General features: G+C 39.8%; 60 protein-coding genes and 1 tRNA gene (2 of these 61 only partly in view). 44 read left to right on the forward strand and 17 right to left on the reverse strand.

All coding sequences use genetic code 11. The features are described from left to right. The 3 genes from ABD873_RS03840 to ABD873_RS03850 form a co-directional block, all read left to right on the forward strand. On the forward strand, positions 1-195 hold the end of the coding sequence (locus ABD873_RS03840; protein WP_345064854.1) for a DUF502 domain-containing protein. Its footprint begins 402 nt before the window's first position; only the last 195 of its 597 coding nucleotides appear in the window; the start codon falls outside the window, past its left edge; its stop codon occupies positions 193-195. Between the two features lies 1 nt (position 196). Next, positions 197-790: a LytS family sensor histidine kinase gene (locus ABD873_RS03845; RefSeq protein ID WP_345064857.1), complete on the forward strand. Its 594-nt coding sequence runs from the start codon at positions 197-199 to the stop codon at positions 788-790. Between the two features lie 98 nt (positions 791-888). Beyond that, on the forward strand, positions 889-1,155 hold the full coding sequence (locus ABD873_RS03850; protein ID WP_345064860.1) for a hypothetical protein: 267 nt from the start codon (positions 889-891) through the stop codon (positions 1,153-1,155). A gap of 46 nt (positions 1,156-1,201) precedes the next feature. Here ABD873_RS03850 and ABD873_RS03855 read toward each other — a convergent pair whose 3' ends face one another. After that, positions 1,202-1,735: a hypothetical protein gene (locus tag ABD873_RS03855; protein ID WP_345064863.1), complete on the reverse strand. Its 534-nt coding sequence runs from the start codon at positions 1,733-1,735 to the stop codon at positions 1,202-1,204. A gap of 3 nt (positions 1,736-1,738) precedes the next feature. After that, positions 1,739-3,277 (reverse strand): 2,3-bisphosphoglycerate-independent phosphoglycerate mutase, encoded by a 1,539-nt coding sequence (gpmI, locus tag ABD873_RS03860; RefSeq protein ID WP_345064866.1) that lies wholly within the window; start codon positions 3,275-3,277, stop codon positions 1,739-1,741. Positions 3,278-3,413: 136 nt separating this feature from the next. Here gpmI and ABD873_RS03865 point away from each other — a divergent pair, with 136 nt between their 5' ends. The 4 genes from ABD873_RS03865 (at position 3,414) to ABD873_RS03880 (ending at position 6,243) form a co-directional block, all read left to right on the forward strand. After that, entirely contained in the window at positions 3,414-3,779 is a 366-nt protein-coding gene (locus ABD873_RS03865; RefSeq protein WP_345064869.1) for a DUF4783 domain-containing protein, read from the forward strand. 52 nt (positions 3,780-3,831) lie between these two features. Beyond that, positions 3,832-4,689: a carboxylating nicotinate-nucleotide diphosphorylase gene (gene nadC / locus ABD873_RS03870; RefSeq protein ID WP_345064872.1), complete on the forward strand. Its 858-nt coding sequence runs from the start codon at positions 3,832-3,834 to the stop codon at positions 4,687-4,689. 28 nt (positions 4,690-4,717) lie between these two features. Next, the gene (gene plsY / locus ABD873_RS03875; protein ID WP_039053448.1) at positions 4,718-5,365 is read left to right on the forward strand and encodes a glycerol-3-phosphate 1-O-acyltransferase PlsY; all 648 of its coding nucleotides are present in this window, start codon (positions 4,718-4,720) and stop codon (positions 5,363-5,365) included. Between the two features lie 74 nt (positions 5,366-5,439). Continuing rightward, complete coding sequence (locus tag ABD873_RS03880) at positions 5,440-6,243, forward strand: M48 family metallopeptidase (protein ID WP_345064876.1); 804 nt, start codon at positions 5,440-5,442, stop codon at positions 6,241-6,243. Between the two features lie 49 nt (positions 6,244-6,292). Here ABD873_RS03880 and ABD873_RS03885 read toward each other — a convergent pair whose 3' ends face one another. Continuing rightward, positions 6,293-6,979 (reverse strand): LuxR C-terminal-related transcriptional regulator, encoded by a 687-nt coding sequence (locus ABD873_RS03885; protein WP_345064879.1) that lies wholly within the window; start codon positions 6,977-6,979, stop codon positions 6,293-6,295. Between the two features lie 140 nt (positions 6,980-7,119). Here ABD873_RS03885 and ABD873_RS03890 point away from each other — a divergent pair, with 140 nt between their 5' ends. Together ABD873_RS03890 and ABD873_RS03895 are read left to right on the forward strand one after the other, a co-directional pair. Beyond that, entirely contained in the window at positions 7,120-7,644 is a 525-nt protein-coding gene (locus tag ABD873_RS03890; protein ID WP_039053445.1) for a hypothetical protein, read from the forward strand. A gap of 84 nt (positions 7,645-7,728) precedes the next feature. Beyond that, complete coding sequence (locus tag ABD873_RS03895) at positions 7,729-8,322, forward strand: LURP-one-related/scramblase family protein (RefSeq protein WP_345064882.1); 594 nt, start codon at positions 7,729-7,731, stop codon at positions 8,320-8,322. 26 nt (positions 8,323-8,348) lie between these two features. Here the strand turns inward: ABD873_RS03895 and ABD873_RS03900 are convergent, their stop codons facing one another. Continuing rightward, positions 8,349-9,188 carry a prephenate dehydrogenase gene (locus ABD873_RS03900; protein ID WP_345064885.1) on the reverse strand — a complete coding sequence of 280 codons (840 nt, stop codon included), beginning with the start codon at positions 9,186-9,188 and terminating at the stop codon, positions 8,349-8,351. 22 nt (positions 9,189-9,210) lie between these two features. Continuing rightward, on the reverse strand, positions 9,211-10,371 hold the full coding sequence (locus ABD873_RS03905; protein WP_345064888.1) for a pyridoxal phosphate-dependent aminotransferase: 1,161 nt from the start codon (positions 10,369-10,371) through the stop codon (positions 9,211-9,213). Between the two features lie 186 nt (positions 10,372-10,557). Here ABD873_RS03905 and ABD873_RS03910 point away from each other — a divergent pair, with 186 nt between their 5' ends. The 6 genes from ABD873_RS03910 (at position 10,558) to ABD873_RS03935 (ending at position 16,694) form a co-directional block, all read left to right on the forward strand. Then, entirely contained in the window at positions 10,558-12,396 is a 1,839-nt protein-coding gene (locus ABD873_RS03910) for an ABC transporter ATP-binding protein (protein ID WP_345064891.1), read from the forward strand. A 61-nt stretch (positions 12,397-12,457) separates the two neighbouring features. Next, positions 12,458-13,651 (forward strand): aminofutalosine synthase MqnE, encoded by a 1,194-nt coding sequence (gene mqnE / locus ABD873_RS03915; protein ID WP_039054517.1) that lies wholly within the window; start codon positions 12,458-12,460, stop codon positions 13,649-13,651. Positions 13,652-13,667: 16 nt separating this feature from the next. Beyond that, positions 13,668-14,291, forward strand: coding sequence for a histidine phosphatase family protein (locus ABD873_RS03920; protein ID WP_345064896.1), 624 nt, complete (start codon positions 13,668-13,670; stop codon positions 14,289-14,291). After that, positions 14,288-15,034 (forward strand): menaquinone biosynthetic enzyme MqnA/MqnD family protein, encoded by a 747-nt coding sequence (locus ABD873_RS03925; RefSeq protein ID WP_345064899.1) that lies wholly within the window; start codon positions 14,288-14,290, stop codon positions 15,032-15,034. Before ABD873_RS03920 ends, ABD873_RS03925 begins: the two co-directional genes overlap by 4 nt. A 188-nt stretch (positions 15,035-15,222) precedes the next feature. Further along, the gene (ypfJ, locus tag ABD873_RS03930; RefSeq protein WP_039054515.1) at positions 15,223-16,089 is read left to right on the forward strand and encodes a KPN_02809 family neutral zinc metallopeptidase; all 867 of its coding nucleotides are present in this window, start codon (positions 15,223-15,225) and stop codon (positions 16,087-16,089) included. 137 nt (positions 16,090-16,226) lie between these two features. Then, positions 16,227-16,694 carry a hypothetical protein gene (locus ABD873_RS03935; protein ID WP_345064902.1) on the forward strand — a complete coding sequence of 156 codons (468 nt, stop codon included), beginning with the start codon at positions 16,227-16,229 and terminating at the stop codon, positions 16,692-16,694. Positions 16,695-16,733: 39 nt separating this feature from the next. On the opposite strand, the gene ABD873_RS03940 is transcribed toward ABD873_RS03935, so the two are convergent. Together ABD873_RS03940 and fabG are read right to left on the reverse strand one after the other, a co-directional pair. Then, positions 16,734-17,714, reverse strand: coding sequence for a LuxE/PaaK family acyltransferase (locus ABD873_RS03940; RefSeq protein ID WP_345064905.1), 981 nt, complete (start codon positions 17,712-17,714; stop codon positions 16,734-16,736). Between the two features lie 80 nt (positions 17,715-17,794). Continuing rightward, entirely contained in the window at positions 17,795-18,538 is a 744-nt protein-coding gene (gene fabG, locus ABD873_RS03945) for a 3-oxoacyl-[acyl-carrier-protein] reductase (protein ID WP_345064908.1), read from the reverse strand. A gap of 243 nt (positions 18,539-18,781) precedes the next feature. Between fabG and ABD873_RS03950 the strand changes: the two genes are divergently transcribed. Beyond that, positions 18,782-20,275: a malate:quinone oxidoreductase gene (locus ABD873_RS03950; RefSeq protein ID WP_345064911.1), complete on the forward strand. Its 1,494-nt coding sequence runs from the start codon at positions 18,782-18,784 to the stop codon at positions 20,273-20,275. Between the two features lie 9 nt (positions 20,276-20,284). Here the strand turns inward: ABD873_RS03950 and ABD873_RS13830 are convergent, their stop codons facing one another. Further along, on the reverse strand, positions 20,285-20,410 hold the full coding sequence (locus tag ABD873_RS13830; RefSeq protein WP_425568683.1) for a hypothetical protein: 126 nt from the start codon (positions 20,408-20,410) through the stop codon (positions 20,285-20,287). A 41-nt stretch (positions 20,411-20,451) separates the two neighbouring features. On the opposite strand from ABD873_RS13830, the gene pnuC reads away from it, so the two are divergent. Together pnuC and ABD873_RS03960 are read left to right on the forward strand one after the other, a co-directional pair. After that, entirely contained in the window at positions 20,452-21,057 is a 606-nt protein-coding gene (gene pnuC, locus ABD873_RS03955) for a nicotinamide riboside transporter PnuC (protein WP_345064914.1), read from the forward strand. 1 nt (position 21,058) lies between these two features. After that, a complete protein-coding gene (locus ABD873_RS03960) occupies positions 21,059-22,141 on the forward strand; it encodes an acyl-CoA dehydrogenase family protein (protein ID WP_039053153.1) in 1,083 nt (360 codons plus the stop codon). A 45-nt stretch (positions 22,142-22,186) separates the two neighbouring features. On the opposite strand, the gene hisD is transcribed toward ABD873_RS03960, so the two are convergent. Both hisD and hisG read right to left on the reverse strand, forming a co-directional pair. Next, a complete protein-coding gene (hisD, locus tag ABD873_RS03965) occupies positions 22,187-23,476 on the reverse strand; it encodes a histidinol dehydrogenase (RefSeq protein ID WP_345064917.1) in 1,290 nt (429 codons plus the stop codon). Next, on the reverse strand, positions 23,476-24,327 hold the full coding sequence (gene hisG, locus ABD873_RS03970; protein WP_345064920.1) for an ATP phosphoribosyltransferase: 852 nt from the start codon (positions 24,325-24,327) through the stop codon (positions 23,476-23,478). Before hisG ends, hisD begins: the two co-directional genes overlap by 1 nt. A gap of 320 nt (positions 24,328-24,647) precedes the next feature. Between hisG and ABD873_RS03975 the strand changes: the two genes are divergently transcribed. Then, a complete protein-coding gene (locus ABD873_RS03975; RefSeq protein WP_345064923.1) occupies positions 24,648-26,225 on the forward strand; it encodes a M60 family metallopeptidase in 1,578 nt (525 codons plus the stop codon). A gap of 30 nt (positions 26,226-26,255) precedes the next feature. Here ABD873_RS03975 and ABD873_RS03980 read toward each other — a convergent pair whose 3' ends face one another. Both ABD873_RS03980 and ABD873_RS03985 read right to left on the reverse strand, forming a co-directional pair. Next, a complete protein-coding gene (locus ABD873_RS03980) occupies positions 26,256-26,501 on the reverse strand; it encodes a hypothetical protein (RefSeq protein WP_345064926.1) in 246 nt (81 codons plus the stop codon). Between the two features lies 1 nt (position 26,502). Beyond that, positions 26,503-27,357, reverse strand: a complete 855-nt coding sequence (locus ABD873_RS03985; protein ID WP_345064929.1) for a universal stress protein — start codon at positions 27,355-27,357, stop codon at positions 26,503-26,505. A 191-nt stretch (positions 27,358-27,548) separates the two neighbouring features. Between ABD873_RS03985 and ABD873_RS03990 the strand changes: the two genes are divergently transcribed. Both ABD873_RS03990 and ABD873_RS03995 read left to right on the forward strand, forming a co-directional pair. Further along, entirely contained in the window at positions 27,549-28,163 is a 615-nt protein-coding gene (locus tag ABD873_RS03990; protein WP_345064932.1) for an RNA polymerase sigma factor, read from the forward strand. 17 nt (positions 28,164-28,180) lie between these two features. Beyond that, positions 28,181-29,512, forward strand: a complete 1,332-nt coding sequence (locus ABD873_RS03995) for a hypothetical protein (RefSeq protein ID WP_345064935.1) — start codon at positions 28,181-28,183, stop codon at positions 29,510-29,512. Here ABD873_RS03995 and ABD873_RS04000 read toward each other — a convergent pair whose 3' ends face one another. Beyond that, entirely contained in the window at positions 29,513-30,151 is a 639-nt protein-coding gene (locus ABD873_RS04000; RefSeq protein ID WP_345064938.1) for an HAD family hydrolase, read from the reverse strand. Positions 30,152-30,155: 4 nt separating this feature from the next. Next, complete coding sequence (locus ABD873_RS04005; RefSeq protein WP_039054161.1) at positions 30,156-31,346, reverse strand: proline dehydrogenase family protein; 1,191 nt, start codon at positions 31,344-31,346, stop codon at positions 30,156-30,158. A 105-nt stretch (positions 31,347-31,451) separates the two neighbouring features. Between ABD873_RS04005 and ABD873_RS04010 the strand changes: the two genes are divergently transcribed. From ABD873_RS04010 to ABD873_RS04050, 9 genes are all read left to right on the forward strand, one after another. Beyond that, the gene (locus ABD873_RS04010; RefSeq protein ID WP_345064942.1) at positions 31,452-31,658 is read left to right on the forward strand and encodes an RNA-binding S4 domain-containing protein; all 207 of its coding nucleotides are present in this window, start codon (positions 31,452-31,454) and stop codon (positions 31,656-31,658) included. 36 nt (positions 31,659-31,694) lie between these two features. Continuing rightward, on the forward strand, positions 31,695-32,762 hold the full coding sequence (gene aroB / locus ABD873_RS04015) for a 3-dehydroquinate synthase (RefSeq protein WP_345064945.1): 1,068 nt from the start codon (positions 31,695-31,697) through the stop codon (positions 32,760-32,762). 69 nt (positions 32,763-32,831) lie between these two features. Then, the gene (locus ABD873_RS04020; protein WP_345064948.1) at positions 32,832-33,239 is read left to right on the forward strand and encodes an NUDIX hydrolase; all 408 of its coding nucleotides are present in this window, start codon (positions 32,832-32,834) and stop codon (positions 33,237-33,239) included. A gap of 490 nt (positions 33,240-33,729) precedes the next feature. Further along, the gene (locus ABD873_RS04025; RefSeq protein ID WP_345064951.1) at positions 33,730-34,179 is read left to right on the forward strand and encodes a carboxypeptidase-like regulatory domain-containing protein; all 450 of its coding nucleotides are present in this window, start codon (positions 33,730-33,732) and stop codon (positions 34,177-34,179) included. Then, positions 34,179-34,625 carry a TonB-dependent receptor plug domain-containing protein gene (locus tag ABD873_RS04030; RefSeq protein WP_345065279.1) on the forward strand — a complete coding sequence of 149 codons (447 nt, stop codon included), beginning with the start codon at positions 34,179-34,181 and terminating at the stop codon, positions 34,623-34,625. Before ABD873_RS04025 ends, ABD873_RS04030 begins: the two co-directional genes overlap by 1 nt. Positions 34,626-34,737: 112 nt before the next feature. Continuing rightward, positions 34,738-35,445 (forward strand): hypothetical protein, encoded by a 708-nt coding sequence (locus ABD873_RS04035; RefSeq protein ID WP_345064954.1) that lies wholly within the window; start codon positions 34,738-34,740, stop codon positions 35,443-35,445. Positions 35,446-35,589: 144 nt separating this feature from the next. Continuing rightward, a complete protein-coding gene (locus tag ABD873_RS04040) occupies positions 35,590-35,946 on the forward strand; it encodes a hypothetical protein (protein WP_486387642.1) in 357 nt (118 codons plus the stop codon). Next, positions 35,921-36,757, forward strand: a complete 837-nt coding sequence (locus ABD873_RS04045) for a hypothetical protein (protein WP_345064957.1) — start codon at positions 35,921-35,923, stop codon at positions 36,755-36,757. Before ABD873_RS04040 ends, ABD873_RS04045 begins: the two co-directional genes overlap by 26 nt. Next, positions 36,735-37,100: a hypothetical protein gene (locus ABD873_RS04050; protein WP_345064960.1), complete on the forward strand. Its 366-nt coding sequence runs from the start codon at positions 36,735-36,737 to the stop codon at positions 37,098-37,100. Before ABD873_RS04045 ends, ABD873_RS04050 begins: the two co-directional genes overlap by 23 nt. 191 nt (positions 37,101-37,291) lie before the next feature. Here ABD873_RS04050 and ABD873_RS04055 read toward each other — a convergent pair. Further along, positions 37,292-37,379, reverse strand: a tRNA-Ser gene (locus ABD873_RS04055). A gap of 115 nt (positions 37,380-37,494) precedes the next feature. Then, on the reverse strand, positions 37,495-39,639 hold the full coding sequence (locus ABD873_RS04060; RefSeq protein WP_345064963.1) for an HD family phosphohydrolase: 2,145 nt from the start codon (positions 39,637-39,639) through the stop codon (positions 37,495-37,497). 161 nt (positions 39,640-39,800) lie between these two features. Here ABD873_RS04060 and rpe point away from each other — a divergent pair, with 161 nt between their 5' ends. The 8 genes from rpe (at position 39,801) to ABD873_RS04100 (ending at position 49,453) form a co-directional block, all read left to right on the forward strand. Further along, positions 39,801-40,481, forward strand: a complete 681-nt coding sequence (rpe, locus tag ABD873_RS04065) for a ribulose-phosphate 3-epimerase (protein ID WP_345064966.1) — start codon at positions 39,801-39,803, stop codon at positions 40,479-40,481. Between the two features lie 300 nt (positions 40,482-40,781). Continuing rightward, the gene (locus tag ABD873_RS04070; protein ID WP_345064969.1) at positions 40,782-43,547 is read left to right on the forward strand and encodes a bifunctional aconitate hydratase 2/2-methylisocitrate dehydratase; all 2,766 of its coding nucleotides are present in this window, start codon (positions 40,782-40,784) and stop codon (positions 43,545-43,547) included. Between the two features lie 48 nt (positions 43,548-43,595). Then, positions 43,596-45,863 (forward strand): aconitate hydratase, encoded by a 2,268-nt coding sequence (locus ABD873_RS04075; protein ID WP_039053891.1) that lies wholly within the window; start codon positions 43,596-43,598, stop codon positions 45,861-45,863. A gap of 662 nt (positions 45,864-46,525) precedes the next feature. After that, positions 46,526-47,098 (forward strand): Crp/Fnr family transcriptional regulator, encoded by a 573-nt coding sequence (locus ABD873_RS04080; protein ID WP_345065285.1) that lies wholly within the window; start codon positions 46,526-46,528, stop codon positions 47,096-47,098. Positions 47,099-47,178: 80 nt separating this feature from the next. Further along, entirely contained in the window at positions 47,179-47,367 is a 189-nt protein-coding gene (locus tag ABD873_RS04085) for a VOC family protein (protein ID WP_345064972.1), read from the forward strand. Between the two features lie 60 nt (positions 47,368-47,427). Beyond that, positions 47,428-47,589 carry a VOC family protein gene (locus ABD873_RS04090; RefSeq protein WP_345064975.1) on the forward strand — a complete coding sequence of 54 codons (162 nt, stop codon included), beginning with the start codon at positions 47,428-47,430 and terminating at the stop codon, positions 47,587-47,589. Between the two features lie 181 nt (positions 47,590-47,770). Continuing rightward, positions 47,771-48,976, forward strand: a complete 1,206-nt coding sequence (locus ABD873_RS04095; protein WP_345064978.1) for a transglutaminase domain-containing protein — start codon at positions 47,771-47,773, stop codon at positions 48,974-48,976. Positions 48,977-48,994: 18 nt separating this feature from the next. Continuing rightward, positions 48,995-49,453 (forward strand): DUF1569 domain-containing protein, encoded by a 459-nt coding sequence (locus tag ABD873_RS04100; protein WP_345064981.1) that lies wholly within the window; start codon positions 48,995-48,997, stop codon positions 49,451-49,453. Between the two features lie 215 nt (positions 49,454-49,668). Here ABD873_RS04100 and ABD873_RS04105 read toward each other — a convergent pair whose 3' ends face one another. After that, on the reverse strand, positions 49,669-50,043 hold the full coding sequence (locus tag ABD873_RS04105) for a Fur family transcriptional regulator (protein ID WP_345064984.1): 375 nt from the start codon (positions 50,041-50,043) through the stop codon (positions 49,669-49,671). A 92-nt stretch (positions 50,044-50,135) separates the two neighbouring features. On the opposite strand from ABD873_RS04105, the gene ABD873_RS04110 reads away from it, so the two are divergent. From ABD873_RS04110 to ABD873_RS04135, 6 genes are all read left to right on the forward strand, one after another. Then, complete coding sequence (locus ABD873_RS04110; protein WP_345064987.1) at positions 50,136-50,327, forward strand: hypothetical protein; 192 nt, start codon at positions 50,136-50,138, stop codon at positions 50,325-50,327. After that, a complete protein-coding gene (locus tag ABD873_RS04115) occupies positions 50,324-51,532 on the forward strand; it encodes a GTP-binding protein (protein ID WP_345064990.1) in 1,209 nt (402 codons plus the stop codon). The genes ABD873_RS04110 and ABD873_RS04115 overlap by 4 nt, the downstream gene beginning before the upstream one ends. Before the next feature lie 110 nt (positions 51,533-51,642). Continuing rightward, entirely contained in the window at positions 51,643-52,551 is a 909-nt protein-coding gene (locus ABD873_RS04120; protein WP_345064993.1) for an NAD(P)/FAD-dependent oxidoreductase, read from the forward strand. An 87-nt stretch (positions 52,552-52,638) separates the two neighbouring features. Next, positions 52,639-55,581 carry a TonB-dependent receptor gene (locus tag ABD873_RS04125; protein ID WP_345064996.1) on the forward strand — a complete coding sequence of 981 codons (2,943 nt, stop codon included), beginning with the start codon at positions 52,639-52,641 and terminating at the stop codon, positions 55,579-55,581. 11 nt (positions 55,582-55,592) lie between these two features. After that, positions 55,593-56,822: a DUF4876 domain-containing protein gene (locus ABD873_RS04130; protein ID WP_345064999.1), complete on the forward strand. Its 1,230-nt coding sequence runs from the start codon at positions 55,593-55,595 to the stop codon at positions 56,820-56,822. Between the two features lie 101 nt (positions 56,823-56,923). After that, on the forward strand, positions 56,924-57,671 hold the 5' portion of the coding sequence (locus tag ABD873_RS04135) for a DUF6850 family outer membrane beta-barrel protein (protein ID WP_345065002.1). The gene runs 731 nt beyond the window's last position; the window shows 748 of its 1,479 coding nt (coding positions 1-748); its start codon is at positions 56,924-56,926; the stop codon falls past the right edge of the window.

Raw genomic sequence — 57,671 nt, forward strand, 5'->3', positions numbered from 1 at the left:
AAAATCGGCTTTCTAACCCAAAAAGACCTACATAAGATTGGATTGGAAGGTGAAGTGATTGTTTATTTTCCGTATTCCTACTCTTTTGCTGGTCAGGTGGTTGTGGTAGACTCAAAATACGTTTCAAAGTTAAATATGTCTGCTACCGATGCGATGAAGTTGGTGGTGTCAGGGGGTGTTTCAGGATTGGAATAATATGAAAAATTATTTGTCAAACTTTTTCGGCAAAAAAGAAAATGCGATCTCGGAGAAGATGTTATTCGAGGCGCAGTTAAGCTTGGAGAATGCCATGACCGACAAGGTTTTGCTGTTGAATCTGAGTAAACAGCATGCTTTGGAAAAAGCAAATGCTTATTTGCAGGAGGTCCTTGAAGTTGAAGAGGAAGCTGAGATACCTCTCAAAGAAGAGCTTGACCGTCTGCAACGCTTTGTTGAGCTGTTTGCAGGCTCCTCTCCCCAACCTATATTCACTAAGATGCAATATACTGTGGATGATGAAAAACCTTTCTTCATACACCCTTTCATCTTATATCCTTTAGTGCAGAATGCTCTTCATAATGGGTATAACACCATGCAAAAATTACCTATGAAAGTGCGTGTCACCCAAGAAGGAAATACGTTGAAGATGGAAGTCAGCAATAGGGTCAATCATTATTTGGAAAGTCAGGAAAATATTCCTTTGATAGATTATTTCAAATCCCGTTTAAAGGTGCTTTATCCGGAAAAGCATAACCTATTTATCAATAGCAACAGCAACCTGTTTAAATGTACTCTTATTGTTACGAAATAAAAAACTTTTTGTGACACTGCAATCTTTATCCTTATTTTTAAATTATCTATATTTACTATTACATGTGGGTTTAATGTAGTTTAAAAAAATTTAGAGCAATGATAGGTACATTAATAGATAAAGAAGATATAGTAAACCACAAGATCATAGCAGCGGAAGTAGATCGTACAGAAGAGTTGAAAGGTAAACTTATGGATGCCCAACGATTGGGCAACGAATTCAAATCCAAGACAACAATTGTTTTTAATTCGGAAGATGGACCTCTGAGGGTAGAGACAACAGTGTGGTCGGCAACGGATAAATATATTCAGATTAAAAGTGGTATTCTAATACCGTTGGCCTCTATTATTCATGTAGAGTTCTAAAGAACAGTAAAATATAGGAAGCGCCTAATTTTTAATTAGGCGTTTTTTATTGGATATTTCCTTCGATATAATATTTTCTTTCTCCTAAACCCAGAATATGTTGGGATTTTTGGAGAAGGTATTTTTTGCCGGATTCATAGTAAAGGCGTTCGTCATTGGAGAATAAGATATAGTTTACTCTTTTTTTGATGTCTAAGGCTTGAATTTCGTCTTCTCCGTAAATGACCTTCACAATTAATGTATCCTTATTTTTGTTGGAAAGACTGTATGTCACAACCTTGTTTACACTGTCTTTCGTCATACTGTCGAAATTGTTTTTGTTAAGGTCTATCGTGGTAAACTGTGCCAACTCTTTTTCCCAGTTTATATTCTCGACGATGCGGTTTTCTTTTTGATCGTTGTTGTTTACAGTTTTGGAAACCTGAGGGTTCAGCTTTTCCAGCTTTTGGATTTCCTGCTTAAAATATTGAGGAATATTTATTTCTTTAGCATGAGAATGATCATCAAAAGAAGAATGGCAGCTGTAAGAGCTTACCGCTGCCACACTCATCACTGTATATTTAATCAACTTGCTGATCATTTTTTAGCTTACTAAAACGTTGCCCGTCATCTCTGCTGGTATGTCGAGATGAAGGAGTTTCAAAATAGTAGGAGCTACATCTCCCAATTTGCCGTCTTCAATCCTTGTAAACTCACTGTCGATAAGGATGCAAGGAACAAGGTTGGTCGTATGTGCTGTATTTGGAGAGCCGTCCTCGTTGATCATGAATTCGGAATTTCCGTGATCGGCTAGGATGATAAAGGAGTAGCCGTATTCCAATCCTTTTTCAACCACTTGTTGTAGACAGGAGTCTACCGTTTCTACAGCTTTCACTACAGCCTCAAAAACACCGGTATGACCTACCATATCCGGATTGGCGAAGTTGAGACAGATGAAGTCGGGCTGATTCTTTTCTATATCTTCACAGATAGCGTCCGCAATGCCTGGTGCACTCATTTCGGGTTTAAGGTCGTATGTCGCTACCTTAGGTGAAGGTATTAAAATGCGTCTTTCACCGCCAAATTCCACTTCACGTCCTCCCGAGAAGAAGAAGGTTACATGCGGATATTTTTCTGTTTCTGCGATTCTTACCTGAGTCTTGCTTTGATTTGCCAAGGCTTCTCCCAACGTATTGGTAAGATTTTCTTTCTGGAATACCACCTTCACATCTTTGAATGTGTCATCATAGCTTGTCATAGTGACATAGTAGAGGTTCAACGGTTTGATTCCGTGTTCAGGGAATTCCTGTTGAGTAAGAGCGATGGTGATTTCACGTCCCCGATCTGTTCTAAAGTTGAAGCAAAATACTACGTCACCTTCTTCGATGACCGCTCTTGGAGTTCCATCAGCCTGTGTGAGGACTATAGGCTTGACAAACTCGTCCGTCACCCCGTTGTCGTAGGAGGCTTGGATAGCCGCTGTTAAGTCTGTAGCTTTTTCTCCTACAGCCTTTGTCAAAAGGTCATAGGCCTGTTTTACACGTTCCCAGCGGTTGTCGCGGTCCATAGCGTAATAACGACCTATAGCAGAAGCAATAGTTCCTACAGAATGTGAAAGATGCTCTTCTAGGTCTCTGATATATCCGATACCACCATTAGGGTCTGTATCGCGACCGTCCAAAAAAGCATGGATAAACACTTGGTCGTTGGTGAAGCCCGCTGCTTTTGCAGCATCACACAAGGCTTTGAGATGTCCTACATGTGAGTGAACGCCCCCGTCGGAGACAAGACCTATGAAATGTATTTTTTTGTTGTTTTCTTTCGCATAGCGGAAAGCATCTTGAATAACACTGTGGCTTTCAAAAGCTCCTTCACGTGCCGCTTTGTTGATGCGTCCTAATTCTTGATACACCACGCGTCCTGCTCCAAGGTTCATATGACCTACTTCGGAGTTGCCCATCTGTCCTTCGGGAAGCCCCACGGCCTCTCCGGAAGCTTCTAACTTTGAATTCGGATATTTCTTTAATAAGGAATCTAAGTAAGGCGTTTGGGCTGCTAAAACAGCGTTCGAATTATCGTTTCTGCCATAACCCAATCCATCCAGGATGATTAAGGCTACTTTCTTTTGATTTAAGTTGTCCACACACAAATATAAAAATTGTAAGCATAGTAATTATAGGCTCATCGTCAAAATTATTTGTCACGGAAAACTGTATATTTATAAAAATATAGTTGTAGCGTACCCATGCTATTAATATATTCGCATTAATTTTAAGGGTATGAAGGTATTGTTGATACTTTTTCTGAACTGCTTTTCTTTGTTGGTTCAAAATATAGAAAAGGATATAAATGAGGCGCTTAGCAGCGGTGATGTAAAGTTGTTGAGCCAACATTTTACCTCCTCCATAAAGCTCTCTTTACATAGAGAAGAGCAAGTGGCCAACAAAAGTAAAGCAGAGTGGATAATAGCTGATTATCTTAAAGACAATAAATTTTCTGATCTGAAGAAAACTTCCAGATTAGAAGATGGTAACTCCAATTTTATTATATATGAGGCAAAAGTACAACGTAAGGAAATTCGTATTTTAATAAAACTGGTGAATCTTAAAAACACGAACTATATATCGGAAATCATTATAGAATAGGATATGCTATAGGTCTTCGAATAAGAAGGATGTTGCATAAAAATGACAAGAAATGGATATTACATATAAGCAGCAATTGATTGATTTTGTCAATCAGGCTATACGTGAAGATGTAGGAGAAGGAGACCACACCTCTTTGGCTTCTTTGCCGGAAGACAAGTTGGGAGAGGCCAAACTTTTGGTGAAGGATGACGGTATTATTGCAGGAGTAGAGGTAGGGGTAGAAATTTTCAAGCAGATTGATCCTTCTTTAATAATAACTGTTCTTATTGAGGACGGAAGTACCGTAAAATACGGCGACATAGTATTGTATGTTAAAGGAAAGATACATTCCATTCTGAAAGCTGAAAGACTGGTGCTTAATGTGATGCAACGTATGTCCGGTATTGCGTCGCGCACAGCGGAATATGTCAGGAAATTGGAAGGTACTAACGCTAAAGTACTGGATACACGCAAGACTACTCCACTATTGCGCTTTTTGGAAAAGCGTGCCGTAGTATTGGGAGGAGGTACCAACCATCGCTTTGGTCTTTACGACATGATTTTAATCAAAGATAATCATGTGGATTATGCAGGTTCTATTACCAATGCCGTGAACAATGCGGTAGCTTACAAAGAGAAGAACAATGTGCATATACCTATTGAAGTGGAGGTGAGAAATTTTGAAGAGCTGGAGGAACTGCTACACTGTGAGGGGGTTGACCGTGTGATGTTCGACAACTTTACGCCGGAAGATGTGCGAAGGGCAGTAACCTTGGTGGATGGCCGTCTTATTACCGAAGCTTCAGGAGGAATAGATCTGAATACCATCCGGGACTATGCAGAGACAGGAGTGGATTACATTTCTGTAGGAGCGTTGACACATTCGGTAAAAAGTTTGGATCTAAGTTTGAAAGCCAAGCTTATTTAGTAATTTTGATTTTGAAGTACGGAAATTAATGATATCAATATATTTAATAGGAATAGTTATACTGGCCTATTTGTTTGGTTCTATCCCTACTGCGGTATGGTTAGGACAAGCATTTTATGGGGTAGATGTACGGGAATATGGAAGTGGTAATGCCGGTGCTACCAATACCTTTCGGGTATTGGGTAAAAAGGCAGGAAGTATGGTGATGTTTATTGATATCTTCAAAGGATGGACAGCAACCAATCTGCCTCATCTGTTAGATTCCAGCATTGTCGGTACAACAGACTCTACGCATTTTGTCAATTTTCAGCTGGCTTTGGGGGTGATTGCCGTTTTGGGACACTTATTCCCTGTATTTGCTGGGTTTCGTGGAGGTAAAGGGGTTGCCACACTGTTTGGTATGGTGATAGCCATTCATCCGTTGGCAGCATTATGCTGTGTTACCGTTTTTGTTGTTTGTCTATCTATTTCGCATTATGTTTCGCTCAGCTCTATAAGTGCGGGATTCACCTTTCCTTTGAGTTTGGCATTCATCTTTAAGACCACTATACCATCTTTGATGCTTTATGCTATAGCCATCTGTGTTCTCATACTTATCACCCACCAAAAGAATATCGAAAGACTTCTCAAGGGTAAAGAGTCTAAAATGTATTTATTCAAAAAGCCAACAAAATAGTTTCATTTATCAATTTTCGGAATCATTATTGCTATAAGGATTCTATTAGGGTTGTTAAGTGTAAAAAGGATAATATGAAAAAGATCTTTCGTTATGCATCTATAGTGATGTTGGGTGCAACATTGTTTGGATGTGCTACTTCAGCCATTACGGGAAGAAAATATTTGAAGCTGGTGGATAGCCAGACTATCAATGAGCAGGCTACCTTAGCGTATAAAGAATTTTTATCTGACCCTTCTACAAAGGTAATCACTGGGACTACACAAGCTACGGCAGTCAAACGTGTAGGGAATAATATTGCTGCAGCTACACAACGTTATTTACAGCAAATTGGAAGAGCAGATCAATTTAATTTCAATTGGGAGTTCAACCTTATTCAGAATGACGAGCTCAACGCGTGGTGTATGCCGGGCGGCAAAGTGGCTGTTTATACAGGAATTTTGAGAGTTACGCAGACAGACGGCGGTCTTGCCACTGTAATGGGGCACGAGATTGCTCACGCGCTGGAAGAACATTCGGTAGCGCAGGTATCTAACCAACTTGCCTTGCAACTGGGAGCACAGGTTCTTGGAGCTGCTTCCCAGATGTCCAACAACAAAAGTATCGCCGTATTTAATTCTTTGTACGGTATAGGCGGCCAGATCGGTATGTTGAAATTCAGCCGTAACGATGAGTTGGCAGCCGATAAAGCGGGACTGATTATTATGGCAATGGCTGGTTACGATCCTAACGAAGCTATCAAATTCTGGGAAAGAATGGCGGCGTCAAAATCGGGAGCTTCGACAGCTGAATGGCTTAGTACGCACCCTAGCGATGCTAGACGTATCGCACAATTGCAAGCTATGCTTCCCGAAGCTATGAAATACTATAAGAAATAATAAATCACTACTATAAATAGAAAAAGCAGGACTGCAGGCCCTGCTTTTTCTATTTATATAAATTTAACTTTCGTATCAGGTCTATAAAGTTAGCAGAATTGGTCTTGTTGAGGATGTTTTTGCGGTGTGTGTCTATAGTGTATTTACTAGTACAAAGCTTTTCAGCAATTTCCGCACTGTTATAGCCCTCCTTGATTAATTGCAGGATTTCCATTTCTCGCTTAGTCAGTTTTAGAGGTGTATTCGGTTCTATAAAAGAACCGTGCGCTTTATCGTAGATACGATAATCGTCTTCAGATCTTGTTCTGAACTCTTCTATAAGCTGATGCGAGACATAACATCTGGATATTTCGCCGTGAGGATTCAGCTCAAGGACTTGGCTGTTCTGTCTTACGGTAATATATGTGTCTGATGCTGTTTTAATTCGATAGGAATAGGAAAAAATATAGTTGAAAAGCTGATTTTCTGATAGTTTATTCTTAAAGGTTATATCTTTTTCTTCACATTTTATTATATATTCCATGTCGTCCGGATGGATAATCTCTCGGAGAGTTTGGATATCGAAGATCTGAGGATCATATCCTGTTATCTTCCAAAATGCGGGGTGAGCATAAGAAATAGTGCCGGAGTTGTAATCATAAATCAAATAATAACTGCCGCAACTTTTTAATGACTCTTCCTTTTTATCTGCTGTCTTATAATTTTTTTTGCTTTTGAAAGTGAATTTTTTTTGCATAAAATAGGTAGTTAATAATTGTTTGGTTTTGCAAATATAATATAGAAAAATTATTTGTCGTTACACAATATTTTTGAGATTTGAGGAAGAATACGATGTATAACAGCTTTTATGTTCTTTTTATTGGCTAACTTTGTCGTATGAAGAAATCACAGAAAAAAACAACCTTTGCTCAGGAGGAAATACGTAAAGTTGATGTTTATTTTCAGGAGTTGGATAATACTTTCAAGGGAAATAAAGTTGTTTATGCAGTATTTCTTACGCTGGCATTTTTCGGGGTATTAGGATTGATTTGGATGATTCCGTTTCCTCAGTTGGATTTTTTAAAGAGGATGAATGCCCATACCTATCTGAATTGGGCTTCATTTTATATAGCTATAGTAGTTTATATTTATCTGAAGATAGCACCGACCTTATCGTATGCCATTCTTTTTACGATAGGGATAATGAGCTTTTTTATTGTACAGCTGGAATATCTAGAAAAAGATGGTGGCCCTTCTGTGGTTTTGGTGACAGCTATTTTGGCCTTAGTGGGATTGGCGGGGCTTGGGCTATACAGCAGAAGAGAACCTACCTTTAGCAGCTCTTCGTTTAACAGACTTTTATGGATAGGTCCCATTTGGCTTTGGTCGAAAGTCTTTAGGTTCTTGAAAATAAAATATTAATTTTTTGAAAAGACTTAATATGCTCCTGAACAATTATATGTTCAGGATTTTTTTTATTTTATGTTCTCATAAAAGAAAGAAAACATGAGCATATATCATTATCCCTTACGTTTTACGTTTAAAATTACGACGTTGGCAAATGATTTTGTAGCCCGTGATGCCTTGGGAACTCCGATTTTTTATGCAAGGGAAAAGCTATTGGCGTTGCGGGATCAGATTAAAATTTACCGGGATGAAAGCAAGAGTGAGCTGTTATATGAATTGATTTCCAACAAAATTATAGATTTTCAGCAGACATTTACCATCACCAATACCGAGGGAAGAACTATAGGCAAGGTTCGCCGCAAAAGCTTACGTTCGCTATGGAAGTCTACTTTCAAGCTTATGGACGCGGAAGACAATCACGACTTTACGATAGAAGAGAAAAATCCATTTGTTAAGTTTTGGGATAGTCTATTTGACGGTATTCCTATCTTAGGCGGTCTGTCAGGATATATTTTGAATCCTACATATCATTTGCATGATCATAACGGGCAAGTGCTATATGAAATTAGAAAAGAGCCATCTTTCTTTGGTAGAAAATTTATGGTAAATAAGCTTACATCATTGCCTATTGATGAGGAACGTCTGGTATTGAGTATAGCCTTGATGGTTCTGGTAGAACGATATAGAGGATAAAAAGTAAAAGAGGGACGAGCCCTCTTTTACTTTATTATACGTTTTATCTTGTTTGATTTCTTAATCAGTTTATAAAGTCCCTCATAATCTTCTTTTTCTAACTTGTCGTGTAAATTCTGCAGTTGTTTGATGTGTTCTTTAAGTACTTCCAGAACGTTTTCTCGATTTTGTTTGAAGATAGGGGTCCACATGTCAGGAGATGACTTAGCCAGTCGGACTGTGGACTCGAAACCGGAACCCGCCAGCTCGAAAATTCTTCCTTGCGATTTTTCTTTCTCCAATACTGTCAAAGCCAAGGCGAAAGAGGTGAGATGAGAAATGTGAGAAACATACGCTGTATGCATGTCGTGTTCTTCCGCATTCATGAAGATGGATTTCATCTCCAGCACGTCCGTGATGGAGTCGGCCAATTCGAAAGCATCTTCATCTGAGTTGAAGGCGTCTACGTACACCATATTTTTGTCTTTAAATAGGTTAGGTAGAGCCGCTTCGGGACCGGAATATTCTGTTCCGGCCATAGGGTGAGCCGCCACATAGCGACCACGATTAGGGTGGTCGTCAATTTTGTGAAGAATGTTAATTTTGGTTGACCCCATGTCGATTACGACTTGGTCTTTCACCTTATTGAGGATATAAGGAGCCAGCTCGAGGATGGCATCCACGGGTGTCGTGAGGATGATCACCTTTGCTTGGCTGATGGCCTCATCCAAATTCATGATTTCGTCTACCAATCCTAGCTGTATGGCTTTTTTCTGGTTGACCTCATTCTTATCAACTCCGATTATTTTGTCGGCAAATTTCGTTTCTCGTAGTCGGATAGCAACGGAACCTCCTATTAACCCTATTCCGACAATTGCTATATTCATAAGTAATGTTTCAAATTAAGAGTTAAAGATTTGCTTTGATACGTTCTAGTGCTTTGTCCAAGGTTTCTTTATTGGCACAAAGACTTATGCGTATAAACTGCTCTCCTGCAGATCCGAAAATACCTCCCGGTGTAATAAATACTTTAGCTTCGTAAAGTACTTTGTCACTGAGTTGGTATGCATCTTTATAGTTATTAGGAATTCTTGCCCATACGAAAAGTCCGACCTGATTAGTGTCGTAATCGCATTGCAAAATGTCCATGATGGCATAAACCTTTTCACGGCGGGCAGCATATTCTTTGTTGAGCTGGCTATACCAGGATTTATCTAGGCTGAGTGCCTTGGCTGCTGCCAGCTGTAAAGGCAAAAACATGCCTGAATCCATATTGCTCTTAAAACGAAGAATCTCATTAATCCGCTGCTCACTGGCTGCCAACATGCCCACACGCCAGCCCGCCATATTGGAAGACTTGCTCAGTGAATTAAGTTCTATAGCTACCTCTTTAGCACCCTCTACGCTCAAGATGCTTTCTGGATGTTCATTAAGGATAAAGCTATATGGGTTGTCATGACAGATGAGTATATTGTGTTTTCTTCCGAAAGCGATAGCCTTCTCAAAAAACTCTTTATTTGCTAGAGCACCCGTAGGCATGTGCGGGTAGTTGAGCCACATCATCTTTACGCGCGACAGATTCTGCGCTTCCAGCGCTTCAAAATCTACGAGCCAGTGATTTTCGGGGCTCAAAGTATATGGCACAGGAGTAGCTCCCGAAACTTTTACGGCACTCATATAAGCCGGATAACCTGGATTAGGGATTAATACTTCATCACCTTCCTCAAGGTAGGTCATACAGATGTGTACTATCCCTTCTTTTGATCCGATAAGAGGTAAAATTTCTGTATTAGGATTTAACGTAACGCTATAATATCGCTCATACCATTCGGCAATAGCCTGACGTAATGCTGGAGCTCCTTTGTAGCTTTGATAGCCGTGGGTGTTAGACAGCTCCGCCTGCTCACACAATACTTTAATCACCTCCGGATGAGGAGGAAGGTCAGGACTGCCGATACCTAAATTGATAACCTGAGCGCCTGCCTTATTCATTTCATCAATCTCTCGAAGCTTTTTGGAGAAGTAATATTCTTCCGTATGCTGTAATCTTCTCGCAACCTGAATTTCCATCAAAATTTGTATTTGTTGCTAAATTTATAAAAAGTAAATCAGTTTAATGAAATAATACTACAGAATTGTCCTGAGTTTTTATATTCTTTATTTTATCAGCGCTTTGCAACAATTTTAATGTATAAATTTTTAATCCTTTCAAAGCAAAAGCTTAATTAGTACTTTTGCTTAACGAGAATTTATTGAATGAAAACATACTTTAGATTATTATCCTTCGCAAAGCCAATAGAGAAATACGCTATTCCTTATATATTGTGCACTATTATTGCTGTTGTTTTTGGGACACTCAACCTAGCTTTATTAGTGCCTCTTCTACATGTCCTTTTTAAGGGAACAGGAGATGTAGAGGTAACAGCAAGTGAGGTTATTACCAAACCTACAAGCTTCAGCGATCTTGGAGGATGGTTCACCTATTATACGGATAAGTTGTATTACGACTTAGGGCCTTATGAAGCATTGAAGTATGTGTGCGTGGTGATAGTTTTTTCGGTATTTATCAGCAATCTGTTCCGCTATTTCTCACAGCGTATCATGGAAAATCTTCGTATCCACACATTGTTGAACTTGCGTAAAGCCGTTTTCAACAATGTCATGGACTTGCATCTAGGATATTTTACCAACCAGAGAAAGGGTGATATTATTTCCAAAATAGCGTCTGATGTTCAGGTGGTACAGTTTTCTGTTACAGCTACATTACAGGTTATTTTTAAAGAGCCACTTCAGTTGATAGCCTATTTGGTAGTTCTTTTTTCCCTTTCGGCCAAGCTTACTTTTTTCTCGTTGCTGGTCATTCCTGTGTCCGCGTTTGTCATTTCGAGGATAGTCAAAAAACTTAAGTCTCAGGCTAAAGAAGGTCAGGAGTCTTATGGAAAGATGATTTCGTATTTGGACGAGGCACTTACGGGAGTGAAAATAGTAAAAGCTTTCAATGCCAGCCGCTTCGTAAAAAAACGATTCAATGCTGAAAGCGAGCATTACTCGAAGGTTATGCGTCGTATGGCGCGTCGTCAGCAGATGGGTTCTCCTGTGTCAGAACTGTTGGGCGTGATTATGGTAGCTATCATCCTGCTATATGGAGGCTATATGGTGCTTGAAGGTACGGGAGAGCTTCAGGCAGCAGAATTTATCACATATATAGGCATTTTCTCGCAGGTGATGCGTCCGGCAAAGGCGCTGACGGATTCCTTTTCGAACGTTCATAACGGAATTGCGGCAGGAGAGCGCGTGTTGGACCTTATTGACGAGAAAAATAAGGTTGAAGATGCAGAGGATGCAGTTGAGGTTTCTTCTTTTGAATCGGCTATTCAGTTTAATCATGTGGACTTTGCCTATGGCGATAAACAGATATTATACGATATCAATCTTACTATTGAGAAGGGACAGACTGTAGCATTGGTAGGACCTTCGGGCGGCGGTAAGTCTACTTTGATTGATCTTATTCCTCGTTTTATGGACGTGACGGCGGGAGAAATTCTCTTCGACGGCAAAAATCTTAAAGAATTAAAACAAGATTCTTTGCGTGCCTTGATTGGTACGGTGAATCAGGAGTCTATATTGTTTAATGATACGATATTCAACAATATAGCTTTCGCCAACGAGTCAGCTACACAGGAAGAGGTGGAGGCCGCGGCGAAAATCGCTAATGCTCATGAATTTATTATGAAGACTCCGGAAGGCTACCAGACCAACATCGGTGACCGAGGGTCAAAGCTGTCGGGAGGCCAACGTCAACGTATATGTATTGCACGTGCCGTACTAAAAAATCCTCCAATCATGTTATTAGACGAGGCTACCTCAGCCTTGGATACCGAATCCGAAAGACTTGTTCAGGATGCGCTGTATAAGCTTATGGAAAATAGAACGACAGTAGTCATAGCCCATAGGCTTAGTACGATTCAAAATGCCGACAAGATTGTCGTGTTGGAAGGTGGCCGTATCGTGGAATTAGGCACACACATAGAATTGATAAACAAAAACGGTTTATATAAAAAACTGATTGATATGCAGCAATTTGCCGAAGCTTAAATGCACTAAGGTTCGGCTTTTGTGTTGTTTTTAATATATTTGAGTAAGAAGGGAGATTTTTATGAAGGCTGAAAAAAAGCTAACCTTTTTAATAAATAATCCGAATCTGGATGCAGATTTAAAAAGAATAGCTGAAAAAGTACTTGCCGAAGAGCGCATTACCTTTGATGAGGGAGTGATATTGTACGAGAAGGGGGATTTGAACTATCTAGGGGTATTAGCCAACTATATCCGTGAGAAAAAACATGGCGATTATACCTATTTCAACCGTAACTTCCATATAGAGCCGACGAACATTTGTGTTTACGACTGCAAATTCTGTTCTTATTCGCGTCTGATCAAGCAACGTGAAGAAGGATGGGAGATGGATGTAGATGCTATGATGGAGGTGGTCAAAAAATACGATAACGAGCCGGTAACGGAGGTACATATCACCGGAGGCGTTGTTCCTAAACAAAACCTTGAGTTTTATGCGGAATTTTTCAGACGCTGTAAGGCGCACCGTCCCGACTTGCATATCAAAGGACTCACTCCGGTAGAATACTATTATATTTTCAAAAAGGCCAAACTCTCGCATTATGAGGGACTAAAATATCTCAAAGAATGTGGTTTGGATTCTATGCCGGGTGGAGGTGCCGAAATATTTCATCCAGAAATCCGTGAGCAGATTGCGCACGATAAATGTACAGCCGAACAGTGGCTGGATATTCATGAGCAGGCTCATAAGTTGGGGATGCACACCAATGCAACTATGCTCTATGGTCATATAGAGAAATATTGGCATCGCGTGGATCATATGGAACGTCTGCGTCAGCTACAAGATAAAACAGGAGGCTTCCAAACCTTCATCCCGTTAAAGTTTAGAAACAAAGACAACCAGATGGCGCATGTGCCGGAAGTGTCTGTGGTGGAAGACTTGCGTAACTATGCTGTTGCCCGAATCTACCTTGATAATTTCCCGCACATCAAAGCCTATTGGGCTATGATATCGCGTAATACTGCACAGCTCTCTTTGGCTTATGGTGTGGATGATATAGACGGTACCTTGGATGATACAACCAAAATCTATTCTATGGCGGGAGCAGAAGAGCAAAATCCCGCGATGAGCACCAAAGAACTTGTAAAGTTGATTAAAGATGTAGGAAGACATCCTATAGAGCGTGATACTTTATATAATGTCATCACAGACTATAAGGATTATGTTTTTGAAGAGGATAATTCCAACAAATACTACGCTTTACCTGTTGTTAATTAAACAAAGACTTTAAGCTTTGAAGAAGACTTTATATTTTATCAGACACGGACAGACAGATCTTAATTTACGAGGTATAGTACAAGGAAGAGGAGTAAACACCCCGCTAAACGAAAACGGATGGAAACAGGCAGAAGCTTTCTTTAATGCCTACAAGCATGTTCCATTTGACAAAGTTTATACATCCACATTGTTGCGTACACACCAGACGGTAGAGCGTTTCATCACAGAGCTCAATATTCCTCATGAGCAGCTGCCCGGCCTTGATGAGATCAGCTGGGGGATTTATGAAGGTAAGGTGCAGGATGAAACCATCATGAAGGGGTTTGCGGAGATTGTAGGAGCTTGGAGAAACAACCAGCTGGACGTTTGTATAGAAAACGGTGAATCACCCAATCAACTGGTTGCCCGTCAAAAAGAAGCCATAGCGCATATCCTTAGCAAGGAAGAAGAGAAGAATGTCTTGGTCTGTATGCACGGACGTGCCTTGCGTATCCTCTTATGTCATCTTACGGATGTTCCGGTATGTCAGATGGATGACTTTCCGCACACGAATACTTCCTTATATGTGTTGGAATATGAAGATAAAAAATTCAAAATCATAGATTATTATAATGTTGCACATTTAGAGGGGTTGGAATGAATAAAATTAGAGTATCGGTAGTAAGTTACACAAACTCACTACCGTTTTTGCATGGTATTAAAGCATCAGCAAAGTTGTTAGAGCAGATTGATTTGAGTGTGGATGTTCCGGCAGAATGCGCCCGCAAGGTTATTCACGACGAAGCCGACTTAGGTATCATTCCGGTGGCAGCACTATCAAAGATTCCTAACCATCACATCGTGACAGACTATTGTATTGGGTCGGATGGACCGGTAGATTCGGTATTCGTATTTTCATCAAAGCCGATAGCCGAGATAGAAAGCCTAAGATTGGACCATCAGTCGAGAACCTCAAATGGTTTGGCACGTATTCTTTTAAAGCACTATTGGAAGAAAGACGTGAAAGTGGTCATGGAAGGTGATGCTGACGCTTGGGTGTTGATAGGAGATCGCACTTTTGCACAAAAAGACAAAGTTCCTTATGTATATGACTTAGGAGAAGTATGGAAGGAATTTACAGGATTACCTTTTGCCTTTGCGGTATGGGTGGCGAACAAAAAATTGCCGGAAAACTTTATAAATGATTTCAATGAAGCACTAAAAATAGGGGTTTCCAATCCTACCGTGATTATCCCTGAGTTGCCTGAAAATCCAGATTTCAACTACGAAAAATATCTTACCAATTACTTGGACTACCCATTAGATATCAAGAAAAGAGAAGCCATACAGCGATATCTCCAGTATTATAGAGAGTTAGAGGAAATAGATTTTAAGGGTGTTTAAACCCTTAGAATTTATTTCCAAATTTGCCTATCTGTTCTCATTCTTATCTCGCAATTATTTTCATGGACTTTCATAAGAATGATTCAACATATATCTACGCTTTTTGAAAAACAGGAGAGCTAGGAAGGTTATTCTACCAAAATATTGTTATTTTTATTATTGAAGTTAAGAATCTAAATAGACAAATCATGAAATGGCAAGGCGGAAGAAGAAACGGTAATGTAGAAGACCGCAGAGGTATGTCCGGAGGACAAAAGATAGCCTTTGGTGGAATTGGTGGAATAATAGTACTGTTGATAGGTTTATTTATGGGAGGAGATCCGGCTCAGCTGTTGCAACAATTGCAACAAGGAGGTGAGCTTGACTCGTCAGAGTCCGCCGTCGTGGAATCCACGCCGGAAGAAGATAGACTGTTGGACTTTTCGCGTGTGGTACTGACCAGCACAGATGAGGTGTGGGAATATATTTTTAAGGAAGAAGGTTTGACATATAAGAAGCCTACGCTCTTAGTGTATAGAGATGCATATGAGACGGGAGGTTGTGGCGTTGGGCAATCAGCATTCGGTCCTTTCTATTGTCCTGCAGATCAAAAGATCTATCTTGATTTGAGCTTCAACAACGAGCTTCAAACTAAATTTGGTGCGAAGGGAGAATTTGCCTTAGCTTATGTGATTGCACACGAAGTAGGACATCACGTGCAGCAGCTCCTTGGTACCTTAAGTAAAACTAACGCTCTACGCGCTAAGTTGAGTGAAAGAGAATATAATAAGATTTCAGTGATGACAGAGTTGCAAGCTGACTTCTATGCCGGCGTGTGGGCACATTATGTCAATAAACTTACAAGTATAGAGATAACGTATGACGATATTCTGGATGGTATGAGAGCTGCTGCCGCAGTGGGTGACGATCATATCCAAGAACAAGCCCAAGGCTATTCTAATCCAGAGTCCTTTACCCATGGTACATCGCAACAGCGTATGTATTGGTTCAAAAAAGGTTATGAAACAGGTGAGCTACGTGCTGGAAATACTTTTGAAGATAGAAGTTTACAATAAGTAGAAGTAAATAGTCTCAAAATCGAATTTGTGCTTGTAGTGATTTGTTGATAGATAATGAATTTTAATTTTAAAGAATACTTCTTTTTTAATCATATGTTATATAGCTTTGCGCATCACCATTCTTTATGAAATTTATGAAATATTTAAAAGTTTTATTTGTAGCGTGTAGCCTTTTGGGAGTTTTAACCACAACATCTTGTAGTAGCGATGAGGACAAGTTCATCAGTCAGACAGAAGTAAAAGAAAAAATCAATGCCGACATGACAGGTAAAGTTTGGCATGTAAATAAATTTTTTCTGAAGGAAACAAATCTTAGCACTGGAGCTACAACATTGACTCCACTTAATAATACATTAGCCGCTGTTAAAAAGGTTGAATTTAGAGATCTTGCCGCTATAGTGAATGGCGAGACAAGATATGCTTACGATGTGACAAGCATTCAATATGGAACAACTGTAATTCCTGATCCACACGTTTTGACAGTTAGAACGGAATTTGCTTCGTATTTTCTATTTTTCTTATCCGTAGACTATTCCGAGCTTACAGCTGAATATAAAGACAAAAGTAGTGATAAAGTTTATTTTGTCACATTTACTCGATAAATATGGAAGAGAAAAGGGGAAGTCAAGAACTTCCCTTTTTTATTGTACTAACAGGTTGCAACCTCTAATATCGGCGTGATCAAATCGACCGAGCACTTCAAAGGAATTATCTTCAAAGACTCTACCCAGATCCTGTGTGGCGATGAAGGCACAGGAATGCACATTAGCCAAATCAATAACATTTATTCCACCACTGTTTTCTGCTGGGAGGATAGTCAGCGGATCGTTCGTATCCCGAACCAGAATTTTCATCCACTTTGGGGCACGAAAAAGCCCATCGCCATGGGAATAGCCTTGAGAAAGCAATTCGGTCATGCCATATTCCGAATGGATTTTCTGTACGCCGAAACCTTGACAAAGAATATGATGCAATTCTTCTCTAATCATCTCCTTCCGTTTGCCTTTCATACCGCCCGTTTCCATCACAATAAGCTCTGGAAAAGATATTCTATATTTTTCAACAAAGTCTAACAGCGCATAGGTGACACCGATAAGTATGGTCTTGATTCTCTTTTCCTTCAAGTGGTAGAGGGTAGCGTACAATTCCTCGTGATTATAAAGAAAGTAGTTGCTTTCCGGTTGTTGTGAAGATTTTATAAGGTCATCTACCATATAAATCAATGAGGAACCCTCCCTCTCGAGATAGGAAGGAAGCAAAGCCAAGATGGCTATATCCTCAATGTTGCCGTAAAATTCTTTAAAAGTCTTGCGGAAACTATTCTCATACCATTCCAAGTCAAAAACATGATGTTGACTAGTACTCATCCCCGTCGTTCCCGAACTCGTAAAGGTAATCTGCGGAGGTGTATCTATTGTCGTTATTTTTTTGGTTTTGAAAAACTGAATAGGAAGGAAAGGAATTTGCGTATAATGATAAATGTCAGACGTGTCGACTGGCAAAAATTTTACGTATTGCTGAAACACCTTATTATGGTGAAACTGATAATGGAATAGCTCAAGAGCAACACGATTGAAATCTTCGTCGTTGCGGATAGAAAACACGTCTTCTTTAGTAATCATAACCGTGCAAATATAATCATAAAAAAAGCGTCTTGAAGAATTAGCCTCAAGACGCCTTAATTTTATAATCAAAGGAGGTTTTATGCCATACCACCGTCTACGGATAAAGTCTGTCCCGTGATGTACGAAGACAAATCCGACGCAAGGAAAAGACACGCATTAGCGATATCTTCAGTTGTTCCGGCGCGCTTTAACGGAATGTTTGCTTCCCAGCCTTCTACCACCTTAGGGTCCAATACATCAGTCATTTCTGTACGGATAAATCCTGGGGCAATAACATTGGCGCGGATGTTGCGAGACCCCAACTCTTTAGCTACCGACTTGGTGAATCCTATGATTCCGGCCTTTGAGGCTGCATAGTTTGCTTGACCAGCATTGCCTTGGATACCTACCACAGAAGACATGTTGATGAACACCCCTTTACGGTTTTTCATCATCACCTTTGATGCCGCTTTGGTAACGTTAAATACTGATTTAAGGTTTACGTTCAATACGTCATCCCAGTTTTCTTCTGTCATACGTAATAAAAGACCGTCTTTGGTGATGCCGGCATTGTTCACCACAATATCGATAGTTCCAAATTCAGCAACAATATCGTTGATCAATTTTTCTGCCTCATCGAATTTAGAAGCATCCGAGCGATATCCTACTACTTTAGTGCCATATGCTTGCAATTCCTGTTCAAGCGCTTGTCCCTTTTCTACCGAAGAAAGGTATGTGAAAGCTACATTAGCTCCTTGTTGAGCAAATACTTCGGCGATTTTACGTCCGATACCTTTTGAAGCACCGGTAACTAAAGCAGTTTTTCCCTCTAATAATTTCATATATTAAATGTATTGTTTGTCAATTAAACTATCCTTGATCCGACAACATTTTTCTGTGTTGTCCGCAAACAAAAATACACAAATTTTGAAATTGTGGTAATTTATTAGAAAATGACACCCTTTTTCACATATTCAACGATTGGCTACAGATTTTGATAAATTTTCTGATATATGAATAAATTTTGACAAAATCATTCGTTCTAAAGCGTTACGAATATTAATTTTGCTTCAATTTAAGTAGTCATGGGTAAGAAAAAACAAAAATCAGAAGTTGACGTTGTGCTCATCGGCGGTGGTATCATGAGTGCTACTTTGGGTATGCTGATCAATGAGCTTAATCCTGATGTCGATATTGAGATAATAGAACGTTTAGACCAAGTTGCTGCTGAAAGCTCTGACGCTTGGAGCAATGCGGGTACAGGACACTCTGCCTTGTGTGAGTTGAACTATACACCTCAACAGCCGGATGGTTCTGTTAAGATTGAAAAAGCTATCAAAATCGCCGAGCAGTTCGAAATTTCAAAACAGTTTTGGGCGTATTTAGTGGAGAAGGGTATCATCAAGAATCCGGAGCATTTTATCCGTAAGGTGCCACACATGAGTGCCGTTTTTGGGGAGAAGGATGTGAAGTTCTTGAAGACTCGCTATGAAACCTTGACGAAAGAGACTCTTTTCAAAGGTATGGAGTATACCGAAGACAGAGCGGTATTGGAGAAATGGGTGCCGTTGATGATGGAAGGGCGTGAAGGTAATGAACTCATGGCTGCAACGCGTATGGAAATCGGTACAGACGTTAACTTTGGAGCTTTGACTCGTGAACTTATCGCTCATTTAAGCAAAAAAGATAATATTAAGCTTTCTTTGAATCAGGAAGTAAAAGATATAGAACGTGAGGACGATGGAAGATGGGAAGTGGAAATCAAAGACCTTAAGACTGGTGAAAAGCGTGAAGTTAAAGCGAAATTTGTTTTCATCGGTGCTGGAGGCCACTCCTTATTGTTGCTGGAGAAGTCAGGCATTCCTGAAGCCAACGGTTATGGCGGTTTCCCTGTAGGAGGTCAATGGTTGAGATGTACTAATGAAGAGATTATCAAGAAACATCAAGCCAAAGTTTATGGAAAAGCTTCGGTAGGGGCGCCTCCGATGTCCGTACCTCACTTGGATACGCGATACATCGATGGCAAACAAGCTCTTCTGTTTGGGCCTTATGCGGGCTTTTCGACTAAATTTTTGAAAAAAGGTTCTTACTTCGACTTACCAGCCTCCATCAAATTGTCTAATATCAAACCGATGATTTCTGCCGGTCTGGATAATATCCCGCTGACAAAATATTTGATTACGGAGGTGATGAAGAAACCAAAAGATAAGTTGGAATCTTTGAAACAGTTCATGCCTACCGCGAAGATGGAAGATTGGGTTATTGAGAAGGCGGGACAACGTGTGCAGGTCATCAAAAAAGATCCTAAACATGGCGGTATTCTAGAGTTCGGTACAGAGGTTGTATCTAGTGCTGACGGCTCTATTGCAGCGTTGTTAGGTGCCTCTCCAGGGGCTTCTACCTCTGTTGCGATAATGATAGAGTTGTTGAAAAAATGTTTCCCTGAAAGAGCAAAATCTCAGGAATATAGAAAGAAACTTCGTGAGATGATTCCTTCATGGGGGCAGTCTCTGAACGACAATCCAGAGCTTTGCAATGAAGTTCGTGCGCATTCGCAACGCGTACTTAAAATGGACTAATAAAAATACTTATGGGGTGCTAAAGTAGAGCTTCGGCTCTACTTTTTCGGCTGAGATTATACCCAATTCCGTATAGTGGAAGGAACCTGATCCAGGTAATGCTGGCGTAGGGATTATATCTGTTAGCTTTGACATAGCATTTCCATAAGTGATGTTTAACTTTAAAACTCACTTATATGGAAACTTTAGACCAAATTCTTCAGGCTGCCAAGGCCACGTCATGGCTCGAACGCTTCTCGGTGCTCTGCGGCATCATTCAAGTACTTCTTAGCAAAAACAATAAAGTTTCGAACTATCTTTTTGGAATTCTCGGCATAATTTCCGGAATGTATATCTATTTCGGGGCAAAGCTGTATGCTGATATAGCCCTGAATATGTATTATCTGATTATGAGTGTCTATGGGTGGTGGTACTGGAAAACCAACAAGGAAGCAAAAGAGCAGCCTATCACAAGGTGTAATGCCAAAGAGTGGGGGATAGTGCTGGCTATAGTGGTTGTAGGCTTCTTCATCCTGTCTTTGTCGCTCACCCATTTTACGGATTCCGATGTGCCTGTTTGGGATGCTTGGGTGTCGTCCACGGCGTGGGCAGGAATGTGGTTGTTGGCCAGACGAAAGATAGAAAACTGGATATTACTCAATATCAGTAATGCGTTAGCCATTCCTCTTTTGATTCACAAAGAGCTATATCTGTTTGCAGCGCTGACTTTATTTTTATTTACAGTAGCCATCTTCGGTTTTTTCAAATGGAAATCGATAATGAAAGAACAAAACACTATTTAACATGCAACTAAACGAAAACACGATCATATCTTTGCAGGAGGCTCAACAAAAAAGCATAGCCGCCAAACAGCTGGTTGAAGAGCAACTCCGTATCATATACGAGAACAACTGGTTTAATATATGGGTTCCCAAAGAGTATAATGGATTGTCTTATAGCTTATTAGAGGGATTTAGGTTGTTTAAAGATTTAGCGTACGTTGACGGGGGGATGGCTTGGACAATAACGCTCTGTTCTGGAGCTAACATGTTTGCCGGCTATATGGATCCGGTGGTGGCCAAAGAGACTTTTCAGAATCCTAAAGTATGTTTTGGAGGGAGCGGCCGTGCCAATGGTAAAGCGGTCTTTGATGGTAAGAGGTTTACTCTGTCAGGGACGTGGCAATATGCTACGGGAGCACCTCACCTTACCCATTTCACCTTGAATGCACAAGTGTATGATGGGCAAATGCCCCGTGTGGATGGACAAGGACTACCCGTGATCTTTTCTTTCTTTGTGCCACGAGAGCATGTGCTTATACATTATGATTGGAATACTTTTGGCTTGGAATGTACAGCATCACATAGCTTTTCTTTAGATAATGTTGTAGTGTCTGCCGCTAATGCTTTTAGATTAATCCCAGAGGAGAGAAAAGTGGACTCTGCTCTTTTTCGTATTCCTTTCATGACGTTTGCTGAGCTTACACTATTGCCCAACTATATAGGCATGTATAAGCGTTTCTTGGACCTTACAGAAAAGTATTTTTTCCAAAAGGCTAAAGACACAGTGTGGGCCGAGCAATATAGCAAACAGCATTTCCGTCTGGTAGATACTTTACAGCAAAAGCTGGAAAATGATGTAGTAAAAATAGAAGATCTTATCCTTAAGTTATGGACCTTCGCAGAATTAACACATGAGGCTTTTGATCCTCGCTTGTTGGACGAAATAGCTTCCATTTCAAGAGCTATAGTAAAAGATATTCGTGAGCAGGTGTGTTATATCTTTCCTTTATTGGGAATAAGTGGGGCTCAGCGGGAAAACGAAATTAATATTGTGTTCCGAAATATTTTTACGGCGACACAACATAGTCTTCTAAACGTAAGATAAAAAGGGAGAAACTCAGCTTCTCCCTTTTTATATAAGAACAATGAATTATTTTTCTTTTCTTATGGTTACGGCATTTATATGCGCCTGTAAACCTTCTAACTCGGCTAAAATCTCTACTGTAGAACCTATCTGCTGAATACCTTCTTCGGAGATAGACTGAAAGGTTATTTTCTTTATAAAGGAATCTACCGAGACGCCGGAATAAGAACGTGCATATCCCGATGTAGGAAGTGTGTGGTTGGTGCCTGATGCGTAATCTCCGGCACTTTCGGGAGTGAGATGTCCCAAAAACACTGAACCGGCATTTAGGATTAGAGAGGTTACCATGTGCCAATAGTCGGATTCAATAATAAGGTGTTCCGGCGCATACAGGTTAGAAAAGTGGATAGCGCTTTTCAAGTCTTTGGTAATAACTGCATAAGAATTGGCAATAGCTTTTGCGGCAATTTCTTTTCGTGGTAGCACCTCTAGTTGTTTCATAAGCTCTTCGTTGACGGCATCAACGATGTTGCTGTCAGTAGCTACCAATACAGCCTGGCTGTCTGCGCCGTGCTCTGCCTGCGCCAGTAGGTCTGCAGCGACAAAAGATGGTTTTGCTGTCTCATCGGCGATGACCAACACTTCTGACGGGCCGGCAGGCATGTCAATACTTATATTGGTGAGACTTTGTACGAGGCTTTTTGCTTTGGTGACAAATTGATTGCCGGGGCCGAAAATTTTGTCCACTTTAGGAATACTTTCGGTACCGAAAGCCATGGCGGCGACGGCCTGAGCTCCTCCTACGAGATATATGCGTTCTATTTTCAACAGCTTGAGGCAATATGCTACAAAACCATTTATCTTGCCATCCCTTTGGGGAGGAGAACATACTACAATTTCTTTACATCCGGCAATACGTGCGGGCACCCCAAGCATCAATAGGGTAGAAGGAAGTACTGCAGATCCCCCCGGTATATATAGACCTACCTTTTCTATCGGACGTGGCTCACGCCAGCATTTTACACCCGGCATGGTTTCTACGACACGCTCACGCTTGGTTTGTGAACTATGAAACTTGTGTATGTTCTGAAAAGCAATCTCCAAGGCACGCTGTTGGTCGCGCTGGATCGTTGCAGCCAACGATTCTATCTCTTCCTGATCTAGATACAGCTTGTCCAGCTGCACCTGATCATATTTAGCTGCAAAGTCTTTCAAGGCTTTGTCTCCGTTGTGACGTACATTGTCGATAATCTCAAATACGGCAGACTGTATAGCCTGATTTGGATCGGTGTTGCGTAAGACCAGCTGTTGTAGATCTGCAGCCGTCAGCTCTTCGTATTTATACTTCTTTAGCATTATAAGATAATCTTTTCAATAGGCATTACCACTATACCTTGTGCTCCTGCAGATTTAAGCACATTGATTTTACCCCAAAAGTCCTCTTCCGAAATGACGGTGTGTACAGCTACCCAGCCTTCTTCCGCCAAAGGCACTACGGTAGGACTTTTCACGCCATGGAGCAACTCGGTAATCTTTGGTAGGTTGACCCTCTCAACGTTAAGCACAACGTATTTGGTCTCTTTGGCACGTAGTACAGACTGTATACGCTGAAGGAGTTCGGCAACCGTCTGATTGTCTTCTAGCCCATCACGACCTATAAGGATGGCTTCCGACTTTCTCACGTCGGCAAAAGGTTTTAACCCATTGCTTTTTAGTGTTCCTCCAGTGGATACGATGTCACAGATGGCATCGCTCAAGCCTAAACCCGGAGCAATCTCCACAGATCCTGAAATAATCTGTATGTCTGCTTTGATATCATGTTCATCAAGGAAAGATTGGAGGATGACAGGGTAGGAAGTAGCAATAGATTTGCCGTTTAAATCCTTGAGCTCCCGGATAGAAGAATCTCGTGGAATGGCAATTTTCAAAGAACACTTGCCGAATCCCAAACGTTGCAGATAGTTTACTTGGGCTTGCGTCTCGTCGATAACATTTTCGCCTACAATACCCAGATCTGCAATGCCTTGCTCTACATATCCCGGAATATCGTCATCTCGGAGGAATAATATTTCAAGATTAAAATTACTTGCTGTAGTGATTAAAGAACTTTTATAGTTTTCAAAGTCTAAACCACAGTTTTTCAGTAACTGTACGGATTTCTCATTTAATCTACCCGATTTTTGGATAGCTATCTTTAGATTTTTCAAGGCTATTTGATTGTTTGTTGATGATCAATATTATTAAATAAACTGACTATTGGGAAAATGTTGCTTCACGTAGAAACAAATAAACTTTACATATCGCCGCGAAGGCGATGATGGAAATGCTTATGGTATGTGAAGAAAAGTGTCATTTATTTCAATAATACTTGGCAAAGTTAACCCATTCATATAGTTTTTGCAACATTTTTTGAGATTTATTAATAATAATTTAATGTTTTGAGGTCTTGACATATCATATCATTTCAAGAATGCTATTTTTTTGATAAAAGATAAATAGTATCTTAGTAATGCCATGTAACTAAATTATGAGAGCCATTATCATCACCTTAATAGGCCTTCTTCTATCCACAGGAAGCTTTGCACAGCATAGCTATATCTACGATGAAGTTCGTAAGGATTTGGAAATTTTTGAAGATAGCTTAGCGTTGGAGCTGAAGAAAAAAATATCTAGGAAAAGCATAAATAAACTTACATATGAGTCTGTTAAAAATGTGGCCTTGGCCATCTTGAAGAATGACTATAGGCCTACTTATCTGGCGGCAGAATATAAGGCTATCTTGGATCCACGTACATTGGGTCGGATATTGAGTATAGGCGATGGATACAGTAAATATGAGAATGTGACGGGAGTGTTTCTTCAAGAGGGTCAGCATATTATCCTCGTCAAAGGATTGGCTGAAGGAAAGACCGTAAAATTGCTCGTGCCACATTGGTTGCGAAAAGCTCCAGATCCTGCAAATCCCACCAAAGATCCTAACGGATGGGGGCTTCATCGACAAGAATTTATCCTGAAAAACGGTATCAACCTCATAGAACTTAAAAGCTATGGTGGCCTAGCCTACATAGGATACTACTCTGATAATCCGGAAGGAGAGCCTCCTATAGCGATTCATTTTCTTACGGGAGAGGAGAATGGCTATTTTGATATTGCCAAGCATAACAACGAAGATTGGAACCGATTTCTTTATAATGCTGTCTATCCCATTCTAGATGCAAGAGGAACCCATATTCAGATAGCATATCCAGTAGATGACTTGAAGAAATACGCCTATGGACGAGGAGTGGAACTCATATCGATATACGACTCGCTTGTTTACCGACAACATAGACTTATGGGATTGGAAAAGTATCAAAAAGTCCCAAGGAATAGAATTCTGGCACGAGTAAATTTCAACTATTACATGTTTAGGGATGGCGATGGGGTAGCATATATGGGTGACAAGCAAGGATATGCCATGCATATGGTTGCAGATCCAGATATGGTAATGAAAGGCGATCCTTGTTGGGGATTCAGCCACGAAGTGGGACATGTACATCAAACCAGACCCATGTTTAATTGGGGAGGCTTGGGAGAGGTTAGTAACAATCTGTTTTCCATGTATGTATGTCGTTTTTTTGGAAACAAATCTCGTCTTGCACAACAGAAAAACTACGAGAAAGCTCGGAAGAATATTATTGAGAAAAGAATTTCTTATTTAGCGGATCCGGACGTTTTTAATCGTTTGGTACCCTTCTGGCAGCTTCAGCTTTATTTTGAAAGCATAGGAGAAAATTCAGACTTCTACGCTGACCTTTTTGAAGAGTTAAGGAGGCAGGCAGCTAAACAGCAGGAGCATCACACTTCTTCAGGTAGACGTAGAGCAGAAAGGAATCCTGCCATCCACCAGCTGAATTTCATAAAAACAGCCTGTAAAGTAAGTCAAGTTGACCTGACAGATTTTTTCGAGAAATATGGGTTCTTTTATGTCGGGAGAATGGAATACGAGGATTATGGCAGATATGTGTATGAGATGACACAAGAGATGGTTGACAAGTGCTTTCAGGAAATAAAGGCAATGAATCTTCCCAAACCAAAAGTAGATATTTCAAGTCTTACCGACTGATAAAATAGGCGTTATCATATTTTATAACGCCTATTTGAGTACGATGATATGCTTATTGTTAAGTAATATACTGTATGTTAGGCGTGGATGATTTTCTAAAAAATTCTCATGATGAGGTGCTGGTAATACGACCTTGATTTCTCTGGTCCCTAAGGGAACGAAAAAAAGTATGCCTTGTTGACGCATACTTTCGTCCACAAGATTGGTGTATTTACTTATTTCAGCATCCAGTAACTGATCTTTTTTTAATTTTTCCTTTATCGCGTTTAGATCCATTTTAGTCCTTATGTTCGTGAAATACGAAGATAGGTATTTCCGAATGCAATGTCATCTTATTTGTCAGACTCGAGCGTATAAGTCGGTCGAAAAAGTTTCTGTTTCTTTTCACCATTGCCAACACATCTATATTGTTTTGTGAAATATATGTGTTTATGGTTTCTTCTATTGTGCCCTTTTTATCAAGGATAACGAAATCTACGTTGTGCTCTTTGAAATAATTGGACCAACTGTTGGACTGTGCTAGCGTGCTGACAGTATTGGAATCTTCATTCTGAACGTGCACACAGTAGACGTGACCTTCTACCATCTTGGAGATATCAACAATCTGCTTAAGCGGTTCGAAATCTTTCTCTCTGAAGAGTGTTGTAAAGGCAATCTTATTAATTTCTTCATATGACGCATTACGCGGAACCACGAGTACCGGAAGTTGGATGTTCCTTATTACAGAGGCCGTATTACTTCCAATCGTGCTCTGACTTTCTGCATTGTTGCCGCGAACACCCATAACGATAAGACTTATATCCTGATCCTGGATTGTTTTGGCTACACTACCTAACACCGTGTCGTTTTCGAAAAGAAAGAAAGTATTATCGGTGTTTAAGTTGTGCTGCTTTGCCAGCTCAATCAGTTCCTTATTCTTCCTTTGTGAATACTCGTGTTTGGACTGTTCTATCTCCTGATAAACTGTAGACAGCATCTCCGGCTGTCCGGCATGTACGGCAGACAATACCGGAGCTGTATAAGAATATAACACATATAACTTTACGCCGAATTTGTTGGCTAAATGAAGTGCATATATAAACGCATTATTCGCAGTGGCAGAATAATCCGTAGGCAAAAGAATATTTTTCATAACTCAATCCCCCTTTATTAAATTTACCAAATTTTTTAATATTTATCAATATGAAAAATGCGGAGTCTCACTTCTTAGTGTAGCATTTGTTATTGTCTCTTCGTTATAAGAACAAAACGAAGAAATAGGTGTTTATAGACAATAATTCATTAATTTTAGAATCGGGAAACACATATATTTCAGGTAAACGGGTGCGTATTTTTCCAAAAATATTTAAAAGGAGTGGTCCACTAACTTTAAAGCTAGCTTTGGAAGAATGTCTCGTGCATCCATCTGAAAGGAGTCACTCTTACATATACAAGAAATTTTATGGGTATATGATGGCTATTTCTTTGCGCTATGTGAAAAATGAAATGGAAGCCGAAGATGTTGTCAATGAGAGTTTTGTGAAGATATTTCAGAAGTTGGACAACTTTCAGATTCTGGATGAAGAAAAAGCTTTGGAGAAATCTTTCAAAGGATGGATAGCCCGTATTACAGTGAATACCTCTATCGACAAGCTGCGTGCGCAGAAAACAGCCTTAGATCTTGATGAAGTTAATGAATCTGACTTGCTTTATGACAGTGTGGCAGTGACCAGCAAGCTGGATGTTAGTGACATCCTAAAATTGTTGGATAAGCTGCCCGAGATACAGCGCATCATTTTCAATCTCTACGAGATTGAAGGTTATTCACACGAGGAGATCAGCAAGCAAATCAACATTCCCGAAAGTACATGCCGAACCTATCTAACACGCGCTAAGGCAAAGCTTAGAATGTTGTATCAACAACAATTCGGCAACATGGAAAATATAAAAGTAAGTTAATATCTGGGTGAAAGAATATGAATAAGGACCTTATAGAAGATATTAAAGACAAATTAAAAAACGCAGAGGCTTATCCTTATCGTGAAGGAGCATGGGAGCGTTTTGCATCACAGTACCGCCCTTCGGCCGGTAAGGTTAGGTCTATGCATTCTCGTTGGAAGCAGGTGGCAGCTTCCTTGGCGCTGCTGCTTACGGCATCGGCAGCCATATATTTCGTCCTGCGGACAGAAAAGGTTCCTATGGAAGACTCAAAGGTATATACTAGTGAATCCAATGCTTCGGGAACTTCTCCTCAAAGGGAAGCTCTTAGTGAACTGCCAGTAGTTTCTAATAATGGAGGGCGTGTTCACACACCAGTATCAGTGGATAGAGAAGCAACATCTACGAAAACAAGAGATATAGCCAAACATGTTATAGCGTGGCCGTCGGATGAGGAAGAGAAGGCTTTGGAAGTTAACTCTGTTAAGGTCTATGCTTCTTTAGATTTACAGCATATGAAACTTCCATCTCTTACTGCAGTCTCAAAGTCCTCTCTTTCTGGGACTTCACCAAAGAAGGAACGTCCTGCAGTTTATACCACACTGAGTCAGGAGAGTGGATCCTTAGCCTATGCTGCCTATGAAGGGAAAGGTGCAACGACACTGAAAAACAAGCTGATGCGGGTAGGAAATAATTTCCAATTGGGATTATATGTCTCTCCATACAAGACTTCAGATCGATTTGATGTAGGAGCGGGAATGTTGTTAGCCTATCGTCTAACCGATAAAATCGGATTAAGAACGGGAGCTTCCTATAACGCATATACGGTAGGGGTAATGAAAGACCCTCTGGAGACCTCTAGTGCTGAAGTGGTGGAATCTTCCTCCTTATACAATAAAAATATAGTCGCCAACAATGGGGATGTGCAAAGCACCATGTTGTTGCCAAATATCAATGCCGTATTAGGGAAGGTGGAAGCTATAGAGATTCCTTTGGAAGTGACATATAGCTTCAATAAAAATCTATATGTTTCTACCGGTATTTCGTATTCAAGTATTATAAATCAGGAAAGACAGGCCCAATATATTGATAACGGAGGGGTGCGCTCACTTCAATCTTCCACCTCAAAAATTGTTTCGGCAGCCAATGAGGTAAATAAAAATACGGTAAAGCATGTAAAGTCGTTGGAGCCTAATGTCAATCCTAAAGGCTATGCGGGCTTCGTTAATTTTTCGGTAGGAAAAACGGTAAATATTAACAACAAAGTATCCCTTTCGTTAGAACCTTATTTAAAGGTTCCTGCCGGTCAAATGCGTAAGTCGGATTTAGATTATACGAATACGGGAATACGGATTATTACCAGCTTTTAGTTAAAGCTGGTCTATCCGTACCCATCCCATTCCTGCGGCAATAGCTCCTTGTACTCCTGGATCGCCATCCTCGAAGACAAGACACTCTTCAGGCTTTACACCCAGCTGCTGTGCACAAAGGAGGAAAGGTTCGGGTGAAGGTTTGCCTTGTTTGGTGTCTCCGGCACAGACCATAGCCTCATACTTGCCTGCTACGTCTATAACCTTCAGTGTAATATTGAGTGTGGAGCGGCTGCCGCCGGAAACAATACCTATTTTTTTCTTACCAACATTGTCAAACAATACCTGTCGTACATATTCTACCGGCTGTGTCTGAAGGATAAAACGTTCGATAAATATTTGAGATTTGCGCTTGGAGAAAACTTCAACGTCAAATTCTACCTTATAACGCTTGCATATTTCTTTGGCGACAGCTACGGTAGGCCATCCTGCCGTCTCGTCAATAAGGTCGGGGTCGAGCGTTACTCCATATTCGGCCGCTACGGCGACATAGGCGGCTTTATGTGCATCGATATTGTCGGCCAAGGTACCGTCCACGTCAAATAATAGTGCTTTATAAGGTTCGGCAATCTGAGCTAATTTCTGAAATTTCTCGTTAAGGGTCATAGCAAAAAATAATGGCTGTAAATATACAGCCATTATTTTATTTCTTGAGGGATTTTCTTCTTTCTTTTTCTTTGATGATGAGACTTAGCTCTCTTCCTGTTTGTCCTGCTGCGGAAGTGTTTTCCTGTGCACGGCGGAACAGGTAAGGCATAACGGATTTTACAGGCCCATACGGCATATATTTAGCGACATTATATCCTGAGGCACCAAGGTTGAATGACAGGTTGTCCGACATGCCTAGCAGTTGCGCGAAGTAAATATGTGGATGGTTATGTGGTATGCCGCGTTTGTCCATTTCGGAAGCCAATAGCATGCAGCTTTCATCATTATGTGTACCGGCCATGAAGCCTATTCTGTCAAGGTTATCCAAGCAGAACATCAGTGCTTTGTTGTAATCGTTGTCCGAAGATTTTTTGTCCGGCTGTATAGGAGAGGGATAGCCTTTCTCTTGTGCACGCTCACGCTCTATTTCCATATAAGCTCCGCGAACGAGCTTAGCCCCTAGATAAAAGCCCTGCTGTTGGGCGTAGGCAAAATCTGCTTTCAAAGAGGCAAGTTTATCGTGTCTATACAGTTGATAAGTGTTATATACAATAGGTTTTTCCTTGTTGTAACGCTCCATCAGCTCTCTAGCAATATCATCTATGGCATCCTGAATCCACGAATGTTCTGCGTCAATAAGTACAGGAATACCCGCCTCATAACAGGCTTTACATATGGCATTGCAGCGTCTCAGTACTGCTGCAAATTCTGCCTGTTCGGTATCGCTAAGTTTCTCTTGAGCGTTTACTTTTGCCAGAAGGTCGAAACGGCCTACTCCTGTAGGCTTGAAAACACAAAAAGAAATAAGCTTGTTCTTCTGTGCGTATTTTACGGTTTCCAACACCTCTTTACAGCAGGCATCAAAACTTGCTTCCGATTCCTCTCCTTCAACGGAGTAATCCAAGATGGTCGTCACATTTCCTTTTCCCAGCTCTTCTATCGCTTTAGCACAACCTTCAATGGTTTCTCCTCCACAGAACTGCTTATAGATGGTATTGCGGATTAATCCTTGGATTGGAAGACCTATATTTAATGAAAAGTTGGTGATAGGCGTACCTATCTTTATCAAGGTGCTAGAGCCTATGAGTTTGAATAGCCAATAAGCTCTTTCAAGATCTTTGTCACTTTTGTTACGGAAAGCTATTTCTGTATTCTCAAAATTTAGTGTAGTATTGGGTGTCATCATCTATACTTTCTTAGTATAACAAATGTAGTTGATAATTAATATATTTTGAATATTTTTCGCTGATATGGGCATTATTGGTAAATTTTTGGCGTATTTTTGTTTATTATGCAGACATTTAAGTTAGAAGGAGAATATATTCCCATGATTCAGCTGATGAAAGCGCTGAACTGGGTAGAACACGGTGGCATGGCGCAGCGTGTCGTAGAAGAAGGTTTGGTGAAATATAACGGCGAAGTAGACTACCGCAAAAGATTGAAAGTTCGTCAGGGTGATGTGGTAGAATTTGATGGAATGAAAGTTCAAGTCGTATAATATTTCTATATTAGCACAACAAAAAACTTGAGTATAATGCAACCCATCCAAAGTTTAGGATATAACGTCTATTTTGAAGAAGATTTAGCTTCACTTCCCTCACTGATCGCTGAGAAAAACTATTCGCAAATTTTGATTTTGGTAGACAGAAATACCAACGACCATTGTCTTCCTGTATTTCAGTCTTTCCTGCCTGACCTAGTACACTACGATATTATTGAGGTAGATCCGGGGGAGGAGAATAAAAATATTGACTTTTGTATTGGAGTATGGAAGACCATGCTGGATTTCGGCGTAGACCGCAAGGCTCTCATGATCAATTTGGGAGGAGGTGTGGTGACCGACATGGGAGGTTTTGCTGCTTCTACCTATAAACGAGGGATAGACTTTATCAACATTCCGACGACGTTGCTGTCGCAGGTGGATGCTTCCGTAGGTGGCAAGACAGGAATAGACTTAGATAACATAAAAAATATTATAGGTACCTTCGCTCAGCCGCAGGCTGTATTTATTAGTACTGCCTTCCTGAAATCATTAGACGACAGACAGCTGCTATCGGGTTATGCCGAGGTGATTAAACACGGTCTGATTCAGGATAAGAGCTTATATGAGCAATGTAAGAATTTGGAGTTGTCGGCAGTTTCGGCAGAGATTATTCACCGTTCGGTGGAAATAAAGAATAAAATCGTAACAGAAGATCCTAAAGAGAAAGGTCTTCGCAAGATTTTGAACTTCGGACATACCATCGGTCATGCCATCGAAGGCTATTCGTTGTATCACGATCAGAACCCGCTATTGCATGGAGAGGCTATAGCCATAGGAATGATTTGTGAGGCCTACCTGTCGGCAAAATATACCGGCCTATCCGAAGGAGAGTTAAAGGATATTACTCATACTTTTTTGTCGAAATATCCCAAATATGTCTTTACAGCTGAGCAGTATGATTCTTTCTTAAGCTTGATGAAAAACGACAAGAAGAATGAGTCAAACAAGATAGGGTTTGCACTTTTGCGAAGAATAGGCGACTGTACTTATAATATTTATGTAGAAGAAGCTGATATTGTAGCTGCGTTAGACTACTATCTTGAAGTATCACAACAATAAATAATAACATTTTGCAACCAAATTATATCTTACTCCGAATATAATTTGGTTGCTTTCCACTTTTATAGGATGGAAAGAGATAAAATAATTATTGCATCTGCCATTCTTCTGAATGAGAAGAAAGAGATGCTTACCGTACGTAAAAAAACTTCTGTCTATTATATGTTGCCCGGAGGGAAGATAGAAAAGGGTGAGCAACTTATGGATGCACTTTTGCGTGAATTATGGGAAGAATTAAACATAAAGTTCACGGCGGAAGATTTTGATTATTTAGGTCAGCACGAAACCGATGCAGTAAATGAGAAAAACACCATTGTTCAAGGTAATATATTTGTGTTGAAACAACCTCTCCGTCAGAAAATTAATCCTCATGCCGAACTGGCAGAAGTACAGTTTATCAGCAAAGAAAATTATAAAGAATTTCGTCTAGCACATCTGCTGGAAGAATTTGCCCTACCTTATTTCTTAACCTGTTAAAAAGTATTAACCTCTAATATTGCTGTTTTATTGCCTCCTCATTTTTTAATTTTTCATTGAAGAATAGATCCTCTTACTTATTACTGTCCCTGTTAGTGTTTTATAGGGACATTTCATCCCAATGTTTATAATTCAATTTGTAAAATTCTTATTAAGATTTTTTTAAAGAAGGTAAGGATATTTAAATTTCTTTCGATAAAGAAATGGAATAAAAAGTTTTTTTATTTTACTTTTTTCAATATTTTTATCGAGAAACAAAAACCTTGTTTAAAACTGTAAATTAGTGTTATTAACCAATTTTAAAACCAATCAACGTAAAATTATGAAGAAACTGTTACTTTATTCGATATAATTACTGCGACATAACATGAATGATTAGTGGCAATAGTTATTTTTTAGAAATAACTACTAGGTCATATTATGTTTAATTATCAACCTTATAAGCCTTAACCTTAAATATTCTTAGTTTATGTATTATCTATTCAACCTAATGAAAAGGCTGAGTATAGGATGTTATTTAGCCTTATTATTAATGCATTATAGCTCTACGGCTGTATATGCACAGGAAAAGACGGTCACAGGTATTGTTAAAGATCTCAAAACGGGAAATCCTTTACCTAGTGTTACAGTATCCTCGAAAAGTAGGAATGTTAAATCTGTCACGGATGAGGGAGGAGGGTTTTCCATTGTAGCCGTTCCGAAGGATACTTTGGAATTTACCTTGGTCGGATATCAACCTATTCTTAAGGCAGTGGGTAATTTATCCGTAATCGAAGTGTCTATGGTGGTGGATGACAAATCGATTGAGGAGGTTACGGTTGTAGCTTTCGGTACGCAGAAAAAGTCAAGTATCGTAGGAGCTATAACTACTGTAAATACTAAGGACTTACAAATTCCTAGTTCAAATTTAACCACAGCTTTTGCGGGACTCCCGGTATAATTTCCTTTTCTCCGTCCGGAGAGCCGGGGGCGGATAATGCTCAATTTTTCGTTCGTGGTGTAACGACTTTTGGTTATCAGTCCTCTCCTTTGATTCTTATCGATGGTTTTGAAGCAACGACAGACAACTTGGCTAGGCTTCAGCCGGACGACATAGAGTCGTTCTCCATCTTAAAGGATGCCTCTGCTACGGTACTATACGGTGCACGCGGTGCTAATGGCATCATCATGGTTAATACTAAAGCCGGAAAGGAAGGGCCTGTAAAGTTGAGTGTACGCTTGGATGCCAATACATCTATGCCTACCCGCATTGTAGAGATGTTGGATGGGGTTAGTTATATGAAACTTTACAACCAAGCACGTATTACGAGAGACCCTTTATTGGGTAATTTCTATAGCGAACAAAAGATTCAATCCACGCTTAACGGTGAGAACGCCATGATCTAACCGAATACTAATTGGTATGATGCATTGTTCAATAAGTCTACAACGAATAAGAAAGCAAATATCAATGTTTCGGGGGGAGGTCAGGTAGCTTACTTATTATGTTTCGCTGGGAATGGACAAGGAGTCAGGTTTACTCCGTGTGGATAAGAAAAATAATTTCAACAACAATATAGATATAGGCCGTTATACGGTGCGAAGCAACGTATTATTTAAGCTTACGCCTACTACCAAACTGGATACAAGATTGCAGGCACGATTCGAAAGATATAACGGTCCATACACTTCTGCTACCAGTATTTTTAACATGGTTATGAATATTAACCCTGTGGATTTTCCGGCGGTGTATGAACCTGATGAAAAAAATCTGTTTACCGAACATATTCTGTTCGGCAGTAGCTATGCCAATGGTTCTTTAATGCCAAACCCATACGCACAGATGGTTAGAGGCTATGAAGACAGAAATGAATCAACGATCATTGCACAAGCTACACTCTCTCAGGATTTGGATTTCTTCACCAAGGGATTAAAATTCCAAGGTAAAGTGTCTGCCAATACTTGGAGCCGTTATGCGGGCAGACGTAGTTATAATCCTTATTACTATGATTTGGAATCCTACAATCAAATTACTAAAGAATATAATCTGCTTTTGCTTAATCCGACAACAGGTCAACCTTACCTCGGTGATGTTACTCCTGTAAGAGATGCTAATGGACATTTCTATTTCGAAGCACTATTCAATTGGGATAGAACTTTTTGCGATCATACTATCTCGGCAATGACAGTAGGTATGATGGAGTGTGGGATGGATGCTGTCAAATGAAAAATTCTTTGAGAAACTAACTCCGGTGATGAACATGTTTAAGCTCAGAGCTACTTGGGGTTTGGTGGGTAATGATGCCATAGCAAAGAGGATATCTATCCTGCCAAATACGATACCATCATAGGGCAGGTAGGCTATGAAAGGGTGGAAATCGACCTGCTTAAAGCCGGAAGAATTCCCTCGAGCAAAATCTATATGGGAAAAGCCAAGAAGACGGTAGTAGAATATGATGATAAGCGTATTGTCATTGATTCTGTAGTTTCTTGGGTAAACATAACAGGACTTACCGTATCAAAGCTGTATCGCTTCAAAGTATATACGGAAGATGAATATGGCAATAGGTCTGTTCCGCAGGAAATAGCGCTGATTCCTTATACGCAAACGGAGTTAAGTACTATTGCTGTTAAATCTCCACGTGTGCTAGCTTCTCCAACAGCAGCCGTACTAGATTGGACTGAGAACTTATCATCTATTAATGGATTATTGCGGATTGACTTTTAAATACACTGATAATACCGGTGTTGAACGAACTGGAGAAAGATTATTAAATCCACGTATTTTCGCTGCAAATCTAACACCTAGAGACCGCATAAATATTGATGTGTATTATAAGGTTATTCCGAAAGTAAATGGGGAACGTATATTGGATACCGTAGAGCTATATCAGCCTGTGACTTTCAATATGCCGCTAGCCAATAGTACATTCCAGCCAGCTGAACCAGAAATATTAAGAGCTAATGGGATAAATACCTTTACAGCGCAAGCTATCGCGGATATTAAAAAGCTTGTCTATCCTGTGGACGTAAACACTTTGCAAGATTTATTTTACTTCAGTAATCTGGATGAAGTGGACCTTACGGGAGGAGACCTCTTTCAGATGAAAACTATATCTTACAATCGTAATGGCATCGTTGCTACCCTAGGAGGAGGTAGTTTCGATCCTTTTGCCAGAAGAGTGGGAGACATGCCAGAGGTAAATGCCCAGTTTCTGGTGGATTTGCTGGCCAACAACCTAGTGAAAAAAGTTAAATATATCCCTTATTCACTAGGAATAGACCACTTACTTCAACCTTATGTCAATAGTGGTGTAGTGGAACTAGTGCAGGTACCGGATGAAGCGGTGATTCCTCTGAAATATCTTATCAATGGGACAGTACAAGCCACTAACTGGAAGATTGACCTTATTGTAAATCCAGGAGATTATCCTGCAGGAGAGGGCTTATATAATGTCTTTAGAGTGATACCTCGAGATCGCTCTGCCTCATTCGCTTTCGTTATGCCTAAGGAATATGAATTCAATGCAAGTGTATAAGAAGCTGCGTTTTAAAGTTTATGCTCCAGCCAAAGACGCTTTTACCCAAGGAGCCATGTATGCAAATTATCAGAAGCTATGGCCTAGGTTTATGAACTACCTATGGGCTTTCACTACAGAAAGTAGCTATGGACAGCAGCTATGGAACACTGTGGCAGCCGATTATTTTATTCCAGACAACAACCTGCAAAAATGGATCGATATGGAGGTCGACCTATCTAATATGATTGGTAAGCATAACCGTGTGATTGTTATTAATATAGGAGGAGAACCTTCTGGTACTTATGCACCGGCCAAAGATATCGTATATCATTTCGCTAATTTTAGACTTACAAAAGAGTAATTTCTTAGATCTAATTTTATAGAAAAGTGCTTTCACCGCAGATGGTGAAAGCACTTTTCGCATTATGACAGTGCAAATTACTTCCTAAATAGATAGTTGATTTCAATTTGGCAAGCAGACAAAATCTTATGTGCTTATTAAGGGTTATAAACGAAAAAAGCTCAACTGATGTTGAGCTTTAACTGTCTTAGCGGAAGGGGCGGGATTCGAACCCGCGGTACCGTTATCCGGTACGACAGTTTAGCAAACTGTTCCTTTCGGCCTCTCAGGCACCCTTCCGTGTTTCGACATTGCAAACATAAGGCAAAAAATTGACTCTGCAAACTTTAAAACAAGATTTTTTTACTTTTTTTTGCCTTTATTTAATAACATTCTGATTGATTGTCAATTACAATTATTTTGCTGCTGCAGGCTCTTTTCTTTTACCCAAATCATAGTCTATCCGGACATGATAAATGCTCATGAGCATATTTTTGAAAATCGTGCTCACATCGCTGATATCTTTTAGGGTGATGTTGGCATTTACAAACTGTTTTTGGTCCAGTTTATACTGGATAATGTTGTCTACAAGATTCGAAATTGATTCTTGAGTGGGCTCTTTGAGCGCCCGTGCCGCCGCCTCTACCGAATCGGCCATCATCAACACAGCTGTCTCTTTGGAAAAAGGTATAGGTCCTGGATAGTGAAATAAGGATTCATCTACCAGCTTGTCTGGGTTGTTTTTGATGCATTCTTTGTAAAAGTAATCCACCCGGGTGGTGCCATGATGTGTTTTGATAAAGTCTATTATAACTTCTGGAAGCTTATGGCGTTTGGCTATTTCAATGCCTTTAATGACATGGGAAATAATGATTTGTGCACTTTGTTCCGAAGTTAATTCTTCATGTGGGTTTACCCCAGTCTTTTGATTTTCGATGAAATATCGTGGGTTTAGTATTTTGCCGATATCGTGATATAATGCTCCTGCACGCACAAGTAATGAGTTACCGCCAACCTTATATATTGCTGCTTCAGCAAGATTTGCCACCTGCAAGGAATGTTGGAATGTTCCGGGAGCTTTCAGCGAGAGTTCTCTTAATAGTTTGGAGTTGGAGTTGGTAAGCTCCATGAGTGTCAAATCTGATACGATGCCGAACATCTTCTCGAAAGCATAAATCAAAGGATAGGCAAGGAGTGTTAATCCTACGCTGACAAAATATGGGAGAATATCACCCCAGTATATACTACTTAGTAATCCATTACGTGTGAGAACCAAGCCTATATGACCTACAATATATGTAGCCAAAATGAGCAGGCTGGAGATCAAAAACTGTTCGCGTTTCACCATGGTCTTGATACTGTATATGGCCACTAGTCCGGACATAAATTGTAGGAACACGAAGTCGTAACTGTTAGGCACAAAAAGCGCTGTTATCAAAACCATCAGCAAATGTATGTTTAGAGCTACACGAGTGTCAAAAAGAATACGGAAGATAATAGGCACACCACAGTAAGGGATAAAATAGAGACTGCTGATTTTGAGATTCATCGCCCAAGAGAATACGCCCAACATGCCTAAAATGACGATATAGATGATAGCCAGTAAGCGGTTGTTGTTGTAAATGTTGCGACGAAAGTAAAAGAGGAAAACCATTAGTAAGGCCATAGCAAGTCCTACAACCAGAAATTGACCTAGAGAAACATAAGTTTTGTTTCCAGAAATGCGGGCTTCGTCTTCAAAAACTTTACGTAGAGACTCTAGTTTTTGGTATGTTTCGTTGTTTACGATTTTATCTTTTTCGGCGATGAGTTCTCCCTTTTGTACCATCCCCCGCGTGGTGGAAATGTTGCTCAACGCTGTCTGTTCGATCTTGTTTGTCAGATGTTCATTAAAGATATAGTTTACAGTAATGTAGTTTTTGAGAACTTCAAGTAGCCATTTTTTACGGGTGATGGATGCATCCTTTTCTATCGCTTCATGTGCATAATCTACGGCGCTTTCTATCGTAAAGCAATCGGCGGTATTTTTTTGTGTAGCAATGTTGTTGTCTACCAAGGTGAAGTTGTAGTTTGCTTCCGTTTCGCTTATTTTATCAGCTTCGGCACCTTTAGTTTGATAGCGGTTGTTCAGCGATATTACACCACGGTTGTAGATGTATGTTAATATCTCTATTCCTTTGTTTTTGTAGGTTTGAATGTTGAGAGAGGATACCGTATCCATCTGGCTGCTTTGCCATTTTTCAGCGATGTCAGTGGTAAACTGATCTATTTGTTCTTTGCTGATATTAGGGTTGAGGTTATAGATAGGCTGTACCGTTTTCAGCACCTGCTGGCGGTCACGTTCCATCTCCTCCTTAGTTTTCATGATGGCAAAGTTGTACGGTGAAATCAAGTTTTCGTGATTCCACGGTTTTCCTTTTTGAAACTCATACTCAAAGCGCGGTTGCTTCGGCAGGAAAGCACAGATGAGCAAGACTGTAAGTACGAGCATGCCATATTTCAGCCAAGGAGAGTTGTTCTGTAACTTATTGTCTATATAATTGATTTTTAGTTTTGCCACGGCTTGAATAATTTTTGTTTATAACAAAAGTAATTAATATCCTATGAAATTTTACTTCTCCCGTGCAGAATGCGCAAAAATGTCTTTATCTCCAAAATCATTTGATAGGGGGAAATAATAGATTTATCTTTGTTGACCAAATTACTATAATAGAAAATTACATGTCGACGAATAAACACTTAATAGCGCCATCCGTATTGGCGGCAGACTTCGCGAATCTTGAAAAAGAAGTTAAAATGGTAAATGAAAGTGAAGCCGATTGGTTTCATATTGATATTATGGATGGTGTTTTTGTGCCTAATATTTCTTTTGGCTTTCCTGTGATGCAGGCTATAGCCAAGCATGCCACAAAGCCACTGGATGTGCATCTGATGATTGTAGATCCGGACAGATATTTGAAAGTGTGTAAAGATAGTGGTGCTGCGGTAATTACCGTGCATTATGAAGCCTGCACACATCTACATCGTACATTGGCGGCGATCAAAGAGTTAGGCTGCAAAGCAGGGGTTGCCCTGAATCCGCACACTCCTGTTCAACTGTTGAAAGATGTGATCCAAGATATTGACTTAGTTTGTATTATGTCTGTAAATCCTGGATTTGGAGGTCAGAAATTTATCGAACATACGTATGCCAAGGTAAGGGAATTGCGTGCTTTGGCAGCCGGTGTAAATGATAGTCTGCTTATAGAAATTGACGGAGGTGTGTCTACTGCAAATGCAGCAAAGTTGGTGAATGCCGGAGCTGATGTCTTGGTAGCAGGATCATTTGTTTTCAATGCCGAAAATCCCATCCAAACCATCAAGTCCTTGAAGTCCATATCGTCGAATGTGCAGTCGGTATAATACTATTGATGCAATTTGGAAAATTTCGATAGCAGGTTGGCGTAATTAAATATATTTTGTTTAGATTGATTCCAAATTGGTTTAATTTACATTCCACAGATATATTAAAGTGGGATTTTAGCTAAATTTGGCACTAGCAAAAAAGCTGATTTTAAGAATGTAAATCAGCTTAGTGAGCAGAGATAAGAAAGTTAATTATGATGTGTATTTTTTTTAAAATGACGCATTATGAAAGACTTTAAAGGTTAAATCCGGCAATGCGATAGTGTTGCCTCAAATTGATAAAGAGTTAATTTATTTATGAGTAGTATTTACAACGATTATTTACTTGAAGTTGTAGAAAGAAAAGCACAAGGCTTAAATCCTAAACCAATCGATGGAGCAGAATTATTAGAAGAAATCATTGCTCAGATTAAAGATACCCAAAACGAACATAGAGAAGAATCACTTCGCTTATTTATCTATAACACTTTGCCGGGAACCACGCCAGCTGCCGGTGTTAAGGCTCAATTCCTAAAAGAAATCATCCTTGGTCAAGAAGTAGTAGCAGAGATAACGCCTGTTTTTGCTTTTGAACTGCTATCCCATATGAAGGGAGGTCCTTCTATTAAGGTATTGATTGATTTGGCATTAAGCGAAGATGAAAATATAGCCCGTCAGGCTGCTGAAGTATTGAAGACTCAAGTATTCTTGTATGATGCGGATACGGCACGTCTTAAGGCGGCGTATGAGGCTGGCAATGCTATCGCAAAAGATATTTTAGAAAGCTACGCTAAAGCCGAGTTTTTTACCAAGCTACCTGAAGTTCCGGAAGAGATCAAAGTGGTTACTTATATTGCTGCTGAAGGAGATATCTCTACGGACTTATTATCGCCTGGTAATCAAGCACACTCGCGTTCGGACCGTGAGCTACACGGTAAATGCATGATTTCTCCGAAAGCACAGGAAGAAATTACGGCGTTGAAAGCTCAGCATCCGGATGCTCAGGTGATGTTGGTAGCGGAAAAGGGTACTATGGGGGTAGGTTCGTCCCGTATGTCGGGAGTGAACAACGTTGCTCTTTGGACAGGAAGACCGTCTTCACCATATATTCCTTTCGTGAATGTGGCACCTATCGTTGCCGGAACAAACGGTATTTCTCCGATTTTCCAGACTACAGTAGATGTTACAGGAGGTATAGGTATTGACCTGAAAAACTGGAGAAAGAAAACTGACGCAAATGGAAATGTAGTGTTGAACGAAAACGGTGACCCAGTATTAGAGGAAGTTTATTCCGTTGCTACAGGTACTGTATTGACCATCAACACAAAGTCAAAAAAATTATATAACGGTGATAAAGAGTTAATCGATCTTTCCAAGTCGTTGACTCCACAAAAATTAGAGTTTATCCGTGCCGGAGGTTCTTATGCGATAGTATTCGGTAAGAAAATACAAACTTTTGCCGCACAAACATTAGGCATTACAGCTCCTCAGGTATTTGCTCCTGCGAAAGAAGTTTCCGTGGAGGGGCAAGGTCTTACAGCGGTTGAAAAGATATTTAATAAGAATGCTGTAGGTGTCACACCAGGTAAGGTCTTACATGCAGGATCAGATGTTCGTGTTAAAGTGAACATTGTAGGGTCGCAGGACACTACAGGTCTTATGACCGCACAGGAGCTAGAGGCTATGGCAGCTACAGTGATTGCACCTACTTTGGATGGTGCTTATCAGTCGGGATGCCACACTGCTTCGGTTTGGGATAAGAAGGCGCAAGCTAATATCCCTAAGCTGATGAAGTTTATGAACGAGTTTGGTCTTATCACGGCACGCGATCCTAAAGGGGTGTATCACTCCATGACTGACGTCATCCATAAAGTTTTGAACGACATGACAGTGGATGACTGGTCAATCATCATCGGGGGGGACTCCCATACACGTATGTCCAAAGGGGTAGCATTCGGTGCCGACTCGGGAACGGTAGCATTGGCTTTGGCAACGGGAGAGGCTTCTATGCCAATTCCTGAATCGGTAAAAGTTACCTTCAAAGGTAAAATGAAAGAACATGTAGACTTCCGTGATGTAGTACATGCTACTCAGGCACAGATGTTGCAACAGTTTGGTGGAGAAAACGTGTTCCAAGGCCGTGTTATCGAAGTGCATATCGGTACGCTTCTTGCAGATCAAGCATTTACGTTTACAGACTGGACTGCAGAGATGAAGGCGAAAGCTTCAATCTGCATTTCTCAGGATGATACACTTATAGAATCATTGGAAATTGCAAAATCTCGTCTTCAGATTATGATAGACAAAGGTATGGACAATTCCAATGGTGTATTAAAAGGGCTTATAGAAAAAGCGAATAAACGTATTGCGGAGATTAAATCCGGAGAGAAACCAGCTTTGAAACCAGACGATAATGCAAAATATTACGCAGAGGTAGTGGTGGATCTAGATCAGATCGACGAGCCTATGATTGCCGACCCTGATGTACATAATGCTGATGTTTCGAAGCGCTATACTCACGATACAATCCGTGACCTGACTTATTATGGTGGAGAGAAGAAAGTAGATTTAGGTTTCGTAGGTTCTTGTATGGTACATAAGGATGACCTTAAGATTGTATCGCAGATGTTGAAGAATGTGGAGACAGAGAAAGGTTATGTAGAGTTCAAAGCGCCATTGGTGGTAGCTGCTCCTACATACAACATCATTGACGAGTTGAAAGCTGAAGGAGATTGGGAATATCTACAAAAATATTCAGGTTTTGAATTTAACGACTTGTTGCCGAAAACGACAGCACGCACAGAGTATCAAAATATTTTATATTTAGAACGTCCGGGCTGTAACTTGTGTATGGGTAACCAGGAGAAGGCCGCCAAAGGAGACACAGTAATGTCTACTTCTACACGTCTTTTCCAAGGTCGTGTGGTAGAAGACAGGGATGGTAAGAAGGGAGAGTCGCTGTTGGCTTCAACACCGGTAGTGGTATTGTCGGCCATATTAGGACGTATTCCTACTATTGAGGAGTATAAAAAAGCTGTCAAAGGTATAAATCTTACAAAATTTACACCGATTTTAGCTAATTAATCCTTAATATTGAAGAAACTTAGTTAAACACTATAAAACCAGAGAGATATGGCTTTTGATATAGACATGATCAAGAAAGTCTATTCACGCTACGATGAGCGCATTGCTGCAGCTCGTAAGGTGGTGAATAGACCATTAACCCTTGCAGAAAAAATATTGTATGCCCACCTATGGGATGGCAATGCTACTGTGGCTTACGAAAGAGGTAAGTCGTATGTAGACTTTGCTCCAGACCGTGTGGCTATGCAAGATGCGACAGCGCAGATGGCTTTGTTGCAGTTCATGCAAGCAGGTCGCTCGAAAGTGGCTGTTCCTTCGACAGTACACTGTGACCACTTAATTCAGGCAAAAGAAGGCGCTGACAAAGACTTAGCACGTGCTAAAAACGAAAGCTCGGAAGTGTTCAACTTCTTGAGTTCTGTTTCAAATAAATATGGTATAGGCTTCTGGAAACCGGGAGCAGGTATCATCCACCAGGTAGTATTGGAAAACTATGCTTTCCCTGGAGGTATGATGATCGGTACAGACTCACATACCGTGAATGCAGGAGGTTTGGGTATGGTTGCTATCGGTGTCGGTGGTGCTGATGCCTGTGACGTGATGGCCGGTCTTCCTTGGGAACTTAAGTTTCCTAAACTTATCGGTGTTAAATTAACCGGTAAGTTGTCTGGCTGGGCTGCACCTAAAGATGTCATCTTGAAGGTGGCAGGTATCCTTACCGTAAAAGGTGGTACAGGATGTATCGTAGAATACTTTGGTGAAGGTGCGGAATCACTTTCTTGTACAGGTAAAGGAACTATCTGTAACATGGGAGCAGAGATTGGTGCAACTACCTCTACTTTCGGCTATGACGCTTCTATGGAAAGATATTTGCGTGCTACAGGCCGTGCAGATGTTGCCGATGCAGCAAACGCCATCAAACAGCATTTAACAGGTGACCCTGAAGTATATGCTAACCCAGAGCAATATTTCGATCAAATCATAGAAATCAACCTTTCTGAGTTAGAACCATCGTTGAACGGTCCTTTCACTCCGGATTTATATACACCGGTATCGCGTATGCGTGAAGAAGCCGTTAAAAACGGATGGCCTTTGAAAGTAGAGTGGGGATTGATTGGTTCTTGTACAAACTCTTCTTACGAAGATTTGTCACGCGCGGCTTCCATTGCTAAACAGGCAATAGAAAAAGGTTTGGAAATCAAGGCTGAGTTCGGTATCAACCCAGGTTCGGAGCAGGTACGTTATACTGCTGAGCGCGACGGCTTATTGAAGACATTCCAAGATTTGAACGCTACGATCTTTACCAACGCTTGTGGCCCTTGTATCGGAATGTGGGATCGTGCCGGAGCGGAAAAACAAGAGAAAAATACTATCGTTCACTCGTTTAACCGAAACTTTGCTAAACGTGCTGACGGTAACCCTAACACATATGCTTTCGTAACATCCCCGGAAATGGTGGCAGCAATAGCTATCGCTGGAGACTTAGGTTTCAACCCGGTTACGGATACGTTGACCAACAAATATGGAGAGCAAGTGAAGTTAGATCCTCCTACAGGAGATGAGCTTCCTGCTAAAGGTTTTGATGTTGTAGATCCAGGATATCAAGCTCCTGCGGAAGATGGTTCTTCAGTAGTGGTAGAAGTTTCTCCTACATCAGATCGTCTGCAATTGTTGGAGCCATTCCCAGCATGGGAAGGTACTGACCTTAAAGGATTGAAGTTGTTAATCAAGGCCAAAGGTAAATGTACTACAGACCACATCTCTATGGCTGGTCCTTGGTTGAAATATCGTGGCCACTTGGACAACATTTCAAACAACTTGTTGATTGGTGCAGTAAACTACTTCAACGATAAGACGGACAGCGTGAAAAACCAGCTTACCGGTGAATATGGACCTGTACCTGCAACGCAACGTGCGTACAAAGCCGCCGGAATCGGTTCAATCGTTGTGGGCGACGAAAACTATGGTGAAGGTTCTTCACGTGAACATGCCGCTATGGAACCTCGTCATTTAGGTGTGCGTGCCGTGTTGGTGAAATCTTTCGCTCGTATTCACGAGACGAATCTTAAGAAACAAGGTATGCTTGCCTTGACTTTCGCTAACAAGGATGATTACGAAAAAGTTCTTGAAGACGATACAATAGATATCATCGGTCTTACAGAGTTCGCTCCTAATAAACCTTTGACCATTGTGCTTCACCACGCTGATGGTACTACTGAGGAAATTTTGGCAAACCACAGCTACAATGAACAACAAATAGAATGGTTCAAAGCTGGAGGCGCTCTTAACATCATCCGCGCAAGCCAAGCGAAATAATTTCGCAACACTATATAACCCGATAATACAAGCTGTTATCGGGTTTTTTCTTTATAAGGAAAGAGGACTTTATGATTTTGGCGGAAATAAGATAAGACATTTAAAAGCTAGCCGCTTTCTTGAATTGGGAAAGGATATGCATCTTCTGCATATCCTTTTTTATTAACTGTAGTGTGGCTGTTTCAAATTAACAGGATAATTTTCTATATTCATTATTAGAAAATTCAATCTCTAAGCACTACTGCCATGTATGAAAAAAGCGGTTTTTAGAAGCAAAACCTTCTATTGGATAATATTTGTTCTTGTAGCGACGAGCATTGTCGCGGACTTCCTAAGTATAGTAAACTCATTTAGATGGGGTACTTTGCTTTTCTAGGTTTGAGCCTCGCTGTATTGTGTTTTCTTATTGCAAAACATCAATACGTCAGAGCCATTTTAGTGCTTTGGTTAGCATTATCCTATATAGTATTTCCAATCAGTGGGATGATAGATATTGCGCAGGAACAACATGAAGAGCTAGACTCCGTAGAGACCTACATTGTATTGGGGTTGGTCTGTATACTGGGCGTAGCATTAATATATCTTACATTTAGGAAAATAACTTTTCAAGGTACAAAGGAATTTTCCTCTGTCACCTGAAAAATGATATTATAAGAAGCGTGATGCAGAAAGAAATGCATAGTCTGCTGTTATATTTGCGTTCTCTTTCTCCTTTGACGAATGAAAACTGGTCTCTCTTACAGAAGTATACGGACATACCAAAAAATGAATTTCTGCTTAAAGAAGGAGAGGTTTGTAACGAACTCTTTTTCATTGTTGAAGGTTATTGTAAAAGCTTTTACCACTTAGATGGAGAAAGAAAAAATACTGGATTCTTTTTCGAGAATGAGATAGCAACGTATGTTGCAAGTTTTGGATCAGGAGAGAAGTCAGCATATAACATTATGGCTTGTGAGCCTTTGACAGTGGTAGTGTTTGATAAAGTCAAATTATTTGAAATTTCCCATCAGAGTGCTGCTATAGAAGCTTTAGGACGTAATTGCTTACGTACTTTTGCTGCAAAACAAGAGGAGCAGGCGACTATTTTTAAGTTATACAGTGCACAGGAACGCCTAGAGTTTTTCGAAAAGCGATATCCACAGATGTTACAGCGTGTTTCCTTATCACAATTAGCCTCATTTTTTGGTGTGGCGCGCGAAACCTTAAGTCGTATTCGAAGAAAGAGAGTCTCTTAATACTTTTGTGACGTTTGTCACAGCTGAGAATGTTCAGATATACCCATCTTTGTCTCATCACAACGTAAACTAGTAGGAATATGGCTTTATTAAACAAAATTGATGAGACAACAAATGTAGTTACATGGTTTGAGATTCCGGTTGCGAAGATAGATCGTGCACAGAAATTTTATAAAACCATTCTTGATATCAAGATGGTGCGACATGTGGATGAACAAGAACAAGCGGCTTTTTTCCCCTATACCCCACAGGTGATTCAGGCCACTTGAGGGAGGATTACCGGTGTTTTGGTACAATCGGCAAGTAACAAGCCATCATCGAACGGTACTATGGTGTATTTAAATGCGAGTCCTACACTTCAATGCGTCTTGGACAAAGTAGAACATGCTGGCGGAAAAGTTGTGCTCCCGAAAACCCCAATTCCTGCTGGATTTATTGCTATTATAATAGATTCTGAAGGAAATAGGGTAGGACTTCATGCTGAAGAGTAGAGCTATCGCCCGCCACTTTAATATTGTGCGCGCAATAGTTTTTATGTCACTTTCTTTTTTTGGACTTATTGATTCCTTAATTTCTAACTCTTTAAATTTTTACAAAAAATTTCCTACAACATTCTTTATTAATTAAATTTATTAAGAATTAATAATACCTCATTAACTACTTGCCTAAATTATGAAACACGTTTTGAATGTATGGGACAGGAAAAAATCGTATGGGTTTAGAGAAATCCTTTTTCGGTTGTCTTTGAGGCGAAGAGCTTTTTCAGCTTTACTGCTTACTTCTTTATTCATACCAACACTTCATGCACAAAATAATCTTCCTATCATTAAAGCCAATTCAGTAGATGTGGATATTGAAGAAGATAATGTGTTACGAAAGAAGGCGTGGAAGATTGATCCACAGCAGAAGTTAGATGTATTTGGAACATCGGCAAAGAAAGTGACCTTTTATACCGACATAGACAAGTTTACGGTCCATATTGGTCGAGGCAAAAAACAGGATTTTATCATTCTGCTCAACGGTAAGGATTCGGCAATGACCCGCATTCAATACGAACCTTCACGTCTTCATATTCTAAAAGGAGCCGCGAAATATAATTTTTCGGACAATAGACCTGTTCCTACTTTTACTTATCAGTCTGCAGAGCATCCGGATTTAAAAAGAATACGTGCCGAACTCAAGTTGGATTCCATTGCAGGGAAGGGAGATGAGCTGACAAAAATTTTCAACCTGATGTATTGGGTTCATAACCTTATACAGCATGATGGCAATAGCACAAACCCTACAATCAAAAATGCTATAGACCTCATCAAGGTATGTCAAAAGGAAAAGCGCGGTATAAACTGTAGAATGCTTGCCATTATCCTCAATGAATGTTATCTGGCGATGGGAATAAAGTCTAGATATATTACCTGTATGCCTAAAGAGTTGGAGTTTCAAGACTGCCATGTCATTAACATGGTATATAGCCAAGACTTGGACAAATGGATATGGATAGATCCTACGTTTGCAGCCTATGTCATGGATGAAAATGGGACTTTATTGGGAATCCAAGAGGTGCGAGAAAGGTTAATCAACGGAAAGCCTTTGATCCTTAACGCGGATGCCAACTGGAATCGTGAGGCACAACAAACCAAGGATGGATATCTAAAAACCTATATGGCTAAAAATCTCTATCGTCTGGAAACACCGGTGGAAAGCAAATACAATGCTGAAACCTGGAATATGGTCAAAGAGATTGAATATGTAGAATTGCTTCCTTTGGATGCTTTGGAACAAACACCTCAAAGAACAGAGGAAGTAAACAATAAAACGGGAGTGAAATTCGTTTATTATAAAACTAACAATCCGAATCTTTTCTGGACAAAGCCGCAATAATCTCTTACACATAAAGCTATGATTAAGGATATTTTTGATTCTGCAGTCACTGCAGAATTGATCGACAGAATAAATAGCCTCACTGCGAATTCCACACCACAGTGGGGTAAGATGACTGTCGATCAGATGCTCGCCCATTGTAATGTGGCTTATGCTTACACCTTCAATCCGGAGAAATTCAAAAAAACTAACTTTGTGAAGCGGTGGCTGCTGAAAACTTTTGCCAAGCCTATGGTTGTAGGGCCTCAACCTTATAAGAAAGGTAGTCCTACGGCACCCATCTTTTTGATCACGGACCGAAAAAATTTCGAAAAGGAGAAAAGTGAACTTATAGACAATATTCACAAGACACAACAGCTCGGAAGGACATATTTCGAAGGAAAGGAGAACATATCTTTCGGAAAGCTAACCGCCAATGAATGGAACACCTTATTCTATAAACATCTGGACCACCACCTTAACCAGTTCGGGGTGTAAGAAATCCGTATTGTTTACATTATTAACTAGCTCGCAAACATAGCTAAACAACCAATTTTAATTGTATTAATTCTAAATTATTAAAATAACCTTCAAATTTCCAGTGAGTTAAGGATGTTTGATTTTTTCTTTTTTATCTTTACGTTCATTAATTCGTTAGCGGTAATGGTAGGACGACCGTGCAAACTTCAAACTTTCGGCTGACAAAAACAGATTTACGAACACTTCGGACAAATTCCGGAAACCGTAAAATTCACTTCGCTGACTTTATACTTCTTCGGCAACTTAAATGACGGCTCAACATTTTCCAAACAAGTAACCGACTTACACTTTTGACAGCTAAAATGTATGTGATTGTGGTTGTGAGTTGTGGCACAACTATGACAACTTGCATACTTCACACCACCGTCAGTATTCACAACTTTGTGAACCAAATCTTCTTCCACTAACCTATTCAAGACACGATAAATCGTAACCCTGTCGCACAATCCGTCCAAAGACTGAATTTCAGAGTGTGACAAAGCCACTTCGGACTGACTAATTAAATCCAAAATCTCTGTTTTTGCGGTTGTATTTCTTGCCTGTTTCATCTTTTTTTCAAAAACTTTAATGCAACATTGTTGCTATTACAAAGACAATACTTATTTTTGCAACAATGTTGCATTAAGTAAAAATAATTTGAATGATACCGCAAACATTTGAACAATGGAAAAACTGCATCATAAACGATTGCAAAATCAACCTAACCAAAGGTTTTGCGGAACAGCGTTTGGCAGTTTACAAAGACAAGAAAAATAACGAAACACAAAAATTTGTTTCGCTGTATGGCGAACAGCATTTACAAAATATAATTAATTGGTTTAAGCAAATATGATAGCAGAAAATAAACTACCTGTAACCGTTTTAAGCGGTTTTTTGGGAGCGGGAAAAACAACCTTGCTCAACCACGTTTTACATAACAAAGACGGAATAAGAGTAGCCGTTATCGTAAACGATATGAGCGAAGTAAACGTGGACGCAAGATTGGTAGAAAACGAAAACACACTTTCACGAACCGAAGAAAAATTGGTGGAAATGAGCAACGGCTGTATTTGTTGCACACTTCGGGAAGACCTGATGATTGAAGTTGAGAAATTAGCCAAAGAAAAACGCTTTGACTATTTGCTCATTGAAAGCACGGGAATTAGTGAGCCTGTTCCTGTGGCTCAAACATTTTCTTTTGTGGACGAAGAAAAAGGCATTGACCTTTCAAAATTCAGTTACATTGATACAATGGTTACAGTCGTTGATTGTTTCAATTTCTTCAAAGATTTTGGAACAAACGAATTGTTGCAAGACCGCAATTTAACTGATATGGAAGGCGATTATAGAACAATTGTAAATTTGCTGACTGACCAGATTGAATTTGCAAACGTCATTATATTGAACAAAACTGATTTAGTTGATGAAAATACGGTTGGACTTTTAAAAGCATCTATCCAAAAACTAAATCCAAGTGCAAAAATTATTGCTTCCGAGTTTGGAAAAGTTGCACCAACCGAGATTTTGAATACCAAACTTTTTGATTTTGAAGAAGCACAAAATTCGGCAGGTTGGCAAAAAGAACTGCAAACCGAAAACCACACCCCCGAAACCGAAGAATACGGCATTAGTTCATTTGTGTTCAGACATCCAAAACCGTTTCACCCTGAACGTTTTTGGAAATACCTGAACGAAGAATATCCAAGCGGAATTATCAGGGCCAAAGGTTTGTTTTGGTTGGCTTCACGTCCGAATGATGCACTAAATTTTTCGCAGGCAGGCGGTTCTTCCCGATTGGAAAGAGCAGGCGTTTGGTGGTGTAGTATGCCATTCAAAGAACGAATGAGATACGCTTCTTTTGTTCACAATAAAGAACACATTGAAAGCCGTTGGAGCAAACAATGGGGCGACCGAATGAACGAAATTGTTTTTATCGGGCAAGACATTGACAAACATAAAATGATAGCCGATTTAGAAAAATGTTTGTTGCAAGACAACGAACAAAAATTGTTTGACAAGAAAATCAGTTTTAACGACCCTTTTCCGAAAGATATTTAAAAATGAGCCAAACAAAATTCACAAGACGAGAAATCATAAAACAAGGCGGGCTTGCATTAACCGCATTAGCTTTGCCTTTTCCATTAACCACATTTACAAAATTCAACAGTATGACAGACAATAAAAATTTTGACGTAATCATCATTGGCGGAAGTTACGCAGGACTTTCATCGGCAATGGCTTTGGGACGTTCGCTGCGGAATGTATTAATCATTGACAGCGGAAAACCTTGCAATCGTTATACGCCACATTCGCACAATTTCATCACACAGGATGGAGCTGTTCCCGGAGAGATTGCGGCGAAAGCCAAAGAACAAGTATTGCAATACGATACCGTGAAATTCTTTGAAGGCTATGCTACGAAAGGCAAGAAAACTGAAAATGGTTTTGAAATCACTATACAATCCGGAGAACAATTCTCTGCGAAAAAGCTGGTTTTTGCAACTGGAATAAAAGATGTTTTTCCTGATATAAAAGGTTTTGAAGAATGTTGGGGCAAGACCGTCATCCATTGTCCGTACTGCCACGGCTATGAATTTAAAGGAGGCAAAACCGCCATCATTGCCAATGGAGACAAGGCTTTTCATCTTGCTTCATTAGTCAATAATCTGACTGATAAAATCACGATTGTCACCGGAGGTAAAGCAGATTTTAAGGATGTGCAATCTGCCAAACTGAAAAATCATCAAATCAATATCGTTGAAAAAGCAGTGAAAGCAATCCAACACCAAAACGGAAGTATGACAGCCTTGATTTTTGCTGACGGAACAAAAGAAAATTTTGGAGCTGCTTATGCGGCCATTCCGTTTGAACAACATTGTAAAATTCCCGAAATGTTGGGTTGCGAACTGACAGAACAAGGCTACATCAAAGTAGATATGTTTCAAAAAACAACGGTTCCAGGTATTTATGCTTGTGGTGACAATGCAAGTCCAATGCGTTCCGTAGCCAATGCTGTAGCAACAGGAAGTCTTGTAGGTGCAATGGTAAACAACGAAATGACAGAAGAAGAATTTTAACGGACGAAAAACCACTAACCGCCAGCAGCGGCTTGGCGTAATGGGGGCGGACGTTCTTCGTATGAACATTTTTGCTAAATTTGAACTGTGTGCTTCGTATCAAGTGTTGTGCTGAAAAGACCCCACTACACCAAGCCGCAAAACGATCTAGAATTAGATTACAATCTAAACCGTAAAGTAACTTTATCAAGATATTTAATTATGCTTACTCGTGCAAAAAGAAGGCGATTATCGCTTGCTGTATTGTTAACGCTGGCGTCTTCACATATTTTAATAGGACAGACGCAGAAGAGTAAAAATAACTTTACCATACAAGGAAAAGTTTATGAGCATCGTGATGGTAAACTTATACCATTGCGCCAAGCTAGTATATCTATCCGTGAATATGGAATTATCACGACAAGCAGTTCGGATGGAAGCTTCTCTTTGAAGAATGTTCCTACAGGCAGTATCAATTTAATAGGTACATATATTGGTAAGCAAGAGATTGATACTATTCTGAATGTCAAGCAAAATATTACACTTAATCTCATTTTCAGAGATAATTCTTTCCGTATCGATGAAGTTGATGTGGTAGCAAAACGTTCTAACAATCTAGTAGGTACATCTTCGAAAATCAGTAGTAATGCGATTGAACACTTACAGGCAAATTCATTAGCAGATGTGATGAGCCTATTGCCAGGAGGTTTGACCTCTAATTCAGACTTGAATACCGCCAAACAAATCAATATTCGTAATGTTGTCAATACTTCGAGCAACATAAATGCTTTTGGAACTTCTATTATTATCAATGGAGCTCCTACTTCTAATAATGCAAATCTTCAGGCTTTAAATCCAACTGTTAGCGGCTCTGCTGTAAGTCTTGCGGGAGGAGCTTCACCATCAGGAGGTTTTGACGTACGTAACATATCTTTGCAAAATGTGGAATCCATTGAGGTGGTGCGCGGTATCCCATCAGTAACTTATGGCGACGCAACTTCCGGTACTGTTATTGTTAATCAAAAGGCGGGAGCTCAACCTCTTACCATTGAAGCTAGAACAAATCCTAATATTTATAGCTTAAATATTACAGATGGTATATTATTGAGGAATAACAAAGGAGCATTGAACATTGGAGGAGGATATGCGTATAATATCAATGATCCAGTACAATCTTATCGGTATTATCAGAGAGCTACTTTTAATGCATTATACTCCAATAAGTTATTTGGTGATAGGCTAAATTCTACTAGCGGTATAGATGTGAATTTCGGAAAGGATACCAGAAAGCTAAATCCGGATGACGAGATTACTAAGACAAAGTCTCATGCAAAAGAAATAGGTTTCTCCTTACACACTAAAGGAAATGTTACTTTTGACAATAAATCCTTAAAATATATCCAATATTCCGGTAAGATAGGATACACAAATAAGTATTCTTATTTACAAGAACAATATACTTCTGCTAATGCGCCATATTCGATGACATATACAGACAGGGCTGTATTGACAAACTTTCCTGGAAGGAAATTTTATGATATTGAGGGTAAAGAAATTACCAACATTCCAGTTGGTGAAGAGCATCTCTATGCAGTCTATCTTCCTAGTACATATGTTGGTGAATATACTATAGATGGAAAAGAGTTAAATGCTTTTGTACAGACTTCAGCGAATTTTTTTAACCGTATCGGCAACACTAATCACAGTTGGCGTTTTGGAGCCGATTATAAGATAGATAAAAACTTCGGCGATGGAAAAATCTTTGCCGATTCTCTTCCTCCATACCGTAATTTGAGTTATGTGAATGCTACTTTCCGAAAGAGAAGATACAAAGACATTCCTGCCTTGCAGCAATTCGGGTTGTTTTTCGAAGAGGATTTTTCAATGCTCATTGCTAACCGTAAGCTGAATATTATAGGAGGAGTGCGTTATGATCTTTTTAACGGAGACAAATCTGTATTGTCGCCTCGCGTAAATGCTTCGTACGAAATTATACCTCGTACTTTTAGTATCAAAGGAGGATATGGTTTATTAGCAAAGGCTCCAAGCTTACTTTATTTAAGTCCTGAAGATGCTTACTTTGAATATATCAACATTAATGAATTGGCGAACACAGCTATTCCGGAAGCAGAACGAGTGTTTATGACGACTACCCGCGTATTCAGCACAGAAAATAAAAATCTTAAAATAGCACAAAATAGGAAAGCTGAGTTAGGATTCGATTTTAACGTTGGCAAGTCGTCTTTAAGTGTAACAGCCTTTCGCGAAAAACTTGAAAACGGATATAACTACAGAGTGACAGCAAAACCTGTGGAGTTTATAGAATATAAGCGTGTAAACAACAATGAACCTATTTATTCAGCTATTTCAAATCCTGTTCTCGCTAAATTTAATATGCCAGGAAATGGTGCCCGTTTGGATAAAGAGGGTATTGAATTTGAATTGTTTCTAAAACGTTTTGATGCTATACGTACACAGTTCAGTATAAACGGTATGTATATCAATCAGAAAACTTATTCTTCGGATTATGTCACTTATGATGGTCAAAGTGGAACAGGAGCTTCAAGCAGAACCCATATTGCACTCTATGAGCCGAAGATGACTGTCCTTAACGAGAAGTCTACAGTAAGTTCGTTAAGAACGGTACACAATATTCCAAGTATAGGATTTGTAGTAACTTTGACTACCGAATTTATTTGGAACGAGTCAGATTGGACGACCTATGGCAATGATTCTATTCCTATAAAGTATATCAGCAAGATAGATGGGCAGATTTACGATTTTGATCCTTCGCGTAAAGATGAAAGTGAGTTCAAAGTATTATTGAGACCTGTATCACGTACCTTGGAAACCGTAGAAAGCTTACCAACAATGGTAAACTTTAATCTTAACTTGACCAAAGAAATAAGAGACTATATCCGCGTATCGTTTTTTGCAAATAATATTTTCAGGTATTATCAAATCGCGCAGTCAGACCGGGTAAAATCCAACTATTATAAAAGAAATATTCCATATTACTTTGGGCTTAATTTGGCGGTAAAACTAAAATAAAACTGTAGATTATGAAAAGTAAATATTTACTTCTGTGCATATTTATATCCTTATCCTTTATAGGGTGTGCTAAGATTAACAGCGCGTTAGATACAGATGATATACAATATCTTTCTGTAAATCTTAGAGCACACTCCGTAGCAGAAGGTGTAGAAACAACGGAAGGACTAAAAGTTGTTTTCGAAAATTTTACTGAAGGTTTTAGGTTAGAGTATATTCTTAAAGATGGAGTTAATAAGATTGAAAAATTGATTCCGGGAACGTATTCTATCAATATTACCGGCGTAACTAAATATAATAATAAGCAATATTATCTTATCGGTAGTAAGATTAACCATGTCATTGTCAAGGATGGGGAGTATATTGATATAGATGTTAATGGTGCTTCTGTGGGACCTTTGACATTCAGCGAGATTTTCTATGCCGGAACCTCTCCTTTTTATTTTAGAAATCAGTTTTATGAGATTACCAACAATTCTGATGAGATAGTATATCTCGATGGGTTATACTTTGCCAATTTGTATCCTTCTACTGCGACAACAAATTTGCCGACTTGGCCGACAGAAGATGGCAATCGTTATGTATATGCCGAACGTGTATGGAAAATCCCTGGAGATGGAACGACCTATCCTTTGGCACCGGGAGAGTCATTCAGTATAGCTCAGTTTGCTGCTAACCATAAATTGCCACAGTATAATCCTAATTCACCAATAGATTGCTCAACGTCTGAGTTCGAGTTTAACATGGATAATCCTAATTTTCCGGACCAGCCAGCCACTGATATGATTCATGTTTTTTATAACGGCAGTGCTTCAAAAGGTACTTTGCCACAATATCTTACTTCTGTGTTTGGCGGTGCGTACGTGATATTTAGAGTTCCAGAAGGAGAGAGTTATGACCCGGTAAATGATCCTAATATGCGAACTCGTGATTTAGGAACAACATCGACTAATCTGTACGCTAAGATTCCTATTCGATATATCATAGATGGGGTTGAGGCAGGACATAACGAAAGTATGATTTCAGCCAAGAGAGTAGCATCAGTTGTGGATGCAGGAATGACTTACGTAGGAGCCACCTATAACTCTCTTGGCGTAAGACGTAAAAAAGTGGGTACACGTGAGGATGGAACTCCTATTCTGCAGGACACAAATAACAGTACAGAAGATTTTGAAAGAATGGTAGTTCCTGCTTTCCGCTTTTACAATCAAGGTATTCCATCATGGTCTTCAGCAAACTAATGTTAACCTTCAAATCACTACGAGTTCTGATGAAAAGAAATATAAAATTCAGCGCTTTAATACTAATGCTTATCTCAATCTTGAAAGTACAGGCGCAGCAAATGTCAAAAAATATAATTGAGCAGGAACAAGAGTCGCAGATTAACCAATGGAACGCTTCTGGAAATGCTGCAGGACTTCTGCTGGATAATCCTTCACAAAATTCAAGTTTAGAGGTAGGCACTTCTTCCACACAAGGAAATTTCAGACAACCATATAACGGAGAGAAAATCAATACTATTTTTTTGAATACAAAAGGTAATTTATATCTAAAAAATTATTATCTGCAAGGATATTTTGCTTATAAGCGCAACAATATTAAGGCCGCGGAATATAATGCTTCTCTGATTGATCCTCTACGTCTTATGCCTTACATTGTGGCTGATACCAATATCAGCGATTGGGTAAATCAGTATTATGACTTGGGATTCAAGCTGAACACAAAACCTGTAGCAGGTAAATTGATGTTGGGGCTTAATGTAAACTACAAAGCACAAAGTGGAGCTAAACAAAGGGATATCCGTGCGAATAATCAATATTATGAACTTCAGCTAGATCCCGCTTTATCCTTGACTATTAGTGCCAAACATCATATTGGTGCTAACTTTCATTATAAAAATTTTAAGGAACAGTCTTCTAATTCGAATGTCAATACCTATGTTGACCAAGGGTACTTCTTCCTATTAGGTTTGGGAAATGCTATAGCATATGTAGGATCGGGAAGAACGATGAACTATGAGGGGGATGCTATGGGTTTTGGTGTTCAATATCAATATTCAGGCAAAAGTAAAATTTTCACAAATCTTAATT

This window comes from Sphingobacterium thermophilum, from assembly GCF_039541675.1.
GTDB classification, from domain to species: Bacteria; Bacteroidota; Bacteroidia; order Sphingobacteriales; family Sphingobacteriaceae; genus Sphingobacterium; species Sphingobacterium thermophilum.

Coding starts and splice junctions, on each gene's coding strand:
- ABD873_RS03845 (WP_345064857.1), top strand. CDS start 197: ATGAAAAATTATTTGTCAAACTTTTTCGGCAAAAAAGAAAATGCGATC.
- ABD873_RS03850 (WP_345064860.1), top strand. CDS start 889: ATGATAGGTACATTAATAGATAAAGAAGATATAGTAAACCACAAGATC.
- ABD873_RS03855 (WP_345064863.1), bottom strand. CDS start 1,735: ATGATCAGCAAGTTGATTAAATATACAGTGATGAGTGTGGCAGCGGTA.
- ABD873_RS03865 (WP_345064869.1), top strand. CDS start 3,414: ATGAAGGTATTGTTGATACTTTTTCTGAACTGCTTTTCTTTGTTGGTT.
- nadC (WP_345064872.1), top strand. CDS start 3,832: ATGGATATTACATATAAGCAGCAATTGATTGATTTTGTCAATCAGGCT.
- plsY (WP_039053448.1), top strand. CDS start 4,718: ATGATATCAATATATTTAATAGGAATAGTTATACTGGCCTATTTGTTT.
- ABD873_RS03880 (WP_345064876.1), top strand. CDS start 5,440: ATGAAAAAGATCTTTCGTTATGCATCTATAGTGATGTTGGGTGCAACA.
- ABD873_RS03885 (WP_345064879.1), bottom strand. CDS start 6,979: ATGCAAAAAAAATTCACTTTCAAAAGCAAAAAAAATTATAAGACAGCA.
- ABD873_RS03890 (WP_039053445.1), top strand. CDS start 7,120: ATGAAGAAATCACAGAAAAAAACAACCTTTGCTCAGGAGGAAATACGT.
- ABD873_RS03895 (WP_345064882.1), top strand. CDS start 7,729: ATGAGCATATATCATTATCCCTTACGTTTTACGTTTAAAATTACGACG.
- ABD873_RS03900 (WP_345064885.1), bottom strand. CDS start 9,188: ATGAATATAGCAATTGTCGGAATAGGGTTAATAGGAGGTTCCGTTGCT.
- ABD873_RS03905 (WP_345064888.1), bottom strand. CDS start 10,371: ATGGAAATTCAGGTTGCGAGAAGATTACAGCATACGGAAGAATATTAC.
- ABD873_RS03910 (WP_345064891.1), top strand. CDS start 10,558: ATGAAAACATACTTTAGATTATTATCCTTCGCAAAGCCAATAGAGAAA.
- mqnE (WP_039054517.1), top strand. CDS start 12,458: ATGAAGGCTGAAAAAAAGCTAACCTTTTTAATAAATAATCCGAATCTG.
- ABD873_RS03925 (WP_345064899.1), top strand. CDS start 14,288: ATGAATAAAATTAGAGTATCGGTAGTAAGTTACACAAACTCACTACCG.
- ypfJ (WP_039054515.1), top strand. CDS start 15,223: ATGAAATGGCAAGGCGGAAGAAGAAACGGTAATGTAGAAGACCGCAGA.
- ABD873_RS03935 (WP_345064902.1), top strand. CDS start 16,227: ATGAAATATTTAAAAGTTTTATTTGTAGCGTGTAGCCTTTTGGGAGTT.
- ABD873_RS03940 (WP_345064905.1), bottom strand. CDS start 17,714: ATGATTACTAAAGAAGACGTGTTTTCTATCCGCAACGACGAAGATTTC.
- fabG (WP_345064908.1), bottom strand. CDS start 18,538: ATGAAATTATTAGAGGGAAAAACTGCTTTAGTTACCGGTGCTTCAAAA.
- ABD873_RS03950 (WP_345064911.1), top strand. CDS start 18,782: ATGGGTAAGAAAAAACAAAAATCAGAAGTTGACGTTGTGCTCATCGGC.
- ABD873_RS13830 (WP_425568683.1), bottom strand. CDS start 20,410: ATGTCAAAGCTAACAGATATAATCCCTACGCCAGCATTACCTGGATCA.
- pnuC (WP_345064914.1), top strand. CDS start 20,452: ATGGAAACTTTAGACCAAATTCTTCAGGCTGCCAAGGCCACGTCATGG.
- ABD873_RS03960 (WP_039053153.1), top strand. CDS start 21,059: ATGCAACTAAACGAAAACACGATCATATCTTTGCAGGAGGCTCAACAA.
- hisD (WP_345064917.1), bottom strand. CDS start 23,476: ATGCTAAAGAAGTATAAATACGAAGAGCTGACGGCTGCAGATCTACAA.
- ABD873_RS03975 (WP_345064923.1), top strand. CDS start 24,648: ATGAGAGCCATTATCATCACCTTAATAGGCCTTCTTCTATCCACAGGA.
- ABD873_RS03980 (WP_345064926.1), bottom strand. CDS start 26,501: ATGGATCTAAACGCGATAAAGGAAAAATTAAAAAAAGATCAGTTACTG.
- ABD873_RS03985 (WP_345064929.1), bottom strand. CDS start 27,357: ATGAAAAATATTCTTTTGCCTACGGATTATTCTGCCACTGCGAATAAT.
- ABD873_RS03995 (WP_345064935.1), top strand. CDS start 28,181: ATGAATAAGGACCTTATAGAAGATATTAAAGACAAATTAAAAAACGCA.
- ABD873_RS04000 (WP_345064938.1), bottom strand. CDS start 30,151: ATGGCTGTATATTTACAGCCATTATTTTTTGCTATGACCCTTAACGAG.
- ABD873_RS04005 (WP_039054161.1), bottom strand. CDS start 31,346: ATGATGACACCCAATACTACACTAAATTTTGAGAATACAGAAATAGCT.
- ABD873_RS04010 (WP_345064942.1), top strand. CDS start 31,452: ATGCAGACATTTAAGTTAGAAGGAGAATATATTCCCATGATTCAGCTG.
- aroB (WP_345064945.1), top strand. CDS start 31,695: ATGCAACCCATCCAAAGTTTAGGATATAACGTCTATTTTGAAGAAGAT.
- ABD873_RS04020 (WP_345064948.1), top strand. CDS start 32,832: ATGGAAAGAGATAAAATAATTATTGCATCTGCCATTCTTCTGAATGAG.
- ABD873_RS04025 (WP_345064951.1), top strand. CDS start 33,730: ATGAAAAGGCTGAGTATAGGATGTTATTTAGCCTTATTATTAATGCAT.
- ABD873_RS04035 (WP_345064954.1), top strand. CDS start 34,738: ATGGACAAGGAGTCAGGTTTACTCCGTGTGGATAAGAAAAATAATTTC.
- ABD873_RS04045 (WP_345064957.1), top strand. CDS start 35,921: ATGGATTATTGCGGATTGACTTTTAAATACACTGATAATACCGGTGTT.
- ABD873_RS04050 (WP_345064960.1), top strand. CDS start 36,735: ATGAATTCAATGCAAGTGTATAAGAAGCTGCGTTTTAAAGTTTATGCT.
- rpe (WP_345064966.1), top strand. CDS start 39,801: ATGTCGACGAATAAACACTTAATAGCGCCATCCGTATTGGCGGCAGAC.
- ABD873_RS04070 (WP_345064969.1), top strand. CDS start 40,782: ATGAGTAGTATTTACAACGATTATTTACTTGAAGTTGTAGAAAGAAAA.
- ABD873_RS04075 (WP_039053891.1), top strand. CDS start 43,596: ATGGCTTTTGATATAGACATGATCAAGAAAGTCTATTCACGCTACGAT.
- ABD873_RS04080 (WP_345065285.1), top strand. CDS start 46,526: ATGCAGAAAGAAATGCATAGTCTGCTGTTATATTTGCGTTCTCTTTCT.
- ABD873_RS04085 (WP_345064972.1), top strand. CDS start 47,179: ATGGCTTTATTAAACAAAATTGATGAGACAACAAATGTAGTTACATGG.
- ABD873_RS04090 (WP_345064975.1), top strand. CDS start 47,428: ATGGTGTATTTAAATGCGAGTCCTACACTTCAATGCGTCTTGGACAAA.
- ABD873_RS04095 (WP_345064978.1), top strand. CDS start 47,771: ATGAAACACGTTTTGAATGTATGGGACAGGAAAAAATCGTATGGGTTT.
- ABD873_RS04100 (WP_345064981.1), top strand. CDS start 48,995: ATGATTAAGGATATTTTTGATTCTGCAGTCACTGCAGAATTGATCGAC.
- ABD873_RS04105 (WP_345064984.1), bottom strand. CDS start 50,043: ATGAAACAGGCAAGAAATACAACCGCAAAAACAGAGATTTTGGATTTA.
- ABD873_RS04110 (WP_345064987.1), top strand. CDS start 50,136: ATGATACCGCAAACATTTGAACAATGGAAAAACTGCATCATAAACGAT.
- ABD873_RS04115 (WP_345064990.1), top strand. CDS start 50,324: ATGATAGCAGAAAATAAACTACCTGTAACCGTTTTAAGCGGTTTTTTG.
- ABD873_RS04120 (WP_345064993.1), top strand. CDS start 51,643: ATGACAGACAATAAAAATTTTGACGTAATCATCATTGGCGGAAGTTAC.
- ABD873_RS04130 (WP_345064999.1), top strand. CDS start 55,593: ATGAAAAGTAAATATTTACTTCTGTGCATATTTATATCCTTATCCTTT.